The organism is Mesorhizobium sp. M1334 (assembly GCF_040317995.1).
Lineage (GTDB): Bacteria > Pseudomonadota > Alphaproteobacteria > Rhizobiales > Rhizobiaceae > Mesorhizobium.
This window is the reverse complement of the sequence record NZ_JAMYLM010000006.1, coordinates 1-54,956: the sequence shown is the minus strand read 5'-3', so window position 1 is coordinate 54,956 and position 54,956 is coordinate 1. Positions and strand designations below refer to the sequence as shown.

58 protein-coding genes, 1 tRNA gene and 2 pseudogenes (1 of these 61 running past the window's edge) are annotated in these 54,956 nt (G+C 62.4%); 39 read left to right on the top strand and 22 right to left on the bottom strand.

The genetic code is table 11. The features are described from left to right. From NKH17_RS13680 to NKH17_RS13660, 5 genes are all read left to right on the top strand, one after another. Nucleotides 1-758, top strand: the 3' portion of a protein-coding gene (locus NKH17_RS13680) for a hypothetical protein (protein ID WP_352509802.1). The gene continues 388 nt to the left of window position 1, outside the view; the window shows 758 of its 1,146 coding nt (coding positions 389-1,146); the start codon falls outside the window, past its left edge; it ends in the stop codon at nt 756-758. 24 nt (nt 759-782) lie between these two features. Further along, nucleotides 783-2,693, top strand: coding sequence for an AAA family ATPase (locus tag NKH17_RS13675; protein WP_352896080.1), 1,911 nt, complete (start codon nt 783-785; stop codon nt 2,691-2,693). Nucleotides 2,694-2,912: 219 nt separating this feature from the next. Beyond that, nucleotides 2,913-4,217 (top strand): DUF6638 family protein, encoded by a 1,305-nt coding sequence (locus NKH17_RS13670; protein ID WP_352896078.1) that lies wholly within the window; start codon nt 2,913-2,915, stop codon nt 4,215-4,217. A 15-nt stretch (nt 4,218-4,232) separates the two neighbouring features. Beyond that, complete coding sequence (locus NKH17_RS13665; protein WP_023679513.1) at nt 4,233-5,357, top strand: DUF2333 family protein; 1,125 nt, start codon at nt 4,233-4,235, stop codon at nt 5,355-5,357. Nucleotides 5,358-5,664: 307 nt separating this feature from the next. Further along, nucleotides 5,665-7,344, top strand: coding sequence for a formate--tetrahydrofolate ligase (locus tag NKH17_RS13660; RefSeq protein WP_352702951.1), 1,680 nt, complete (start codon nt 5,665-5,667; stop codon nt 7,342-7,344). 72 nt (nt 7,345-7,416) lie between these two features. Here the strand turns inward: NKH17_RS13660 and NKH17_RS13655 are convergent, their stop codons facing one another. Further along, nucleotides 7,417-8,064 carry a cysteine hydrolase family protein gene (locus NKH17_RS13655; protein WP_352805847.1) on the bottom strand — a complete coding sequence of 216 codons (648 nt, stop codon included), beginning with the start codon at nt 8,062-8,064 and terminating at the stop codon, nt 7,417-7,419. Nucleotides 8,065-8,188: 124 nt separating this feature from the next. Here NKH17_RS13655 and NKH17_RS13650 point away from each other — a divergent pair, with 124 nt between their 5' ends. The 3 genes from NKH17_RS13650 to NKH17_RS13640 all read left to right on the top strand — a co-directional run bounded on the left by NKH17_RS13650 (nt 8,189) and on the right by NKH17_RS13640 (nt 10,350). Further along, nucleotides 8,189-9,178: a helix-turn-helix domain-containing protein gene (locus tag NKH17_RS13650; RefSeq protein ID WP_352896073.1), complete on the top strand. Its 990-nt coding sequence runs from the start codon at nt 8,189-8,191 to the stop codon at nt 9,176-9,178. Nucleotides 9,179-9,364: 186 nt separating this feature from the next. Continuing rightward, nucleotides 9,365-9,844 (top strand): type II RES/Xre toxin-antitoxin system antitoxin, encoded by a 480-nt coding sequence (gene parS, locus NKH17_RS13645; protein WP_302896769.1) that lies wholly within the window; start codon nt 9,365-9,367, stop codon nt 9,842-9,844. Then, nucleotides 9,841-10,350 carry an RES family NAD+ phosphorylase gene (locus NKH17_RS13640; RefSeq protein WP_352737713.1) on the top strand — a complete coding sequence of 170 codons (510 nt, stop codon included), beginning with the start codon at nt 9,841-9,843 and terminating at the stop codon, nt 10,348-10,350. The genes parS and NKH17_RS13640 overlap by 4 nt, the downstream gene beginning before the upstream one ends. A 59-nt stretch (nt 10,351-10,409) precedes the next feature. Here the strand turns inward: NKH17_RS13640 and NKH17_RS13635 are convergent, their stop codons facing one another. Beyond that, nucleotides 10,410-10,967, bottom strand: a complete 558-nt coding sequence (locus tag NKH17_RS13635) for a sugar O-acetyltransferase (RefSeq protein ID WP_352805855.1) — start codon at nt 10,965-10,967, stop codon at nt 10,410-10,412. Nucleotides 10,968-11,115: 148 nt separating this feature from the next. On the opposite strand from NKH17_RS13635, the gene NKH17_RS13630 reads away from it, so the two are divergent. From NKH17_RS13630 to NKH17_RS13610, 5 genes are all read left to right on the top strand, one after another. After that, the gene (locus NKH17_RS13630) at nt 11,116-11,577 is read left to right on the top strand and encodes a DUF4126 domain-containing protein (protein ID WP_352805857.1); all 462 of its coding nucleotides are present in this window, start codon (nt 11,116-11,118) and stop codon (nt 11,575-11,577) included. Further along, nucleotides 11,574-12,950 (top strand): FAD-containing oxidoreductase, encoded by a 1,377-nt coding sequence (locus NKH17_RS13625; RefSeq protein ID WP_352896068.1) that lies wholly within the window; start codon nt 11,574-11,576, stop codon nt 12,948-12,950. The genes NKH17_RS13630 and NKH17_RS13625 overlap by 4 nt, the downstream gene beginning before the upstream one ends. Nucleotides 12,951-13,081: 131 nt before the next feature. Then, a complete protein-coding gene (locus tag NKH17_RS13620; RefSeq protein WP_352896065.1) occupies nt 13,082-14,149 on the top strand; it encodes a M14 family metallopeptidase in 1,068 nt (355 codons plus the stop codon). Between the two features lie 225 nt (nt 14,150-14,374). Continuing rightward, nucleotides 14,375-16,564: an anthranilate synthase gene (locus tag NKH17_RS13615; RefSeq protein WP_352896062.1), complete on the top strand. Its 2,190-nt coding sequence runs from the start codon at nt 14,375-14,377 to the stop codon at nt 16,562-16,564. A gap of 33 nt (nt 16,565-16,597) precedes the next feature. Beyond that, nucleotides 16,598-17,527 carry a cation diffusion facilitator family transporter gene (locus tag NKH17_RS13610; RefSeq protein ID WP_502910596.1) on the top strand — a complete coding sequence of 310 codons (930 nt, stop codon included), beginning with the start codon at nt 16,598-16,600 and terminating at the stop codon, nt 17,525-17,527. 224 nt (nt 17,528-17,751) lie between these two features. On the opposite strand, the gene NKH17_RS13605 is transcribed toward NKH17_RS13610, so the two are convergent. After that, nucleotides 17,752-18,852 carry a hypothetical protein gene (locus NKH17_RS13605; protein ID WP_352902369.1) on the bottom strand — a complete coding sequence of 367 codons (1,101 nt, stop codon included), beginning with the start codon at nt 18,850-18,852 and terminating at the stop codon, nt 17,752-17,754. A gap of 102 nt (nt 18,853-18,954) precedes the next feature. Here NKH17_RS13605 and NKH17_RS13600 point away from each other — a divergent pair, with 102 nt between their 5' ends. The 4 genes from NKH17_RS13600 (at nt 18,955) to NKH17_RS13585 (ending at nt 22,098) form a co-directional block, all read left to right on the top strand. Further along, entirely contained in the window at nt 18,955-19,407 is a 453-nt protein-coding gene (locus NKH17_RS13600) for a DsrE family protein (RefSeq protein WP_352800139.1), read from the top strand. A gap of 172 nt (nt 19,408-19,579) precedes the next feature. Continuing rightward, nucleotides 19,580-20,377, top strand: coding sequence for an SDR family NAD(P)-dependent oxidoreductase (locus NKH17_RS13595; RefSeq protein WP_352902372.1), 798 nt, complete (start codon nt 19,580-19,582; stop codon nt 20,375-20,377). A gap of 49 nt (nt 20,378-20,426) precedes the next feature. After that, complete coding sequence (locus NKH17_RS13590; RefSeq protein ID WP_352478046.1) at nt 20,427-20,732, top strand: putative quinol monooxygenase; 306 nt, start codon at nt 20,427-20,429, stop codon at nt 20,730-20,732. Between the two features lie 277 nt (nt 20,733-21,009). Continuing rightward, nucleotides 21,010-22,098 carry an AbrB family transcriptional regulator gene (locus NKH17_RS13585; RefSeq protein WP_352753419.1) on the top strand — a complete coding sequence of 363 codons (1,089 nt, stop codon included), beginning with the start codon at nt 21,010-21,012 and terminating at the stop codon, nt 22,096-22,098. A gap of 25 nt (nt 22,099-22,123) precedes the next feature. On the opposite strand, the gene NKH17_RS13580 is transcribed toward NKH17_RS13585, so the two are convergent. Next, on the bottom strand, nt 22,124-22,429 hold the full coding sequence (locus tag NKH17_RS13580; RefSeq protein WP_352902377.1) for a nuclear transport factor 2 family protein: 306 nt from the start codon (nt 22,427-22,429) through the stop codon (nt 22,124-22,126). A 615-nt stretch (nt 22,430-23,044) separates the two neighbouring features. Between NKH17_RS13580 and leuA the strand changes: the two genes are divergently transcribed. The 4 genes from leuA to NKH17_RS13560 all read left to right on the top strand — a co-directional run bounded on the left by leuA (nt 23,045) and on the right by NKH17_RS13560 (nt 28,478). Further along, nucleotides 23,045-24,781: a 2-isopropylmalate synthase gene (leuA, locus tag NKH17_RS13575; RefSeq protein ID WP_352902380.1), complete on the top strand. Its 1,737-nt coding sequence runs from the start codon at nt 23,045-23,047 to the stop codon at nt 24,779-24,781. A 143-nt stretch (nt 24,782-24,924) separates the two neighbouring features. Further along, nucleotides 24,925-26,712 carry a tetratricopeptide repeat protein gene (locus tag NKH17_RS13570; protein WP_352902383.1) on the top strand — a complete coding sequence of 596 codons (1,788 nt, stop codon included), beginning with the start codon at nt 24,925-24,927 and terminating at the stop codon, nt 26,710-26,712. 211 nt (nt 26,713-26,923) lie between these two features. Next, entirely contained in the window at nt 26,924-27,727 is an 804-nt protein-coding gene (locus tag NKH17_RS13565; RefSeq protein WP_352902386.1) for an alpha/beta fold hydrolase, read from the top strand. A gap of 133 nt (nt 27,728-27,860) precedes the next feature. Further along, a complete protein-coding gene (locus NKH17_RS13560) occupies nt 27,861-28,478 on the top strand; it encodes a hypothetical protein (protein WP_352902389.1) in 618 nt (205 codons plus the stop codon). A gap of 72 nt (nt 28,479-28,550) precedes the next feature. Here NKH17_RS13560 and NKH17_RS13555 read toward each other — a convergent pair whose 3' ends face one another. Then, nucleotides 28,551-29,495: a metallophosphoesterase family protein gene (locus tag NKH17_RS13555; protein ID WP_352902410.1), complete on the bottom strand. Its 945-nt coding sequence runs from the start codon at nt 29,493-29,495 to the stop codon at nt 28,551-28,553. Nucleotides 29,496-29,548: 53 nt separating this feature from the next. Here NKH17_RS13555 and NKH17_RS13550 point away from each other — a divergent pair, with 53 nt between their 5' ends. Both NKH17_RS13550 and NKH17_RS13545 read left to right on the top strand, forming a co-directional pair. After that, on the top strand, nt 29,549-30,049 hold the full coding sequence (locus tag NKH17_RS13550; protein ID WP_352651074.1) for an NUDIX domain-containing protein: 501 nt from the start codon (nt 29,549-29,551) through the stop codon (nt 30,047-30,049). 70 nt (nt 30,050-30,119) lie between these two features. After that, on the top strand, nt 30,120-30,602 hold the full coding sequence (locus NKH17_RS13545) for an ABZJ_00895 family protein (RefSeq protein ID WP_352902392.1): 483 nt from the start codon (nt 30,120-30,122) through the stop codon (nt 30,600-30,602). 20 nt (nt 30,603-30,622) lie between these two features. Here the strand turns inward: NKH17_RS13545 and NKH17_RS13540 are convergent, their stop codons facing one another. Then, nucleotides 30,623-31,612: a glutathione S-transferase family protein gene (locus NKH17_RS13540; protein WP_352902393.1), complete on the bottom strand. Its 990-nt coding sequence runs from the start codon at nt 31,610-31,612 to the stop codon at nt 30,623-30,625. Nucleotides 31,613-31,890: 278 nt separating this feature from the next. On the opposite strand from NKH17_RS13540, the gene NKH17_RS13535 reads away from it, so the two are divergent. The 4 genes and pseudogenes from NKH17_RS13535 to NKH17_RS13520 all read left to right on the top strand — a co-directional run bounded on the left by NKH17_RS13535 (nt 31,891) and on the right by NKH17_RS13520 (nt 34,545). After that, nucleotides 31,891-32,427, top strand: coding sequence for a GNAT family N-acetyltransferase (locus tag NKH17_RS13535; RefSeq protein WP_352478064.1), 537 nt, complete (start codon nt 31,891-31,893; stop codon nt 32,425-32,427). Nucleotides 32,428-32,492: 65 nt separating this feature from the next. Next, nucleotides 32,493-33,255, top strand: a pseudogene (locus NKH17_RS13530) (3-hydroxyacyl-CoA dehydrogenase). Further along, nucleotides 33,227-34,033, top strand: a complete 807-nt coding sequence (locus NKH17_RS13525) for a HugZ family pyridoxamine 5'-phosphate oxidase (RefSeq protein WP_352902412.1) — start codon at nt 33,227-33,229, stop codon at nt 34,031-34,033. Before NKH17_RS13530 ends, NKH17_RS13525 begins: the two are co-directional and overlap by 29 nt. 173 nt (nt 34,034-34,206) lie before the next feature. Next, nucleotides 34,207-34,545, top strand: coding sequence for an ArsR/SmtB family transcription factor (locus NKH17_RS13520; RefSeq protein WP_254819124.1), 339 nt, complete (start codon nt 34,207-34,209; stop codon nt 34,543-34,545). Nucleotides 34,546-34,634: 89 nt separating this feature from the next. Here NKH17_RS13520 and NKH17_RS13515 read toward each other — a convergent pair whose 3' ends face one another. Continuing rightward, entirely contained in the window at nt 34,635-35,639 is a 1,005-nt protein-coding gene (locus NKH17_RS13515) for a L,D-transpeptidase (RefSeq protein ID WP_352902396.1), read from the bottom strand. A 310-nt stretch (nt 35,640-35,949) separates the two neighbouring features. Here NKH17_RS13515 and NKH17_RS13510 point away from each other — a divergent pair, with 310 nt between their 5' ends. Beyond that, entirely contained in the window at nt 35,950-36,747 is a 798-nt protein-coding gene (locus tag NKH17_RS13510; RefSeq protein WP_352902398.1) for a TrmH family RNA methyltransferase, read from the top strand. Nucleotides 36,748-36,876: 129 nt separating this feature from the next. On the opposite strand, the gene NKH17_RS13505 is transcribed toward NKH17_RS13510, so the two are convergent. Together NKH17_RS13505 and NKH17_RS13500 are read right to left on the bottom strand one after the other, a co-directional pair. Further along, complete coding sequence (locus tag NKH17_RS13505) at nt 36,877-38,040, bottom strand: coiled-coil domain-containing protein (RefSeq protein WP_352902400.1); 1,164 nt, start codon at nt 38,038-38,040, stop codon at nt 36,877-36,879. Nucleotides 38,041-38,187: 147 nt separating this feature from the next. Continuing rightward, complete coding sequence (locus NKH17_RS13500; protein ID WP_023679557.1) at nt 38,188-38,769, bottom strand: DUF1134 domain-containing protein; 582 nt, start codon at nt 38,767-38,769, stop codon at nt 38,188-38,190. A gap of 339 nt (nt 38,770-39,108) precedes the next feature. Between NKH17_RS13500 and chpT the strand changes: the two genes are divergently transcribed. Together chpT and NKH17_RS13490 are read left to right on the top strand one after the other, a co-directional pair. After that, nucleotides 39,109-39,738: a histidine phosphotransferase ChpT gene (chpT, locus tag NKH17_RS13495; protein WP_254819119.1), complete on the top strand. Its 630-nt coding sequence runs from the start codon at nt 39,109-39,111 to the stop codon at nt 39,736-39,738. Between the two features lie 238 nt (nt 39,739-39,976). Beyond that, complete coding sequence (locus NKH17_RS13490) at nt 39,977-40,345, top strand: response regulator (RefSeq protein ID WP_254819118.1); 369 nt, start codon at nt 39,977-39,979, stop codon at nt 40,343-40,345. A gap of 106 nt (nt 40,346-40,451) precedes the next feature. On the opposite strand, the gene ctrA is transcribed toward NKH17_RS13490, so the two are convergent. Further along, nucleotides 40,452-41,147: a response regulator transcription factor CtrA gene (ctrA, locus tag NKH17_RS13485; protein ID WP_006203583.1), complete on the bottom strand. Its 696-nt coding sequence runs from the start codon at nt 41,145-41,147 to the stop codon at nt 40,452-40,454. A gap of 451 nt (nt 41,148-41,598) precedes the next feature. Here ctrA and NKH17_RS13480 point away from each other — a divergent pair, with 451 nt between their 5' ends. After that, nucleotides 41,599-41,976, top strand: a complete 378-nt coding sequence (locus NKH17_RS13480; RefSeq protein WP_254819117.1) for a flagellar export protein FliJ — start codon at nt 41,599-41,601, stop codon at nt 41,974-41,976. Between the two features lie 62 nt (nt 41,977-42,038). Here the strand turns inward: NKH17_RS13480 and NKH17_RS13475 are convergent, their stop codons facing one another. Further along, the gene (locus tag NKH17_RS13475; RefSeq protein ID WP_254819116.1) at nt 42,039-42,434 is read right to left on the bottom strand and encodes a winged helix-turn-helix transcriptional regulator; all 396 of its coding nucleotides are present in this window, start codon (nt 42,432-42,434) and stop codon (nt 42,039-42,041) included. A 93-nt stretch (nt 42,435-42,527) separates the two neighbouring features. Between NKH17_RS13475 and NKH17_RS13470 the strand changes: the two genes are divergently transcribed. Then, nucleotides 42,528-43,454, top strand: a complete 927-nt coding sequence (locus NKH17_RS13470) for an NADP-dependent oxidoreductase (protein WP_352651087.1) — start codon at nt 42,528-42,530, stop codon at nt 43,452-43,454. 57 nt (nt 43,455-43,511) lie between these two features. On the opposite strand, the gene sciP is transcribed toward NKH17_RS13470, so the two are convergent. After that, on the bottom strand, nt 43,512-43,787 hold the full coding sequence (sciP, locus tag NKH17_RS13465) for a CtrA inhibitor SciP (RefSeq protein WP_023679563.1): 276 nt from the start codon (nt 43,785-43,787) through the stop codon (nt 43,512-43,514). A 261-nt stretch (nt 43,788-44,048) separates the two neighbouring features. Between sciP and mnmA the strand changes: the two genes are divergently transcribed. Next, nucleotides 44,049-45,239, top strand: coding sequence for a tRNA 2-thiouridine(34) synthase MnmA (mnmA, locus tag NKH17_RS13460; protein WP_352902405.1), 1,191 nt, complete (start codon nt 44,049-44,051; stop codon nt 45,237-45,239). Between the two features lie 14 nt (nt 45,240-45,253). Here the strand turns inward: mnmA and NKH17_RS13455 are convergent, their stop codons facing one another. Beyond that, nucleotides 45,254-46,213: a Gfo/Idh/MocA family protein gene (locus NKH17_RS13455; protein ID WP_254819113.1), complete on the bottom strand. Its 960-nt coding sequence runs from the start codon at nt 46,211-46,213 to the stop codon at nt 45,254-45,256. A gap of 236 nt (nt 46,214-46,449) precedes the next feature. On the opposite strand from NKH17_RS13455, the gene NKH17_RS13450 reads away from it, so the two are divergent. From NKH17_RS13450 to NKH17_RS13440, 3 genes and pseudogenes are all read left to right on the top strand, one after another. Next, nucleotides 46,450-46,526, top strand: a tRNA-Met gene (locus NKH17_RS13450). Nucleotides 46,527-46,615: 89 nt separating this feature from the next. Next, nucleotides 46,616-46,864: pseudogene (locus tag NKH17_RS13445) on the top strand (alpha/beta fold hydrolase); the annotation flags it as partial. Further along, nucleotides 46,806-47,231, top strand: coding sequence for an alpha/beta fold hydrolase (locus NKH17_RS13440; protein ID WP_352478078.1), 426 nt, complete (start codon nt 46,806-46,808; stop codon nt 47,229-47,231). The pseudogene NKH17_RS13445 and the gene NKH17_RS13440, both read left to right, overlap by 59 nt. A gap of 679 nt (nt 47,232-47,910) precedes the next feature. Here the strand turns inward: NKH17_RS13440 and NKH17_RS13435 are convergent. Further along, complete coding sequence (locus tag NKH17_RS13435) at nt 47,911-48,627, bottom strand: pentapeptide repeat-containing protein (RefSeq protein WP_352971126.1); 717 nt, start codon at nt 48,625-48,627, stop codon at nt 47,911-47,913. A 2,201-nt stretch (nt 48,628-50,828) separates the two neighbouring features. Then, on the bottom strand, nt 50,829-50,990 hold the full coding sequence (locus tag NKH17_RS13430; RefSeq protein ID WP_167522729.1) for a hypothetical protein: 162 nt from the start codon (nt 50,988-50,990) through the stop codon (nt 50,829-50,831). Nucleotides 50,991-51,214: 224 nt separating this feature from the next. Here NKH17_RS13430 and NKH17_RS13425 point away from each other — a divergent pair, with 224 nt between their 5' ends. Beyond that, the gene (locus NKH17_RS13425; RefSeq protein WP_352478425.1) at nt 51,215-51,886 is read left to right on the top strand and encodes a Crp/Fnr family transcriptional regulator; all 672 of its coding nucleotides are present in this window, start codon (nt 51,215-51,217) and stop codon (nt 51,884-51,886) included. 36 nt (nt 51,887-51,922) lie between these two features. Here the strand turns inward: NKH17_RS13425 and NKH17_RS13420 are convergent, their stop codons facing one another. After that, on the bottom strand, nt 51,923-52,150 hold the full coding sequence (locus tag NKH17_RS13420; RefSeq protein ID WP_352506240.1) for a hypothetical protein: 228 nt from the start codon (nt 52,148-52,150) through the stop codon (nt 51,923-51,925). A gap of 81 nt (nt 52,151-52,231) precedes the next feature. Between NKH17_RS13420 and NKH17_RS13415 the strand changes: the two genes are divergently transcribed. After that, the gene (locus NKH17_RS13415) at nt 52,232-52,504 is read left to right on the top strand and encodes a hypothetical protein (RefSeq protein WP_352478423.1); all 273 of its coding nucleotides are present in this window, start codon (nt 52,232-52,234) and stop codon (nt 52,502-52,504) included. Nucleotide 52,505: 1 nt separating this feature from the next. Here NKH17_RS13415 and NKH17_RS13410 read toward each other — a convergent pair whose 3' ends face one another. From NKH17_RS13410 to NKH17_RS13395, 4 genes are all read right to left on the bottom strand, one after another. Beyond that, a complete protein-coding gene (locus NKH17_RS13410) occupies nt 52,506-52,775 on the bottom strand; it encodes a hypothetical protein (RefSeq protein ID WP_352903155.1) in 270 nt (89 codons plus the stop codon). 246 nt (nt 52,776-53,021) lie between these two features. Continuing rightward, nucleotides 53,022-53,201, bottom strand: a complete 180-nt coding sequence (locus NKH17_RS13405) for a YodC family protein (protein WP_352478420.1) — start codon at nt 53,199-53,201, stop codon at nt 53,022-53,024. A gap of 80 nt (nt 53,202-53,281) precedes the next feature. After that, nucleotides 53,282-53,518, bottom strand: coding sequence for a DUF982 domain-containing protein (locus NKH17_RS13400; RefSeq protein ID WP_352478418.1), 237 nt, complete (start codon nt 53,516-53,518; stop codon nt 53,282-53,284). 98 nt (nt 53,519-53,616) lie between these two features. Next, a complete protein-coding gene (locus NKH17_RS13395; RefSeq protein WP_352478416.1) occupies nt 53,617-53,877 on the bottom strand; it encodes a hypothetical protein in 261 nt (86 codons plus the stop codon). 50 nt (nt 53,878-53,927) lie between these two features. Here NKH17_RS13395 and NKH17_RS13390 point away from each other — a divergent pair, with 50 nt between their 5' ends. Continuing rightward, complete coding sequence (locus NKH17_RS13390; RefSeq protein ID WP_352478415.1) at nt 53,928-54,311, top strand: DUF6894 family protein; 384 nt, start codon at nt 53,928-53,930, stop codon at nt 54,309-54,311. 211 nt (nt 54,312-54,522) lie between these two features. On the opposite strand, the gene NKH17_RS13385 is transcribed toward NKH17_RS13390, so the two are convergent. Both NKH17_RS13385 and NKH17_RS13380 read right to left on the bottom strand, forming a co-directional pair. Beyond that, nucleotides 54,523-54,768 carry a DUF982 domain-containing protein gene (locus NKH17_RS13385; protein ID WP_352478413.1) on the bottom strand — a complete coding sequence of 82 codons (246 nt, stop codon included), beginning with the start codon at nt 54,766-54,768 and terminating at the stop codon, nt 54,523-54,525. 89 nt (nt 54,769-54,857) lie between these two features. After that, nucleotides 54,858-54,950: a hypothetical protein gene (locus tag NKH17_RS13380; protein WP_352971272.1), complete on the bottom strand. Its 93-nt coding sequence runs from the start codon at nt 54,948-54,950 to the stop codon at nt 54,858-54,860. Nucleotides 54,951-54,956 lie beyond the last annotated feature (6 nt).

Sequence of the window (54,956 nt, the reverse complement as noted above, 5' to 3'; positions counted from 1 at the left end):
GGCTTTACCTCGAAGACGTCAAGAGCGGGACCACCTTCGGCCCGTTCACGCTCGCCCAGACGGCCAAGGTTTCGGTCAACCCGAAGACGCTGCGGCCCTATTATCTGGTCCACTGGGCCTGCTTCGACGGCAGCGCCAACCTGCCGCTGGTCTACATGGCGACGGTCGAGGATTCCTCCGACGACATGATCCGGCAGCTGGTCGATAGCAGCGGCAAGCTTAATGAGAGGGTCGACATTCCGCTGCCGGTCGACGGCTTGCTCAATCCCGAACTCGCCCACCGTTTCGACGATTTCACCGAGAAGAATTCCGCCTACACGCTGTCGCCGGCGACGATCGCGGTCAACCTCGACAAGGATTTCGAGACGCTGCATCCCAAGCAGCTGCGCCGCGTCGTGCTCGGCCCGTTCTATTCTGCCGGCATTACCGACAACAATTCGACGGTGAACGAAGTGCTGGCCAAAGTGCGCAAGCCGGAAAACGCCTGGCTGCTGACCTGGACTATCCAGGAGGTCTTTTCCAAGGCCGAGAAGCCCGGCCGCAAGGGGCTGTTTTCGAGCGAGAAGACGACGCAGGAATTCTTCATCAACACCGACGATCTCGAGGCCGCACGCCAGGGCGTGTCGAGCTACGAGAACCACGCGCTGATTCCGCATGAGGCCTATCAGTCGCTTTACGCCGCCGGCGAGGCGCAGAAGATCTTTTCGGGCTACAAGGTCCATATCCTGTCCAAAGGGCAGGTCATCAGCGACGTCTGACCATCAAATCGCGGAGTATCCTCCATGGACACCGGTCTGACCACCATCCCGGAAGCGGCAATCGAAAAGCACCGCGCCACTGCGCAAAGTTTCATCACCCGCATCGTCGTGCTGGAGGACCCATCGCGCGAATCCGGTACCGCGCTTGCCGGCACCAACCGCCGCTTCGTCTCGACCGTTTCGGTGGGCTCGGTTCGCCGCACGCGCGAGGTCGAGCTCGCCAAAACCGTCGCTGCCGTCCATCCCGACGACCAGCTGCTGACCATCCCGCAGCACACGCTGCTGTTTCGCGCCCGGCGTGGGCTGGCCATTGCGTTGGCAATATCCGATGTCTTCGCCGAAGGCTCTGACCTCGAAAGCCTGCAGGCGAAAAACGCCCGCGCGCCGCTCGAAGGCGACGAGGCCGCCACATTCAAAAAGCTGCTGTCGGCTTCGGCCTATATTTCCGCCTTCAGCTTCGCCTCCTATCTGTTCCAGCTGATCGATAGCGACGGCGAGGCGCCGAACGACACGCCCGAGCCGGACTTTCTGTTCGACACGCCCCAGGATGCGGTGAAATCGATCGTGGCCGGCCTCGACAGGGCGATATCAGGCGCGAAGGACGACGCCGACCTGATGACCCGGGCGCGCGCCTTTGCCCGTATTGCCATCGATGGGCTTTTGGCGCGAAAAGGCCGCTTCGACGGCATCGGCCCGTTCGAGAACGCGCATATCCGCATCGACGTCGACGATTTCACGCTCGATGGTTTCGACGTCGCGCCGGGCAAGCGGGCAAAACCGTTGGTCATGACCTTCAAGAAGCCGGAAGAGGTCGTCGGCAACCACATCGCCAAGTACCAGTCGGTCAAGCTCGCCAAGATGCTGATGGCCTACGACTTCGAGCGCGAGCTGAACCCATTCGTCGAACTCGGCGGCTTCCTGTTCACCTTCATCGGTGACGGCGCGCCCGGCACCGGCAAGACGACGCTGATCCAGATGATCGCCGGCCTTCTCAACGGCTACTGCCAGGTCGCCGGCTATCCCTTCGCCTACGAGAATTTCGGCGTCGACCAGATCTCCTCCTACCAGGGCAAGTCCGGCCAGAACTGCCGTCAGTTCATCAACAATGTGCTGAACCCGCGCGTCATCGGCTTCGGCACTATCGACGATATCGACCAGGTCGCCGCACGCCGCTCCGACGATCGCGCCTCGGCCGGCCAGCAGGAAATCACCGGCGTCCTGATGGACGCGTTCGGGGGTGCCGGCACCGTGGTGCGCGGCAACTGCTCGTTCGGCATGTTTTCCAACTATCCCGAGAACGTCGACGACGCATTGCGCCAGCGCGCCGGCGCGCGCTGGCTGGTCGATGGCCCGCAGAGCCGCGACGACTACATCGACATCTTCGTTCTGCTCGCCGGCAAGAACCACAAGATCCCGCTCGGCGATCACAAGCTCTACGCTGCCCAGGAAATCCAGCGCGCGGTGATGGAGGCCTATGAGGAACATGAAAAGCCGCAGGAAGACGGGCTGATGAAGGTCTACGAGCGCTATATGAAGGAGAACGGCGCACCGAAGACGATGGCCGACATCGGCACTTATCTGCACATGATCAAGGATGCCGAGCCGCGCTTTACCGGCCGCGCCATCAAGAACGTCACCGACGCGATCAAGATGCGTGCCATGGACATCGAATTGCCCGACGAGTGGTTCGAAAAGCCGGAAGCCTTCATGCACAAGGGTTACGACGACAAGAAAGCCATGATCGAGGAACTGCGCGGGCCATTCTCGATGGACATGGTCATGCAGGAGATCAATCGCTATGCGGATTCCGAATTCCGCTATTCCGACAAGTCCGACGACGCCGCGGTGAGCAAGATGATCCGCGATACTCGGCTGCGGGAGCGTGCCGTCCGCGAGATTGAGGAGATGAAGAAGAAGGGGCTGTGGAATGCGTGAGATGCGCCGACGCCCCCTTCTCCCCTTGTGGGAGAAGGTGTCGCCGAAGGCGACCGATGAGGGGTGCTCCAGCTTGGCGCCGATGGCGCTCCGTCCAGCACCCCTCAACCGTCTTGGCGCTGCGCGCCAATCCACCTTCTCCCACAAGGGGAGAAGGGGCGCTCGCACCCCTCATCCGCCCTTCGGGCACCTTTTCCCCGCGAACGGGAAGAAGAAAGCATGAGCCCCGCCAAGAAGCCCGATCTGCTGCGCGACAACGAGCTGATCTACGGCCGGCTGCTGACGATCGACGAGCCGCATCTCATCCAGCGCTACAACAAGGCGATGGTCGCCTTCGGGCTGAAGCCGACCAAGCTGAAAAGCTTCGAGATCGACCGCACCGGCTTTTCACCGCAGGTCGCCGAGGAATGCGGCGACTACAACTACCTCGATCCGAACGAGGTCAACCGCCGCTTCATCATCCTGACGCCCTCGCAGATCGACCTGCCGGTGGTGCACACGGCATTCTCCAACACCTCGCTGCTGATGTACGAATTCATGTCGAAGAACCAGCGCGCCATCGATGCGCTGACGATCAAGGACGTCATCTACGGCGAGATCGAGGACTCGGTCCCCAAGGTCGACGACATCGAGGACCTGCTGTCGATCAACCAGGTGGAATTCAAGGTGCTGTCGGCCGAGGATGTGCTCGGCAAGGCCGCCGAACTCGGCAAGCTGGTCGACCGGCTGAAGCAGGAGCCGGATGCCTGGCGCGACAACGCCATGCTGGCCCACATGGTCGAGCTGGCGAAGATCTGCGGCGACATCCGCGAGAATGCGCTGGTGCCGGACCAGGTGATCTTCCGTCACAATGCCTATTGGACCAGCCATTTCGGCGGGCTCTATGTGTTCGTCGATCCCGACGTGACGACGGTGATCAGCGACCCGGCAGCGCCCGGTTTCCGCCGCTCGCGGCCGTGGCAGGTGAGTTACCTTTCGATCCACGATGCCGACAAGGTGTTCAAGTTCCTCGCCTCGACCGGCCGCATCGAGCTGCCGCGCGCCTCATGGATCGAAACCTCCGGCTATCTCGAGCATCGCGCCGAAATGGTGGTGCGCGCACTGATCCGCGACGCCGAGCCCGACCGCAATCTGACCGATGTCGACAAGGTCTGGCTGCAGACCTGGATCCACGGCCATGCCGATCTGATCACCAGGGACGGCAATTTTCCCTTCCTCAACGCGGCCAAGCGCGAGATCGCCCAGCTCGGCCATCTCAAGATCGAGGATGTGTTCCCGCAGCAGCGCTTCCTGGTCATCCGCGCCAAGCCGGACCATCCCGACGCCTGGCTGACCAACCAGCTGATCTCGGACTTCGTGCCGCAGGACTTCGTCTCGCGTTACGTCTTCAACAAGCCGGGCTTCTACAGGGATTATGACGGCTTCAGCGACGCCTGGCGATCGCATGTTGTGGACGTTCTGAAAACCACATATTTGAAGGACAAGGTGGCGTTTCGCACACGCCTCTACGGCTTGACTGACTGAGGGGGTGACATCGCCATGCTTGATCCGATCGTGAATTTCTTCACCCGGATTTTCCAGTGGATTGGCCGCGGCATCGGCCTGCTCATCGGCGCGATTCTGTGGCCGTTCCTGTGGGCGGGGCGCTGGTACACGCAACGCGGCTGGATCCTGAAGGCGGTGCTCGGCCTGGCTGTGCTCGTGCTGATCGGCCTCTATGTCAATTTCTTCTATGCCACGCAGTGGTGGAACAATTTCGACCCGAATTACGTCGACAAATACACTTTCGAAAAACGCAACAGCTCCGCCGGTGAACAGGTTTCCGCCGGCGCCGGCACCGACACGGCCAAGACCTGCGGAAATTCAGCCATTGCCCAGGTTGCTGCCGACCTGACCGACTTCAACGTCAACCAGAATGCCTGGGTGTCGTCGATGATCCTCTACAAGCTCGGCCTGTTCGGCATCGACTGGGACCACACGCCGTTCATGGACAACAAGGCTTCGTTCCAGCGCGGCATCAACCAGGCGGTGCGGCGTACGGCGACCGAGCTTGCCGATAATCTCGGCCGCGTCCGCACCACCTCGCAGATCGACGCCGACCTGCAGGACGCCCGCGGCAATCTGCAGTTCGACGAGGAAACCTGGTATTTCGGCCTGAACCCGTTCGGCCCCAAGACGCCAACGCCGAGCTACTATCGCGACGCGGTGCGCAAGCTGCGCTCCTTCAACGCCCGCCTCGCAGCCTGCCAGGCGACGTTCGATGCCCGCGCCGACAATCTCAAGCAGTATATCGACCGCATCTCGTCCGATATCGGTTCGACCTCGGCGATCCTCAAGGAGCGTGCCGAAAACCACAATAATGGCTGGTTCGACACGCGCGCCGACGATCGCTTCTGGTTCGCCTATGGCCAGCTCTATGCCTATTACGGGCTGATGAAGGGCGCACAGGCCGACTTCGAGGACGTCATCAAGGAAAAGCACCTGCAGAACCTGTGGGATACGATGGACGCGCAATTCGTCTCGGCGCTGCGCATCCAGCCCTTCATCATCGCCAATGGCCGCGAGGACGGCTGGCTGTTGCCGACACATCTGACGACGATGGGCTTTTACATACTCAGGGTGCGCTCGAACATGGTCGAGATCAGCAACGTGCTGACGCAGTAGCGGATCGTTCCGCACAGCCGGCGCTGGTGAATTTGCGCCGTTGCTTCTGTCGCTTTTCGCGTATTAGGCGGCTGTTTTGAGACGGCGGAACCGCCCCTGCTCTGGCTTCTATACGGCGCTGCAACCGGCGCAAAAAAGAACCTGTAGCAGAGCGGCCGGCGGCAGAGGTATTTTCTTCGCAGGAAACATAGTTGCATGAAAGTTGACGCCGCGGCAGCGACAGGGGTAGAACATGCTCGCGCCTGCAATGCCGGGCTGTTCTTGCGACCACACTAGTCAAATCCGTCCAATCCAGAGGGAAGCCGTCATGGCCGAAGTGAAGTCCGACATCGAGATCGCGCGCGGCGCCAGGAAGAAGCAGATCCAGGAGATCGGCCAGAAGATCGGCATTCCGAGCGAGCATCTTCTGCCCTACGGCCACGACAAGGCGAAGATCTCGGCCGAGTTCATCAAATCGGTGAAGGGCAACAAGGACGGCAAGCTGATCCTCGTCACCGCCATCAACCCGACACCGGCCGGCGAAGGCAAGACGACGACGACGGTGGGCTTGGGTGATGGCCTCAACCGCCTCGGCAAGAAGGCCATCGTCTGCATCCGCGAGGCTTCGCTCGGACCGAATTTCGGCGTCAAGGGCGGTGCCGCCGGCGGCGGCTACGCGCAGGTCGTGCCGATGGAGGACATGAACCTCCACTTCACCGGCGATTTCCATGCCATCACCACTGCCCATAACTTGCTGTCGGCGCTGATCGACAACCACATCTATTGGGGCAACGAGCTCGGCATCGACACCCGCCGTGTCGTCTGGCGCCGCGTCATGGACATGAACGACCGGTCGCTGCGCGAGATCATCTGTTCACTCGGCGGCGTCGCCAACGGTTTCCCGCGCGAGGCCGGTTTCGACATCACAGTCGCCTCGGAAGTTATGGCCATCCTGTGCCTGTCGACCGACCTGAAGGACCTGGAAAAGCGCCTCGGCGACATCATCGTCGCCTATCGTCGCGACAAGTCGGCCGTCTATGCCCGCGACCTCAAGGCCGACGGTGCAATGGCCGTACTCCTGAAGGACGCCATGCAGCCCAATCTCGTGCAGACGCTGGAGAACAACCCGGCTTTCGTCCATGGCGGCCCCTTCGCCAACATCGCGCATGGCTGCAACTCCGTCGTTGCCACCACGACGGCGCTGAAGCTAGCCGATTACGTCGTCACCGAAGCCGGTTTTGGCGCCGATCTCGGTGCCGAAAAGTTCTTCGACATCAAATGCCGCAAGGCCGGCCTGAGGCCGGCAGCGGCGGTCATCGTCGCCACGGTTCGCGCCATGAAGATGAATGGCGGCGTCAAGAAGGAGGACCTCGGCAAGGAGAACGTCGAGGCGGTCAGGAAGGGATGTGCGAATCTCGGCCGCCACATCGAGAACATCCGCCAGTTCGGTGTGCCGGCTGTGGTCGCCATCAACCATTTCTACTCCGACACCGAGGCCGAGATCCAGGCGATGAAGGACTACGTCGCCTCGATGGGCGAAGAGGCGATCCTGTGCAAGCACTGGGCCCAGGGATCGGCCGGCATCGAGGAACTGGCCAAAAGGGTCGTGGCATTGGCCGAATCCGGCGCGTCGCAATTTGCCCCGCTCTATCCCGACGCCATGCCGCTGTTCGAGAAGATCAACACCATCGTCCAGCGCATCTATCGCGGTTCCGAAGCGATCGCCGACAAGTCGGTGCGCGATCAGCTCCACGCCTGGGAGCACGCCGGCTACGGCCACCTGCCGGTCTGCATGGCCAAGACGCAATATTCCTTCTCGACCGATCCGAATCTGCGCGGCGCGCCGACCGGCCACACCGTACCGGTGCGCGAGGTCAGGCTGTCTGCCGGCGCCGGCTTCGTCGTCATCATCTGCGGCGAGGTCATGACCATGCCCGGTCTGCCCAAAGCGCCATCCTCGGAAAAGATCTTCCTGAACGAAATCGGCCAGATCGAAGGCCTGTTTTAGGGATAATCAGTGCTCGTACGGCAAAGGGCGCCGCAACGCTGCGGCGCCCTTCTGCCTGTCCGCAATGGTCTCCTACGCTGCGCTCCGCGCCAGCGCGCGCTGGTTGGAGGCATAGGGTGTGTCGTGCTGGGGTACCGCGCCGGTCTTCAGGCACTCGATCCATTCGGCGGTTTTGAGAACGGCCGCGAAGCGCGATTGCAGGACGATCGTCATGACGCGATGGATTTCCTCCCCCGACGCGTAGCCGGCGCTGTTGGCGTAGGGCAATGACCCCGTTGCGTCCGATAGGAACTCCACCTCGAAGCCCATATGCACGGCGTGGATGACCGTCGAGAGGTCGCAATTATGTGTCATGTAGCCGATGACAGTGATCGTATCGATAGAGTTGGCGCGCAGCCACTCCTCGAGGTCGGTCCCGGTGAAGGCGCTTGGCAGGTGTTTTTCGACATAGTGGTCGCGGTTTCGCCTGGCGATTTCCGGGTGCAACTCGGCGCCGTGGCTGCCCTTGGCGAAAACCGGTGAGGTTTCCGGTGCCAACTGCTTGATGACCACCACCTTGACGCCTGCCTCGGTGGCCGCATCCATCGCTCGCGCCACATTGACGACGCTGTCGCGGAAGGGCGGATGCTGGATGGCGAGGTTGCCGCCGTCATAGTCGTTCTGAACATCTATGACGATGAGGGCGCGGCGTGGAGCTTTACCTGTGGCTGGTTGCGACATGGGGTTTTCCTTTCCCGTTGGACAGTGATGGATGGACGATAAGCTCGCCACGGGAACGCAAAAAGTGTCCCAATTGACATTCGAAAGAATTGGGACAATCGCCTCACCCGTTGCTGGAGCTCCCATGACCGATCCTGCCGTTGCCGCCATCGCCTTCGATGGCATCAGCCCGTTTCATCTCTCCGTGCCGTGTCTCGTGTTCGGCGCGGATCGCACGGAACTCGGACTGCCGCGCTTCGACTTCCGGGTCTGCGCGATTGAGGACGGGCCGATCCGTACCGATGCTGGGCTGACCATCAGCGTCCCGCACGGGCTTTCCGCGCTCGATGACGCCGACATCGTCATCGTGCCAAGCTGGAAGGATCTCAGGAGCTCGCCTCCAGCCGCATTGATCGACGCGTTGCTTGGCGCGCACGAGCGCGGCGCGCTGATCGTCGGACTGTGCTTGGGAACGTTCGCTGTTGCGGCGACCGGACTGCTTTCGGGGCGGCGAGCGGCGACGCACTGGGCCTACGCGGATCAGCTGCAGGAACTCTATCCCGACATTCTCGTCGAACCGGAAGTGCTCTACATCGACAATGGCGATGTCGTGACATCCGCCGGCGTCGCCGCCGGGCTCGACTGCTGCCTGCACGTCGTGCGGGCTCGTTACGGCGCGGAGGCGGCACTTCGCCTGGCCCGGCAGATCGTGCTTTCTCCGCATAGGCAGGGCGGGCAGGCTCAATTCATCGAACGTCCCATCGCCAGGACCGGCATTGCGGACCGCTTCACCCAGGCTCTCGAAGCGGTGCGCAAAACCCTGGGTGAGCCGCACAGTCTGGACAGCGTTGCCGGTCACGCCGGCCTCACCCGCCGGACGTTCACGCGCCGTTTCCAGAAAACGATCGGCACCAGTTTTGGTGACTGGCTGACCGACCAGCGCGTCCAGCTGGCGCAGCGGCTGCTGGAGGCAACGGAGAAATCGATGGACACGGTTGCCTTCGAGGCCGGTTTCGGCAGCGCCACCTCGCTGCGCCAGCATTTCGCGGCGCGGCTCAGAACCTCGCCGGCGCAGTACCGGCGCGAATTCTCGAAGAGTGCTCAGGAGGAGCGCGTGGCGCACATGCCGAGGTGAAATTCGGCTCGCGCTCGATTCCAGGGCAATCGCTTCAGTGCCGACGTTGGACTGCCATCCGGCCCGAGCAGGCTATCTTTTTCTCGGAGCATTTGCCCTGCTCTCGATCCTGTCGTACTTGAAAGGCTCTGCGTCATCTGTCATATATTAAAGCGACAGATGACGCGAAGAGGGCTCGCCGTGGCGATGGCATTGGAAAAGGCTGCGCCAGCAGCAAAAAACAATGAACTTCAGAAGGTGGCGAAATTGCTAGGCGGCAGCCGCATTCTGGCAAGGCGCCTCAGCAGCGCTTTGGATGCCCACGAGTTGCTTCTGCACGGCCTGCCGGCTTCAGCGCTGGACCATCTTATCGGGCAACTCGTCTTCATCCAGAAGACTGATTCGCTGGAGAAGGCCGTCGGCATGAGCCTACGCACCTACCAGCGCCGCAAGGATGCTCCTTCCAAGCCTCTCAGTCAGGACCAGAGCGGACGAACCTGGAAGTTCGCGGAGATCCTGTCGAAAGCGACCGACGTGTTCGGTTCGCAGGTGGAGGCAGAGCAATGGCTGGAGCGCCCGGCGATTGGGCTCGACCAGCGTCGTCCAATCGACCTTCTGGCGACACCGGCGGGGATCGAGCTTGTAGAAGACTATCTGGAACGGCTTGAATATGGCGTTTATGCATGACGCCGCTGCCGGCGGCGCTTGGTGGCTCCGACCTCATCGGATGGCGCCTCGATCAAGCCGCGTTTGCGCCTGCATGGGATAGTGGCGAGGGCGCATACAGGGTGGGCGGACGCTGGAACAGCAAGGGCGTGCGCGCCGTCTACTGCTCGATCGATCCGTCGACTGCGATCCTCGAAGTTGCGGTCCATAAGGGCTTCAGGGCGCTCGACACGATAGCGCATGTCATGACGGCAGCGATCGTCAGCGATGTCGCGGATGTGCATATCGTCGACCCTGCGGCCGTGCCCAACCCCAACTGGTTGCGCCCGGGCATTCCGAGCTCCGGACAACAGGCGTTTGGCGACGATCTTCTGCAACGGCACCGCTTCGTTGTGATTCCGAGCGCCGTATCGCAGCATAGCTGGAACCTGATCTTCGACGCGAGCCTCGCCAGAGGGGCATACGCCATGAAGACCCAGGAGGCGTTTGCGCTCGACACACGGTTGCATCCACCTCCGGCCAAGTGACACAGCCGCCCCCATGTCCACCAGAACGACGACATGACCGGCGACGGAAGCACAGGTGCTCAGCCGTTCCTGATTATCCGTGCCGGATTACCAACCACCGTGGTGTTCGCCGCGACGTCGCGCGTCACCACGGCACCGGCGCCGACGATGGCGCCGTCGCCTATCCTGACCCCGCCGAGGATGATGGCACTGCCGCCGATCCAGGCATTGTCGCCGATCTCGACGGGCCTGGCGATTTCCAGCCCTGCCTGCCGCCCAGCAGTCTCCCCGTGGTGCTCGGCGCAATAGATCTGCACATTGGGGCCGAGCAGTGTTCCCTTGCCAATGCGGACTGGCGCCGTATCGAGAATGATGCAGCCGGCATTGAGGAAGCCGCGGTCGCCGAGAAAGATGTTGAAGCCATAGGCACAGTGGAACTGCGCTTCGATCCGGGCGCCCTCGCCCGCAGCGCCGAGCAGCGTCCGCAATCCAGGCCCGATATCGCCACGCTGCCGCGGTGGCAGGCTGTTGTGCTCGAACACCGCGTCGCGCGACGTAATGCGCAGCGCCTCCAGTTCCGGATCGAGGCAGCAATACCACTCGCCCGCCGCCATTTTCGTGCGTTCGCTCGCCGTCATGGCCGCAACTCCAGTTTCAATCTCTGCCAAAGCACAAGTGTTGCAAATACGGGAAGCGCCGGCGGCGACACCACCTCTGGTCAAATACCGGACCTATGGTAGCCTGCCCTCTCGGATATGTCCCAAGCCGGCCATCGAGGGATCAATCATGCTGTACATTCTTGCACTCCTGATTGGCATCGTTGCCGGGCTTCGCGCCATGACCGCGCCCGCCGCGGTCGCCTGGGGCGCCTGGCTTGGCTGGTTGCCGGTTGCCGGCACCTGGGCGAGCTTCATGGGCCACTGGATCGCTGTCGGCGTCTTCACCATCCTGGCCATCGCCGAGCTGGTCACCGACCAGCTGCCATCGACGCCGAGCCGCAAGGTGCCGCAGCAATTCGGCACGCGCATCGTCCTGGGCGCTTTCACCGGCGCGGTGATCGGCGCCACGGACGGCGCCACCATAGGCGGCCTGATCGCCGGCGCCGTTGGTGCGGTGATCGGCACGCTGGGCGGCGCCGAGGCGCGCAAACGCCTGGCCACCGCCTTCGGTAAGGACCCGCCCGCCGCCTTCATCGAGGACGCGGTGGCGATCGTCGGCGGGCTTCTGATCGTGGCGGCGGTGGCATGATGGCAAAGGCATTCGACGCCATCATCATCGGTGCCGGGCAGGCCGGCCCACCGCTCGCCGGCCGGCTGAATGCGGCCGGCATGAGCGTGGCGCTGATCGAGCGAAAGCTGGTCGGCGGCACTTGCGTCAACACCGGCTGCACGCCGACCAAAACGATGGTGGCAAGCGCCTATGCCGCGCATCTCGCCCGCTCCGCCGCGGATTACGGGGTGACGCTATCCGGTCCCGTCGGCGTAAACTACAAGGCGATCAAGGCGCGCAAGGACAAGGTCTCCAACGACGCCCGCGGCAATCTCGAAGACTGGATTGCCGGCATGGACAAATGCACGCTCTATCGCGGCCATGCGCGCTTCGTAAGCGCCAACACGGTGCGCGTCGGCGACGATCTGCTGAGCGCCGAAAAGATATTCCTCAACACCGGCGGGCGCGCCTCGGTGCCCGACCTGCCCGGCGTCCACGATATTTCGTATTTGACCAACTCGTCGATGATGGATCTCGACGAGCTGCCGCGCCATCTCATCGTCGTCGGCGGCAGCTATGTCTCGCTCGAATTCGCGCAGATGTTCCGCCGCTTCGGTTCCGAAGTCACGGTCATCGAAAAAAGCCCGCGTCTGATCGGCCGCGAGGACGAGGACGTCTCGGACGCCATTTTGTCGATCCTCGAAAACGAAGCCATTGCCGTCCATCTCGGCGCCGACGACATCCGCTTCGCCAGGCGAGGCAACGAAATCGCCGTGACCTTCGCGCCAGGCAAGGCGGCTGCGGTCGGCTCGCATGTGCTGCTGGCGCTCGGCCGCACGCCAAACACCGACGATCTCGGCCTCGACAAAGCCGGCGTCGAGGTCGACAAACGCGGCTTCATCGTCGTCGACGACCAGTTGCGCACCAGCGTGCCCGGCATCTGGGCGATGGGCGACTGCAACGGCAAGGGCGCCTTCACCCACACCTCGTACAACGATTACGAGATCGTCGCCGCCAACCTGCTCGACAACGATCCGCGCAAGGTCAGCGACCGCATCGAGGCCTATGCGCTCTACATCGACCCACCACTCGGCCGCTGCGGCATGACCGAGACAGCGGTAAGGAAATCCGGCCGCCGCGCCTTGGTCGGCCAGCGGCCAATGACCCGCGTCAGCCGTGCAGTCGAAAAAGGTGAGACGCAAGGCTTCATGAAGATCCTGGTCGATGCCGACACCATGGAGATCCTCGGCTGTTCGATGCTCGGCCCGGGCGGCGACGAGGCGGTGCACTGCGTGCTCGACCTGATGTATGCCAAGGCGCCGGTCAGCACGCTGGCGCGCGCCGTGCACATCCACCCGAACGTCTCGGAGCTTCTGCCGACCATCGCCCAGGAACTCAAGCCGCTGGTGTGAACCGGGCGTATCGCGCGAACCCTCGCGCATCCCGCCGAGTAGGCTCATTGCGCCCATAGCGCCGCTGGCTGGACCAATCGACAAGCGCGCCGGCGACGGGCATGTCTTCCGAACTCTTGACGGAGGACAGCATGCAGAGGTCCATCGAACGCATCGCCGGCGACAGCGAAGGCGTTTCCTACGAATTCCCCGTCTTCCGCTTCGCCGGGTCGGACAAGACGGCGCCTTCCGCCTATCTGCAGGCGGCGCTTCATGCAGGCGAATTGCCGGGCGTCGTCGCCATCGACACGCTGATGCCGATGCTCAGCAAGGCGGAAGCCGAAGGCCGCATCACCGGCAATATGACCATCGTGCCCTGGGCCAATCCGATCGGCCGCGCGCAATATCTTTACGGCGACCATCAGGGCCGCTTCCATCTGGGCACGCGCACCAATTTCAATCGCGGCTTTCCGCGGCTCGCCGCGCCCGACGTCGCCCTGCTGCCGATGCACGGCACGGTCGACCAGCGGCTGAAAACGCGGCTGCTGCAGCTCTCCATCGGCCACGACATTGTGCTCGACCTGCATTGCGACGATGAGGGCCTCGCCTATCTTTACGTCCACACCAGCCTGTGGCCGGCCATGGCGGATTGTGCAGCGGCCATGGGCGTCGATGCGGTGATGCTGTGGCACGAAGATCCCGACGGCACCTTCGAAGGCGCCTCGATCATGCCGTATCAGAACGTTCCAGCCGACGTGGCGCGCCTGGACCGGCGTGTCGCCACCACGGTTGAATATCGCGGCATACTCGATGTCGACGGCGCCCTGGCCGGCGCCGATGCCGAAGGGCTCTACCGGCTGCTGGTGGCGCGCGGCGTCATCCAGGATCAGGCGCTGCCCGCGCCTGGCAGCTTCGTTGGGCCCAGTTTTTTTACCGGTATTGTCGCGCCGCTCGAAAACATCGAGATGATGCCGGCGCCCCGCTCGGGCGCGATCCTCTACGACGTGAAGCCGGGCGACCGCGTCACCAAGGGTGTGCGCCTTGCCACCATCGTCCACGCGCCCGGCGAGCCCGACGGCCGCACGGAAGTGTTGGCGCCGCAGGCGGGCCTCATCCTCACGCGGCGCTCCCGCCGCATCATCCGCGCCGGAGAAGACCTCCTGAAGCTGGTCGGCGACGAGACGAGCGCCGATGCAAGGTCGGGAACGCTGGAGGACTGAGGCCCGCATTTGAATCCAGTTGCGCGGCCGTCCAATCGCCGCTATGGGAATCGCCATGAATATGCGTTCGATCAAGACCGTGTGGTGGTGGGCTCGCTGACAGCGGCCTGTTCGAACGCGTTCGCGTGACAATAGAGGGTGGCCGCAGCGGAATGTCCGGGCGGCCATTTGTTTTTTCAAGCCATTCCCGGGTCCGTTGCCCCAAAGACGCTGATGGAGACGGCAATGACGACGAAAATACTGGAGAATGGAGCCGAGCGCTTCGTCACCGCGGGCGGCGTGGCGATTACCCGCCAGCGCCATGACCGGCCGTATGAGGGAGCGATCGATGGCTATGTCGACGGGCTGAATTCGCGCCGCGGCGCCGTGTTTTCCTCGAATTACGAATATCCCGGCCGCTATACGCGCTGGGACACCGCCATCATCGATCCGCCGGTGGTGATCTCGGCACGCGGCCGCGCTATGCGCATCGAGGCGCTGAACCGCCGCGGCGAGGTGCTTTTGCCGGTGATCGGCACGGTGCTTGCCGGCCTTGACGATGTCACGATCGCCGAGACGTCGAACAAACTCGTCCGCCTCGAAGTTGCCAAGCCCGGCCGTGTCTTCACCGAGGAGGAACGCAGCCGCGTTCCCTCCGTCTTCACCGTGCTGCGCGCCATCACCGCCTTGTTCAAGACCGAGGAAGATGCCAATCTCGGCCTCTATGGCGCCTTCGGCTACGACCTCGCCTTCCAGTTCGATCCGGTCGACTACAAGCTCGAGCGCAAGCCAAGCCAGCGCGATCTCGTGCTGTTCCTGCCCGACGAGATCCTCGTCGTCGACCACTATTCGACCAAGGCCTGGACCGACCGCTACGACTATTCCGGCGATGGCTTCTCGACCGAAGGCCTGCCGCGCGACGAAATCGTCGAGCCGTTCAGGACCGCCGACCGCATCCCGCCGCGCGGCGACCACGAGCCCGGCGAATATGCCAAGCTGGTGCGCAAGGCGATGAAGAGCTTTGAGCGTGGCGACCTGTTCGAAGTGGTGCCGGGGCAGATGTTCTACGAACGCTGCGAAACTCAGCCCTCCGAGATTTCCCGCAAGCTGAAGAGCATCAACCCTTCGCCCTACTCCTTCTTCATTAATCTCGGCGAGGGCGAATATCTGATCGGCGCCTCGCCGGAAATGTTCGTGCGCGTCAACGGCCGCCGGGTCGAGACCTGCCCGATCTCCGGTACCATCAAGCGCGGCGACGACGCCATCTCCGACAGCGAGCAGATCCTGAAGCTGCTCAATTCGAAGAAGGACGAATCCGAACTCACCATGTGCTCGGACGTCGACCGCAACGACAAGTCGAGGGTCTGCGAGCCGGGCTCGGTGCGCGTCATCGGCCGCCGCCAGATCGAAATGTATTCGCGCCTGATCCACACCGTCGACCACATCGAGGGGCGGCTGCGCGAAGGCATGGACGCCTTCGACGCCTTTCTGTCGCATGCCTGGGCCGTCACCGTTACCGGCGCGCCGAAATTATGGGCCATGCGCTTCATCGAGCAGAACGAGAAGAGCTCGCGCGCCTGGTATGGCGGAGCGATCGGCATGGTCAATTTCAACGGCGACATGAACACCGGCCTGACGCTTCGCACCATCCGCATCAAGGATGGCATCGCCGAAGTGCGCGCCGGCGCCACGCTGCTCTTCGACAGCATTCCCGAGGAAGAAGAAGCCGAAACCGAACTGAAGGCATCCGCCATGCTCTCCGCCATCCGCGACGCCAAATCAGGCAACGCCGCCAGCACCGAACGCAGCACCGCGCGTGTCGGCGATGGCGTCAATATCCTGCTGGTCGACCACGAGGACAGTTTCGTCCATACGCTGGCCAACTATTTCCGCCAGACCGGCGCCAACGTCTCGACGGTGCGCACGCCGGTGCCGGACGAGATCTTCGACCGGCTGAAGCCAAACCTGGTCGTGCTGTCGCCCGGTCCCGGCACACCGAAGGACTTCGACTGCGCCGCCACCATCAATCGGGCCCGTGCACGCGACCTGCCGATCTTCGGCGTCTGCCTCGGGCTGCAGGCGCTGGCCGAGGCCTACGGCGGCGAGCTGCGCCAATTGCACATCCCGATGCACGGCAAGCCGTCGCGCATCCGCGTGTCGAAGCCGGGCATCATCTTCTCCGGCCTGCCCAAGGAGGTGACCGTCGGCCGCTACCATTCGATCTTCGCCGATCCGGTGCGGCTGCCCGATGGTTTTGTCGTCACCGCCGAGACCGAAGACGGCATCATCATGGCCTTCGAGCACCGCAAGGAGCCTATCGCCGCGGTGCAGTTCCATCCGGAATCGATCATGACGCTCGGCCACAATGCCGGCATGCGCATCATCGAGAACATTGTCGCGCACCTGCCGCGCAAGGCCAAGGAAAAGGCCGCTTAATTTTGAGGGCTCAGTGTTGGGATTTCTTCCCCAGTGACCGCGGTGGATAACAAAGCCGCCGCCAGGCAGAAGGTCGCCAGCCTCGCCTTCTGGTCGATCATCGTCGCCTTCGTCGTGCTCGGCCTGAAGCTGGTGGCCTGGTACGTCACCGGTTCGGTTGCGCTTTATTCGGACGCGCTGGAATCGATCGTCAACGTCATTGCCTCGGCGGCCGCCTATTGGGCGATCCAGGTCAGCTACAAGCCGGCCGACCAGGACCATCCGTTCGGCCATCACAAGGCCGAGTATCTCTCGGCCGTCCTGGAAGGCGTGCTGATCGTGCTTGCCGCGCTGCTCATCCTCAACGAGGTCTGGTGGTCCTGGCAGCATCCCGCCCCGCTCGAACAGCCGTGGACCGGCCTTGCCATTAACGGCGTCGCAACGGTCATCAACGCCGTCTGGGCCTTGACACTGATCCGCACCGGCCGAAGCGAAAAATCACCGGCGCTGGTTGCCGACGGCAGGCATATCATGACCGACGTGGCGACCTCGGTCGGTGTGTTCATCGGCCTGGTCGGCGCCGTGCTGACCGGCTGGCAGGTTCTCGATCCGGCTCTTGCCGTGATCGTCGCGCTCAACATCCTGTGGCAGGGCTGGCACGTCATCGGCTCGTCGATGAACGGGCTGATGGACCGCGCCGTCGATACCCAGGAACATATCCGTATCCGCGACATCATCTCGGCCAATTGCAAGGGCGCGCTCGAGGTCCACGACCTGAAGACGCGCATCGCCGGCCGCGCCACCTTCATCGAGTTCCACTTGGTCGTCGACGCCGACATGTCGGTCGGCGCCAGCCACGTCATTTGCGACCGCATCGAAGACGCGCTGAAGGCCGAAATCCCTTCCGTGCGCGTCATCATCCATGTCGAACCCGACGACGAAGCGAAACTGCCCAAGGGCACGACGGCCGTGCCGTTCGCGTGAGGTGGCGTCGCGGAGAAAACATCGCTCAGTCGTGATCCTTCGCGCCCCCCTCTGTCCTGCCGGACATCTCCCCCTCTAGTGGGGAGATTGGATGTCGCTTCGGGCTTCGCCAATCTCCAACGACAAGCGCTGTCGGCGAAGCTGCCGATCTCCCCCCTTGAGGAGGAGATGTCCGGCAGGACAGAGGGGGGCGCTGTCCCGCCGGCGTCGCGGTTCTCAACTGCTCAAAGCCCGCAGGCAGCCTGCGGCATCGGCTGCAGCCGGTAGACCTTGTCGTCGGACATTGTGTCGCCTGCCGCCGCCTTCGAGCACAGGTCGACGATCGGCAGGCCGCTGTTCGGGTTGGCCAGCATCATCGTGCCGTTGGCGCCGCGGCGAAGGAAGACCTCCTTTTGCGCGATATCGCAGGAGGCAGCACCCGTCTTCGCGCTCGCCGCGCAGCGCCATTGGTCGCCCTCGCCCTGGCAGTTGTAGGCCTGCGTGACCTTGGCCGATTTCTGCCGCGTGGTAACCGAAACGGCGATGTCGGCGCCGCTTGGCCAATTGGCCGGATCGCCCTCCTTGGCGAAAGACGCCAGCTCGACCGGTCCGCGGAAAACCCTGATCGACTGGGTCAGCTGATCGGGATGCGAGCCGAGATGCGCGGCGTCGTAGTCGCGTCCGTAGCAGAAGGCCTGGTCCGGCTTCAGTCGCTCGCGCAATGGCGGGCCAAGGGCCGGATCGATCGGGTCGATGCGCGCGAACTCCGCCTTGCAGGTCGCGGCCGGCATCGGGTCGAGCCTGAAGCCGTTATCGTCCTTGCCCAGCGCCTGCCTTTCGTACTCCGCCTTGCCGAGCTCGTCTTCCGAGCCGGCGTCGAGATAGAGGTCGGGCTGCACGTCCGAGACAATCAGCCGGCCTTTGTCGTCGACCTTCAGCGAAGCCATGGTGCGGTCGCAGTCCATGCCGCAGCGGATCGGGCCGGTCTTGCCATCCTCCGACTCATGACTGCACCAGCCACCGAGCCATTCCGGCGCCTCGGCGCCGCGCACCGTCGTCGCCATGAAGCCATTGTAGGAGGAGTCGATGCCGGCGCTTGGCTCCTCGTTTGGCCGGCTGACCGGATCGCGGCCGTAATAGAAGAAGATGCGCGCCACCTTCTGGTGCGGATGCGACTTGAGATGCGCGGCGTCGTAGACGCGGCCGAAACAGGCGTCCTTGCCGTCCGGGCTGAGCTCGGTGAGTTTGAGCATGTCATCGGCGAAAGCAGCGCCGGCGACGGCGGCAAGCAAGGCAACCCCAACTCCGGCGCCCACAATGGTCCCCATTATGGTCCTCGACGTCATGCTACCCCTCCATTGCCCCGACAAGACGTGGCGTCAATTTATGCTAGGATCGCGGCCGAGGCCACGCAATTTGCGCCGGCCGGCCAAATGGGAGATGAAGCCATGCGACGCCGCGATATTTTCCGCGTCGGTCTTGCCGGAGTTGCCGGGCTTTTCGGGCTGCGCCCGACCAAGGCGGCAGCCATTGAAGTCAAGGCCGTCGAAGAGGAAAGGCAAAAGGTCGCCTATCACCTCAGCGACCTCGACAAGGTCAATTTCGTGCTCGGCAACATCAAGAACCACTTCGAAGGCACCGACGGCAATGTCGACATCGCGCTTGTCGTGCACGGCCCGGCACTTGCCGCCTTCAAGTCGAAGGGCATATCGGCCGCCATTTCCGGGCGATTCGCCGGCCTTGTCCAGGACGGGCTCAGCCCGCACGCTTGCGCCAACACCATGCACGGCATGGATATCGGCCTGGCCGACCTGCTCGACGGCTTCCATGCAGCCGACAGGGGCGGCGTCGTCAAGCTCGCCGAATTGCAACGCCAGGGCTACGCCTATCTCAGGCCATAGGGCAATTCCAGGAAAAGTGTGAAACGGTTTTCCGTCCGGAATTGCGTCAAGACAAAGAAGGAGCGGTTCGCCGTTTCCGTGAAACAGTGAACCACTCTAAACTTTTACGGACTTGAATGCGAGGACTGCGAGGGCCTACGAAGAGCAGGCAGAGTCCCCCGGAGGAATAGACGTGCCAGCCACCACCACCCTTGTCAGCCCCTCTCTGGTCATCCCCGACCTTGCCGGAAAGGCGGTGCTGGTCACCGGCGCCTCGACCGGCATCGGCGCGGCGCTTGCACTTGCCTACGCCGCGCAGAAATGCCGCGTCGCGCTGCACTACAATTCCAGCCGTACGGCTGCCGAAAACCTGGCCGCGACCATTCGCAACGGCGGCGGCGACGTGTTCCTCGCCCAGGGCGATTTCTCGATCCCCGCCGATGTCGAGCGCGTTGTCGAGGACAGTGCGCAACATTTCGGCCGGCTCGACGGCCTCGTCAACAATGCCGGCGGCATGCTCGGCCGCGTGCCCTATGCCGAGCAGACCGAAGCGCATTACGACGCGGTGATGGATCTCAACGCGCGTTCCGTGCTGACAGCTTCGCGCAAGGCGATCCCATGGCTGAAGCGGCAGGGCGGCTTCATCGTCAACACCTCCTCGATCGCCGCGCGCAACGGCGCCGGTGGCGGCGCCGGCCTTTACGGCTCGGCCAAAGCCTTCGTCTCCAACGTCACGCGCGGCATGGCCAAGGAGCTGATCGGCTTCAACATCCGCGTCAACGCGGTGGCGCCCGGCACCATCGCCACCCCTTTCCACGAGCGCTACTCGACCGACGACCAGATGAAAGGCATGATCGCCACCATCCCGCAGGGCCGCGCCGGCACGGCCGAGGACTGCGTCGGCGCCTATCTGTTCCTCTCCTCCGATCTGTTGAGCGGCTACATCATCGGCCAGGTGATCGAGGTCAATGGCGGGCAGTTGATGCCGTAGACGGCGAACTGCATACTCCTGGTTGCGTCATCTCAACGGAGCAAAGCGAATGTACGGACTGATCGGCAAGATGCGGGCGATGCGCGGCCAGCGTGACGCAATGATGGATATCCTGCTCGCCAGCACCGGCGCCATGCCCGGCTGCCTGAACTACATCATCGCCACCGATCCGGCCGATGCCGACGCGATCTGGGTGACCGAGGTGTGGACCGATGCCGAAAGCCACAAGGCTTCGCTGCAGCTGCCCGAAATCCAGGCGGCAATCGCCAAGGCACGGCCGATCATCGCCGGGTTCGAGTTCCAGGTGGAGACGCATCCTGTTGGCGGGTTCGGCTTGCCAGTGAAGGCGGAATAGAGGGAGAGGCCGGCGGGACAGCGCCCCCCTCTGGCCTGCCGGCCATCTCCCCCTCAAGTGGGGAGATTGTCCGTCATCTCGGCTTTCGCCAATCGCCAAACGCCACAGGAATGAGCGGGGCCCTGGAACAGCCGATCTCCCCCCTCGTGGGGGAGATGTCCGGCAGGACAGAGAGGGGCGCGAAGGATCGCCACAGAAGCCGTAGTGCAGTCGTCACCCAAGGCCAACCCCGCAAAAAGGGTTCGCATTTTTTCGCGGCCGGTCTAAGAGCCCATCTATGGATTCTTCCCCCAACCCGCCGGCCATCGAGCACCTGGCGCGGATCCACAAGGCCTGGCAGTGGCCCGTCCTGGTGGTGGTCTCGGTGCTGTTTGCCGGCGCGCTGGAACTCGCCGCCCTGCCGGCCGCGCTCTTGATCGGACCGATGCTGGCGGCCATCGTCGCCGGCACCAACGGCGCCACGGTGCGCGTGCCGCGGGTTCTGTTCGGCTCAGCCCAGGCGGTCGTCGGCTGCCTGGTCGCCAGTTCCATCTCGGCCGATATCTTTCCCGTCTTCTACAAGGAATGGCCGCTGTTCCTTGGGGTCGTGATGGCGACGGTCGCGGCATCCAGCCTGCTCGGCTGGCTGATCAGCCGCTGGCGCATCCTGCCCGGCACCACCGCGGTCTGGGGCTCGTCGCCGGGCGCCGCCACCGCCATGGTGCTGATGGCCGGTGCGTTCGGCGCCGACCAGCGCCTCGTCGCCTTCATGCTTTATCTGCGCGTCATCTGCGTCTCGATGACGGCAGCCCTGGTGGCCAAGCTCTGGGTCGACACCTCGGGCATCGAGGTGCCGGCCATCGTCTGGTTCCCACCGGTCGACCCGCAAGGCTTGGCCGCGACTTTCGGGGTGGCGCTGGTTGGCGGCCTCGCGGGAAAGCTTTTCCGGCTGCCGTCGCCGTTCTTCCTCGGCACCTTCATTTTCGGCACCGTGATCCATCTTGGGCTCGGCGTGACCATGCAGTTGCCGCCCTGGCTGCTTGCCTTGAGCTATACGATGATCGGCTGGAGCATCGGCCTGAATTTCACCAGGGCCATTTTGCGCCACGCGGCCCGCGCGCTGCCGCAGATCGTCGGCTCGATCATTGCCCTGATCGGCTTTTGCGGCGGCCTCGCCTTCCTGATCAGCCGCCTGCTCGGCATCGATCCGCTGACCGCCTATCTGGCAACCAGCCCGGGCGGCATGGACAGCGTCGCCATCATCGCCGCCGCCGCGCAGCATGTCGACATATCCTTCGTCATGGCGCTGCAATCGGCACGCTTCCTGATCGTGCTTCTGGTCGGCCCAAGCGTGGCGCGGCTGGTGGCGAGAAGCCTGCGGGAGTAAAGACCAGCTGGGCTGCGTCAGCTGATCACCAGGCTCGATATACGCTCGCCGTCCAGCGTGAAGACCATATCGCCCTCGCCGTTGAAACCGTTGCCTTCGACGGCGATGCGAACGGGCAGGTGCCGTCCGCTGCTGCGATGCCGAGGATGCTGAACCTGGACTGCACGCCGATATTGTCCGACTGGTTCCAGCGCGCAATCTGCTCGCGGCCCCGGAACGACCGGCCCCAATCGCTCAGAAAGGCATCCGGCGTGAAACTGTCCAGGAAGGCTTCGGTGTCGCCGGCATTGGTGGCTTCGACAAAGCGGCGGATGGGATCGGGCGTGTCCATGTCTTTCCTCCTGGACCGGATTCCGGTGCTCTGGAAGGAGCGGCCGGATGGGACGATAGGGTAGTCCTCGAAGCATGACGCCGAAAATAAAAACCCGCCTCGGGAGGCGGGTCGTTGGAGCCAATTAGCCCATACCCAGATTAGTAGCATAGCTGCCGGCACAAAGCAAGAACAAAATGTGGCTACCCCGGACAATCGCGACAGGTTTGCGCCGCCCCGAGTGAGGGCAGCGCCGGCTTCGGTCATCCGTTTGATTGATTTCTCTGGCATCGAGAAGCCCCAAGCCGACAGCGAGGCTCCCACTTGCCTCGCTTTGCCTGCTCCTGTATGAAAACCGCCATGAGCCCGCGCGCCACCTCTTTTGCGTCCCGTCCGACCGGCATTGCCGGCCAGACCGTTCGCGCGCTTGCCTCCACCCTGCTGCCTCTCGGCCTTATCGGCGATCGCCGGGTTCGCTGAAGGAGCGCCCGGCGGTCGAATTCGCCGCGCACGCGCACGCTCCTTGGCCAGTCTGCAAATTGGCACGTCACATCAAGCGAACGAAATTCTGGTAAAGGCGCCGCTCGCCACCAATCCGCCTGAAGCTGGATCCGTGAGCCGCCGGGAGAAAAGATGATGAACGCACGAGAAGATATCCGTCTGAATGTAGAGGAAACCACCAAGCCCGCGAGGGGCATGCCGGACGCTGCCCGCAAATACCAACCCTATCCGACCGTCGGCCTTGCCGACCGCACCTGGCCTTCGAAAGTGATCGACAAGGCGCCGATCTGGTGCTCGGTCGACCTGCGCGACGGCAACCAGGCGCTGATCGATCCGATGGGCCAGGAACGCAAGGCGCGCATGTTCGCCCTGCTGCTCGACATGGGCTTCAAGGAGATCGAGATCGGCTTCCCGTCGGCCTCGCAGACCGACTTCGATTTCGCCCGCTGGTGCATCGAACAAGGCAACGTGCCCGCCGACGTCTCGCTGCAGGTGCTGGTACAGTGCCGGCCGGAACTGATCACCCGCACTTTCGAGGCGCTGAAGGGCGCCACCACCCCGATCGTCCATTTCTATAACTCGACCAGCGAGCTGCAGCGCCGCGTCGTCTTCGAGAAGGACGTCGCCGGCATCAAGCGGATCGCCACCGATGCGGCCAAGATGATCACGGACATGGCGGCGAAGGCCGGCGGCGGCTACCGTTTCGAATACTCGCCGGAGAGCTTTACCGGCACCGAGCTCGAAGTGGCGCTGGAGATCTGCAACGCGGTCACCGAGATCGTCAGGCCGACGGCGGAAAACAAGCTGATCATCAACCTGCCCTCCACGGTCGAGATGTCGACGCCCAACATCTATGCCGACCGCATCGAATGGATGTGCCGCAATCTCGACAACCGCGAGAACCTGTTGATCTCGCTGCACCCGCACAATGACCGCGGCACCGGCATCGCCACCACCGAACTCGGCCTGATGGCGGGCGCCGACCGCGTCGAAGGCACGCTGTTCGGCAATGGCGAGCGCACCGGCAATGTCGACATCGTCACGCTGGCGCTCAACATGTACACGCAAGGCGTCGATCCCGAGCTCGACTGCTCCGACATCAACCGCATGAAGGACGTCTACGAATACTCCAACCAGCTGAAGATCCCCGAGCGCCATCCCTATGTCGGCGAGCTCGTCTACACCGCCTTTTCCGGCTCGCACCAGGACGCCATCAACAAGGGGATGAAGGCGCTGCGCAAGGCCAACACGCCGCACTGGGAGGTGCCCTACCTGCCGATCGACCCGGCCGATGTCGGCCGCAGCTATGAAGCCATCATCCGCATCAACTCGCAGTCCGGCAAGGGCGGCATCGCCTATGTGCTGCATGCGGATTACGGCCTCAACCTGCCGCGCAACCTGCAGATCGAGTTCAGCCAGGCCATCCAGGCGATCACCGACGCCGAAGGCAAGGAAGTGCCGGCCAGGCGCATTTACGAGCGCTTTCTCGATACCTATGTCGACCAGCCCGGCGCGCGGCTGAAGTTCCTCGACCACCACACCTACCCCGACACCGAGGTCAAGGGCCGGCGCGTGGTCGAAGCGGTGATCCTCGACAAAGGCAAGGAGGTGACCATATCAGGCACCGGCACCGGCCCGATCGACGGCTTCGTCGATGCGCTGTCGCGCCATGTCGGGGTGCCGATGTCGGTGCTGGATTATTCCGAGCATTCCATGCAGCGCGGCTCGAATGCCTCGGCCATTTCCTATGTCGAGATGGAATATCCGGACGGCAAGCTGTTCGGCGCCGGCATCAACACCAACATCGTCGCCGCCTCGCTCGAAGCCGTGGTTTCGGCCGCCAACCGCATCGTCGGCCGAAAGCTCGGCTAGCCGAGACTGCCAGACTCGCGCCATCGGCCCACCGGACTTTTATCCGGTGGGTACGCTATCGCACCATAAGCACACGCTTGTAAGGCGCCGCCAGCGCTATATGATTGTACCTCAACCTGTGCCGAATTCGAAGGGATCGACACTTGCAGCATACCACGCCTGCCGCCCCCGCAGTGCGCGAAACGCTGGAGCGATTGCTTGCCAGCGAAACGTTCGGACGATCCGAGCGCGCGCGCAAGCTGCTCCGCTATCTCGTCGAGCGCGAGCAGGCAGGCGAAGCCGACCGGCTCAAGGGCTTCTCCATAGCGATGGACGTCTTCGGCAAGGACGGCGATTTCGATCCGTCGACCGATGCGGTGGTGCGGGTGCAGGCCGGCAGGCTGCGCGAGCTTCTGCAGCAGTATTTCGCCAATGAGGGCGTTGCCGAACCGGTCCGCATCGCCATTCCACGCGGCGGCTATGTTCCATCCTACGAACTCAATGCCATTCGCTTGCCGGCGGAGGTGGAGGCAAAGAGCAAGCCGCAGCCGGCGACAGAGGAGGCGACAAACGCCCCGCCCGGATCGCCGGAAGATGCCCGCAACCGGGCACATCCGGCTGCATTGCTGAGCGTTCCAGCCGTCGCCCCTGCTGCACCTTCGCTGCAGCGGCATTTGCAGTTCTTCTGGCTGGCGATCGCACTGGTCATCCTCATGCTGGGTGTGCTGATCCTTCGCCAGGGCAGCGTGGTATTGCTGACCGGCGGCGACACGGCGGTCGAGACCGCGGTGGCGACCGCCAGCATTGCAGCGCCTCCGGTTGAAAACCTTCCCCAGGTCTACATCGCCATCAAGGCTGACAGCGACGTGGCTCGTCGTGTCGCCGCATCGCTGCGCGCCGGCCTTAGCGGCTTCGACACCATCAATTTCATCGGCCGTGATGCCGACAACCCGCCCGATCCAGTTACCGACGCCACCAGCTTCGTATTCGATGTCCTGCCCGGGCCGCGCAGCGGCGACATCATGCTCGAGCTGCAAAGCGTGGCGACCGGCCGCGTGCTGCTGTCACGCAACCTGACCGCCGGCGACAGCGCGAACACCGCCATCGAGGACCAGATCTCCGGCATTTTGAGCTCGGCTCTTCCCGCCTCGGGCACGATCTACAACTACATCGAGCAGAGCGGCATCCAGACCGGGCTGACGGCGTGTCTGGTGCTCAACGGCAAATATTATCTCGACCAGAACGCCCAGACGCACGAAGCCGCCTACCGCTGCCTCGAAGATCTTGCCAACGGGAAGGCGAAGTCGTCCCTCGTCTATTCGGAACTCGCGTCCTTGCATCTTGAAGCGGTCACCGACCACTATCCCTACCCAGCCGACGCGACGATCGACAAAGCGATGACGTTTGCCCATCGCGCCATCCAGATGGGCCCGACCAGCCCCTACGCGCACCGCGCCCTTGGTTATCTCAACTCGCGCATGGGCGATTCCGCGGAATCGATCCGCTGGATGCGCAAGGCCTATGAGCTCAATCCCTATGATCTCGCTATGGCCGCCGCCTATGGCTACGGGCTGGTTTTCGCCGGCAGGTACAGCGAGGGCACCCCGATCATCGCTCACGCCGTGGACATCGCCAGCGCCCATCCGACATGGTGGGATTACGGGCTGTTCGCCGGAGAGTTCATGATGGGCGACATGAACAAGGCGACGCTTGCCGGCGACGGCTTGCGAACGACGGAAATGAAATCGCATTATCTGGCCGCGCGGCTGATCGGTGCCAAGGCTGCCGGCCGCGAGAAACTGGCGAGCAGGCTGCTGCAGGAACTGACCACCAAATTCCCGAAATTCGCAGCCGATCCGCGCGCAACTTTCGTCGAACGAAGATATCCCGCCGATCTGACCAACCGGCTGGTGGAAGCCCTGCGCGCCGCCGGGCTTGGCGGCGCCAGCTGACGTCGCCCGGCGCGTGCACGACGTCAGGTGATCGCGAAGATTTTACTGGCCATCCGGACGGCCAAAGCGCAATTCAGACACAATTTGAACTGGCCAATCTGATCCCGCATAAGACTGATCTCCGCATAAGTCTGACCTCCCACAAAGACTGATCCGCTTAGGACCGCCCCCGGCATCCTGACTGATCCCGGCACCAAGCCATAAAGTTTGCATGACCCCATCCCTGTACGCCGCCGAACGGGGCACCGGCCCGACAACCATCGCCTTGCTGCATGGTTTCGGTGGCTGCCACGACGACTGGCGCGAGGTGGCCGCGTCCCTGGCACTCGGCGCGCGGACGTTGGCCTATGATCTGCCGGGGCATGGGCTGTCACTCGATTTTCCGGGCGGCGGTCCGGCCGGGATTGCAGCCAGTGCCGTCCTTACGGATTTTTCCGCTCGCGGGATTAAGCGGGCCCATCTCGTCGGCCATTCGATGGGCGGCGCCGTGGCCGCCCTGATGGCATTGAACGAGCCGGAAAAAATAGCCTCGCTGACGCTGCTGGCGCCGGGCGGTTTCGGTCCTGAGATCAATGGTCCGCTGCTGCGTCGTTACGCCGCCGCTGCCGGCACGGATGAAATCCGCGCCTGTCTTGCCGACATGTCGGGACCACAAAGCCGACCTTCGCAGCGTAGGGTCGATCTCGTCAACGAGATGCGGCAGCGTCCCGGCCAGCTACGGACACTTGTCGAGCTCGCGGCCGCCATGACCAGGGATGATCGGCAAGGCGTCATCCCAAGCGAGCGGCTTGAAACGCTGAATATGCCAATCATGGTGATTTGGGGAACCGACGACGCGATGCTGCCCGTCAGCCAGGCGGACGGCCTGCCGGAGCATTTTCATCTGCACCACGTGCTGGAAGCCGGCCATATGCTGGTCGAGGAAGCGCCCGGCCTGGTCGTCGAGGCTGTCCGTCGCAACATGCGGCGCCGCAGCAGGCGGCTTCGTCCAGAATTGGCTGCGGCGGCGAGCTGATCCGCCCTCGCGCGGGACGGCCGCGGCGCAGGTGCTCCTTCCACCGAACCCTTGCCGGCCCGTCGATCTGGCAAGTGCATTTTGCCGGCGGCTGTGTTAATTCGGTGTTAACCAAACCCGCGAGGCAACGCCGATGAAGGACGCAGGCGAGAACATCACCCAGATCGATCAGTCGCGAAAACTGTCCGATGCCATTCGCGACGTCAAGAACTCCTTCGCTGACCGCGACGACGTCGTCGTCGACATGCGCGAAGCGCATCGCATGCGGCTCGATCTGCTTGCCGCCGAACTCGCGCCGGTCTTCGGCGACGTGCCCACCGACATGGACAGTTTCGACTTCGCCGTCTCGTCCGGCCTGCAGCCACGGCTGTGGATCGACGCCGTCAGCCATGTCGCCATGGGACGCGACCGCCGCACCTACCGCTTTCTCAAGGACACGCGCATCGGCCGCGTCGTCCTTGCCGAATCGACCGACATGAAGGTCGTTGCCGACCAGGTGACGCGCTATGTCGCCGAGCGCGTTGTCGAACGCCAGAGAATGATGGAAGGCGGCATCGAGCAAGCCGTCGCCGGCCTCAAACGCGCCCTGGTGGCGGAGGCCGAGCCGCCGCTGCAGATCGCCGCGCGCAGCAACGGCTGGTCGGCGTTCTTTTCCGGCCTCGGCCTGATCGCCGCCGGCGCCCTGGTCGGCCTGGCGATTTCGCTCGTACTGTTCTGGGACCGCATCGTCGCGATGAAAATCAGCTTCTAAAGCGGTTCAGCGTTTCACCGAAATGCTGAACGGCTCTATCTCTTTGTTCTGACGCAATTCCGAAAAACCGCTTCACACTTTTCCTGGAATTGCTCTAGCCATCGACGCCTCGGCCTCGACGCCAAGCTCCAGCGTCTGCAGGTCGCTGGGCGGCAATGCCGGCCCGGTCAGGCCGCGGCGCGTCAGCCTGATCCGCCAATTGTCTTTTTCACCGTCGATGTCGAGCAGATTGTATTGCGCCGGCGCATGCGAACTGCCGGGGGCCTGCCCGGCAGCGGCGACGCCGACCACCGGGATTTTTGTCTTGCGGGCGCCGATGAAGAACAGCGACGGCACATGCGAATGGCCATGCAGCACAAGCTCGGCGCCGTGCCGGTGAAGCACCCTGTGGAAGCGCGAGATGCCGAACAGCCGCTTGTTCTGCGAAACGGCGCCGCGCATCGGCGGGTGGTGGATCATGATCACCCGGAACAGGCCGCGCTTGCCTGTGGCGTCGAGCATGCCGCGCAGCCGTTCCGCCTGGCCTTCCAGAAAGAAGCCGTTGGCCATGAACGGAGCCGTGGCTCGCGCCGTGGAGACGCCGATCAGCGCAACATCGCCGCGTACGCGCAGATACGGAAAGGTGTTGCGGTCGACCGGCGTATTGATGCCGTCGCCGGTCATCCACGCCGCCCACGACCGGCAGGTCTTGTCGAAGGCGCCCGGCACATAGGCGTCATGGTTTCCCGGCACGACCGACACGTCGTTGGGCGAGCCAAGCGTCTCCAGCCAGTGCTTGGCCATCTCGAGCTCACCATCGAGCGCCAGATTGACCAGGTCGCCGGTGATGGCGAGATGGTCCGGCCCGCTGGCCTTCATGTCGGCGACGATCGTGTCGATGACGGCGTCGTGCATGTGGCGGCGGCGGTTGCGCTGCCAATTGACGTAGCCGACCACGCGCTTGGAGGCGAGATCGCGATAGGTTACATCGGGGAGCGGCCCCAGATGGACATCGGAAATATGCGCGAGCCTGAACATCTTTTCTTCATAGGCGAGGCGCGCGCCGCTTTCCACTCACGGTTTCGCGGACGATGACGACGCCGGATCCGGAGCAAGCCCTGCGCCAGACCGGATGGCCGGGCCTCAGGGCAAGGCTGTTTCACCTGTACTTCGTACTGCGGCGGCCGATGACGCTCGGCGTGCGCGGCTTGATCCACGACCGAGCCTCCAATTCGGTCTTCCTCATCCGCCACACCTATGTTCCGGGCTGGCATCTTCCGGGCGGCGGCGTTGAGCCGGGCGAGACCATGATCGAGGCGCTGGCGCGCGAACTGTCCGAGGAAGGCAACATCGCGCTGACCGGACCGCCGGTGCTGAAATCGCTGCATTTCAACCGCCGCGCCAGCCGCCGCGATCATGTCGGCCTTTATCTGGTCGAGGAGTTCAACCAGAAAGCACCCAAACTGCCCGACCGCGAGATCGCTGAGGCCGGCTTCTTTTCGCTCGATCGTCTGCCGGAGGGCACGACACCGGCAACTTTGCGGCGCATCGCGGAGATTTTTGGAAACGCCGCGGCCTCGCCCCACTGGTGACTTCACAGCAGAGAATTTTCTTGCATTTGGAACTCAAGACTTTATTTTGCGTCGAATTCAGGGGAAACAAATGCCAGCTGACAAGATTGAAGCCGTAAATATTTGGCGTTATGTTGGAATTTATATTTCTGCAACAATAGTATTGTACGTTTCATGGGTATCCTTTGTGTACCTGCTTCCATCCGTGGAAAAGAGCACGGCAACGGCCGTGAATTTAGCTATAATATTCGCATCATCTTCTTTCTCCTACTCAGCATTCATAAAACGACATGGAAGACTATTTGAGCGAAGTGAGTATTGGAAAATAGTCATTCTTTCAACAGCTGCATCGTTGTTGTTTTCAATCGTTTGCCTACTGTTCTCGGTGCTGATCGGCGTCGCGCCGACGAGCTTGGAAGATATCCCCGCCGGAGCCTGGATACTAGTTCTGGCAATACTTGCGCTTTTTGGATTTTGCCTCAACGCGATCGGCTTCAACAAGCAACTCGGCAAAATCTTTCTGAAGGCCAGTCGCGCCAGACGGGCCCAACTCGATGCGGAGCCTTTCCAGTAACCAGCTCGCGGTCGGTGGTTTCAAGCCGCCTTCCTGAACCTGTCGCGGTCATGCGGCGCGCCATAGTCGAGCTCTGGCCCGACGGGCACGATCCGTGTCGGGTTGATGGTCTCGTGGCTGCGGTAATAATGCGCCTTGATGTGGTGCAAATTCACCGTGCCGGCGACGCCCGGCACCTGGTAGAGGTCGCGCAAATAATTCGACAGGTTCGGATAGTCGGCGATGCGGCGCAGATTGCACTTGAAATGGCCGACATAGACCGGGTCGAAGCGGACCAGTGTCGTGAACAGCCGCCAGTCCGCCTCTGTGATGCGGCCGCCAACGAGATAGCGCTGTTTTGACAGGCGGTCCTCCAGCGTGTCGAGCGCCGAGAACAATTCGCCGAACGCCTCCTCGTAGGCTGTCTGCGTGGTGGCGAAGCCGGCACGGTAGACGCCATTGTTGACCGCGGGATAGACCAGCGCATTGACCGCATCGATCTCGCCGCGCAACGGTTGCGGATAGAAATCGAGCTTGGCATCGCCCCATTCGTCGAACGCCGAATTGAGCATGCGGATAATCTCGGAAGATTCGTTCGAAACGATGGTCTGCTCGCGTTTGTCCCACAGCACGGGAACGGTGACCCGGCCCGAATAGCCGGGATCGGCCCTGGTGTAGATCTGGTACAGGAAATCGAGGCCGTAGAGCGTGTCGCCGGTGGCGCCGTCCTCGGCCAGGAACGTCCAGCCGTCGGCGCCCATGAAATGATGGACAACCGAGATGGAAATCACGTCCTCGAGTTTCTTGAGCACGCGAAAGATCAGCGTCCGATGCGCCCACGGGCAGGCGAGCGAGACATAGAGGTGATAGCGGCCGGGCTCGGCCTTGAAGCCGCGTTTTCGCCCTTCGGCCGGCGCGCCGTCGCGGGTCACCCAGTCGCGCCACTGTGACTGCGCGCGCACGAATTTCCCGCCGCTCTCCCCGGTATCGTACCAGCGGTCCTGCCATTGGCCTTCGACTAGCAATCCCATGAAATATCCTTTCGCGTTCCTACCCGATGTAGGGCAGCAAGCGGCCCCGCGGAAATCCCCGACGCTGAACAGATCGTCAACGGCTGCGTCGAGTGCATGTCGGCTGCGCCGGCCGATTGCGGCGGCTGAAAATTGGTGGTAGCGGACATCCGCATGTTTGACTTTGCCGTGATCCGGTTCGACCGACGACGAAAGAGCGCCCGCGCTTGATGAAGCGCTGACTGGCGAACGCTGCCGCTTGCAGCAAACCTTTCCTCGTATACCGGAACGCAAAGACCATGAGCCTTGCCGACGTGAAATACCTGCCGGAAACTCCGGCGCACGATCCTGAAATCGACGCCATCAACAACGAGGCTTTCGGGCCGGGCCGTTTCGTGCTTGCCGCCTACAAGATCCGCCAAGCTGGCTCGCACGAACGCGCTTTGTCATTCGTCGCCGTCGACGGCGCAATCGTCGTCGCCTCGGTACGGATGACGCGTATCGCCGCCGGTGCCGGCCGCGCGCTGATGCTCGGGCCGCTCGCCGTGCGGCCGGCCTTCAAAAATCTCGGCATTGGCCGCAAGCTGGTGGCAATCGCGCTGGAAGCCGCCGCCAAGGCCGGCGCGCCTGCCGTGATGCTGGTCGGCGACGAACCCTATTACGGCCCGCTCGGCTTCAAGAGGCTGCCGCGCGGGCAGATCTCGATGCCGCGTCCGGTCGATCCCGATCGGCTTTTGGCGCACGAGATCATGCCGGGCGCGGTGGCAAGGCTGGTGGGCGAGGTTTGCCACGCCGACCAGGCAAGGATTGCCGAGCACATCGCCGCGATGGCGTGACCGTTCCGGCGCTGTTGGCACGGTGGCTTCGCAGCATTAGTCTGGGCAGGGAGGCGAACGTCAAGATGAACCCGAACGGCCAGATTGCGATCGTCACCGGCGGCGGCTCTGGCCTTGGCGAGGCGACGGCGCGCGCTCTTGCCGTCCGTGGCGCCAGGGTTGCCGTCCTCGATCTCGGCATTGACCGGGCGGCCAAGGTGGCGGCCGACATCGGCGGCATCGCCGTCCAATGTGATGTGAGCGACGCGGAGAGCGGTGCCGCTGCTGTCGCGGGAGTGGGTGAGACGCTCGGCGAGCCGCGCATTCTGGTCAATTGCGCCGGCATCGCCATCGGCTTGAAGACGATCGGCAAGGATGGAGCGCACCCACTCGATCAATACCGCAAGGTGATCGAGGTCAATCTGATCGGCACCTTCAACATGATCCGCCTGGTCGCCGACCGGACCGCGAGGCTCGAACCGCTACAGGGCGGCGAGCGCGGCGTGATCGTCAACACCGCATCGGTCGCGGCCTATGACGGCCAGATCGGCCAGGCGGCCTATTCCGCGTCCAAAGCCGGCGTCGTCGGCATGACGCTGCCGGTGGCGCGCGATCTCGCCCGCTTTGGCATTCGCGTCTGCACCATCGCGCCTGGCATCTTCAGGGACGCCGATGATGGCCGGCATGCCGCAGGAGGTGCAGGATTCGCTCGGCGCCGCAGTACCCTTCCCTTCCCGTTTGGGCGAGCCTTCGGAATACGCGGCACTTGTCTTGCACATCGTCGAGAACCAGATGCTCAATGGCGAGACCATTCGCCTCGATGGCGCCATACGCATGGCGCCGAAATAAAAGCGACGGTGGTGCTTTGGACGAACCCAGGAAAGATGTGATCCGCGCAACCGACGCCGAGGCGATCAGGTTGGCAAAGACGCTGATCCGCAGCGCCCGTTTCGGCGCGATGGCGGTGCTCGAACCAGGGACCGGTTCGCCGCTGGCCAGCCGCGTCGGCGTCGCCACCGACATCGACGGCACGCCATTGATCCTGGTCTCGATGCTGTCCGCCCACACCGGCGCTATCCTTGCCGACCCGCGCTGCTCGTTGCTCGTCGGCGAACCCGGCAAGGGCGATCCGCTGGCGCATCCGCGACTGACGCTCGTCTGCCGCGCCGTGCGGCTCGAACGCGGATCGAACGAACACGCCCGCGCCGAGCGGCGCTACCTCAACCGCAACCCCAAGGCAAAACTCTATGCCGGGCTCGGCGACTTCTCGATCTTCCGGCTCGAACCGGAGCGCGCCAGCCTGAACGGAGGCTTCGGCAAGGCCTATCTGCTCGACCGCACCGATCTGGTCGCGACGGGAGCGATCGTCGAAGAGCTTGCCGCCGGCGAGCAATCGGCACTCGACCATATGAACGCCGACCATCTCGATGCGATTGCCCTCTACGCAAGTCATTTCGGCGGAGCCGGGGGCGACGGCTGGATCGTCACCGGGTTCGACGCGGACGGGATGGATCTCGTATCGGGCGACAATGTCTGTCGGGTTTTCTTCCCCGAGCCGCTGAGAGCGGCGCGCGACCTCAGGCTTGTCCTGGTCGACATGGCAAAGGCTGCCCGATCGGCAAATTAATCACAGCCGCACAGTTAATCGGCTTGCATGGAAAGCAAGCCTTGAGATTTGAGCGAAATGTTCTACCTTTGCGAGTGACGCTGAATCGCTGGCGTGCATCTATAGGGAAAGTCTATGGAATCCGACGCTATTGCCCCCATAGCGGCGGATGAGCAAGAAGGCATGGGGGATCTATGGTCTCGAACAAACTAGTCGCCAACGCCGGAACCGCGGCTGCGTTTCTGACGCTGATGGGCAACGAAAAGCGTTTGTTGATCATGAGCTATCTGGCCGAGGGCGAGATGTCGGTCGGCGCCATAGCCGAGAAGGTGTCGCTCAGCCAATCCGCCCTGTCACAGCATCTGGCCAAGCTCAGGGCTTCCGACCTTGTCGAGACCCGCCGCGATCGGCAAATGATCTATTATTCCTGCAAATCCGGGGCGGTGCGCGAATTGCTGCATATGCTGGACGGCATTTTTGGCGAAGGTGAACTGTCGCAGATGGCTCACCGGCTGCGTCGCGCCGGGACTTGAGCGGCCGAGGCGGAGAACACCCCGCCAAATCCGCTTTGCCGCCAAATCCGCCTTGCTGCCAAATCCGCCTTGCTGCCAAGTCGGCCTTGCTACTGAACACGCTCGTCGGCGGCCTGCGCCATCTCGTCCTTGAACTCGACCTTGGTGCCCGGCTGCACCATGGAGGCAAGGTCTTCGGCATCCCAATTGGTCAACCGGATGCAGCCATGCGAAAAGGTCGTGCCGATCTTGCCTGGTTCGGGCGTGCCGTGGATGCCGTAGCTTTCGATGGAAAGGTCGATCCAGACCGATCCCACGGGATTGTTCGGCCCGGCAGCGATGGTGAAGGGCCGCTTGGTCTTGACCCCCTTGAAAGCGAAGTCCGGATCGTAGTGATAGGTAGGGTTGTGCACCACGCGCCTGACCTCTGCCATGCCGCTTGGCGCCGGCTTCTCCTCGCTCCCAATCGAGGCGGGGTAGACCGCCAGCCATTTGCCGGCACGGTCGAGCACACGCACCAGGCGAGCGCCCTTGTCGACCTCGATGGTGGCGACGCCGGCGGGAGCGTCGCCTCGGTCGACGTCAGGCACCACCAAGGTCCTGCCGGGCTTCCTGAGGCTGGTGCCCGGATTGAGCATTCTCAGCAATTGTTCGCTGACATGGAAGCGCTCGGCCAATCTCTCCACCGCATTGCGGTAGCCGAGCCGCCGCAAGCGAGCCATCCCCTCCAAGCGGGCGGGAATACGCCGGGTGAACGGTCCACGCACATCCTTGCGCATCACCTCATAGCTCGCCAGCACCGGCTTGGCGGAGGTTGCGATGAGTTTGCTCCAGGTCTGTGGACTGAGCTTGCCATCGGGCGGAAGTCCGTTTGCCGCCTGAAACGCGGCGACGGCCTTGGCGAAGTTCTGGGAAAGGCGACCGTCGATCAGGCCCGGCGGGAAGCGGGCGCGATCCAGAAGGATCTGCGCCTTCAGCAGCATCGGATCGACACCCTTCGGTTCGCCGACAGTGAATTGGGCCTGATTGACGGTGGCCGGATCGAGCCTGGCCGCGCGGGCCACGCCGCATGCAAGGGCAAGCGTGGCGGCAAATACGAGGAGGAGCCTGATCATCGATGTCCTCCCAGGACCGCAGCAGGAGCCCGCTTCTATGACGCGGCATGGCCCTGTGCGGTTCCCTCGCCCCATCGAAATTCTGCATTGAAGCGGCTTTGCCGAAGAGCCGTGCCGCGGGAATCAATATTCCCCGTCGCCAAAGCCCGGGCAGATTCCATCCTGGCCCGGCGCTCAGTGACTGGATGACCGTTAGAACGGCGTGCATCCATTTGGACGCTGAGATACGGTCTGAGCTTCGGATCCGGCATCATGCCTTCCGAAGCCGAATCTCGATTCGTGGCCGACGCCATGGTCCGCCGAGGAAGCCATGAATCCGATCCGCATAGACGACCCGCACGATGCCCGCGTCGCAGCCTACCTCGACATCCGGGAGCGAGATCTTGCCGGCCGGCAAGGCCGTTTCGTCGCCGAAGGCAAGGTGGTGCTTGACACGCTGTTCGCCGCCCGGCGCTTCGAGGCAGAATCGGTGCTGGTACTCGAAAACCGGCTGGCCGGCCTCGATGACGTCTTGCGCAAGGCGCCTGCCGGGCTTCCGATCTATGTCGCATCCGGCGAAATCATCGACAGGATCGCCGGATTCCACATGCACCGCGGCATATTGGCGATCGGCCGCAAGGGTGCGGCCATCTCCGCCGAAGCCTTGCTTGGCGCGCTGCCCGCCCGCGCGCTGATCGCGGTGCTGGTCGGCATCGCCAATCATGACAATATGGGCTCGATCTTCCGCAATGCCGCGGCCTTTGGCGCGGATGCCGTGCTTCTCGACCCGACCTGCTGCGATCCGCTGTATCGCAAGGCAATCCGCGTCTCGGTGGGTGCGGCCTTGAAGGTCCCCTTCGCCTGCTTTGCCGATACCGCCGGCTGCACCGCAATGCTCGACCGGCAAGGCTTCAGCCAATTCGCCTTGTCGCCGCGCGGGCAGATCGACATTTGCGATGCCAAGAGAAACGAGCGGCTGGCGCTCTATCTCGGCACCGAGGGCGAAGGCCTGCCGGAAAGCCTGCTTGCCCGCCTGCAGACGCTGCGGATCGGTATGGCGCAAGGCTTCGACAGCCTGAACGTCGCCGCCGCGTCAGCCATCGCGCTGCATCATTTTTCCGGAGCCTGATGCATGTCGCGCAAAAGCGTGCAGCGGTTTCGCGATAACGACATGCATCAAACAAGAACTTAAGGCGCGTCCGATGAGGCGGTCGAACGCGACGCGCTTCAGAGCCGCCGCGCTTGCGCTTGCGGAATCTCAGTCGGTCGAAGCGGCCTTCTGCAGCGCTCGCACCCGATCGGCAAGGCTGCGTCCGCCGCTCCCCGGCCGCGTATCCTCAGCCGCTGCAAGCGCCCGGGCGATCGGCGAATCCGGCCCGTCGAGCCTTGCCGTCAAGGCCACGACTTGCGCCGCCAGATCGTTCATCTCTTCGCGCAATGCCGCGCTGGCGCTGCCGGCATCATCTCCGGCCCGTGATTTCGACGTTTCGACGGCAGCAAGATCTGTCTTCAGCCGCCTGTTCTCGCGTGCCAGCGATGTCAGCCTGGCCTCCAGCAGCTCGCGGTCGGCGTCGAGCTTGGCGGTTGTCTTTTCGATGTCGCCGTTGGCGGCCACATTGACCTGACTGCCTGGCACGCCGGCAAGACCCGCCGCAGGCGCCCTTTCAGCGCCTTTCGGCTTTTCGCGAAGGCGCACCAGTTCCTTCTCGCGGCGCTCCAGCCTGTCCTCGCGATCGGCCAGCGTGGCGACCAGGCGTTCGATTTTCTTTTCCAGGTCGCCGGTTCTTTTCTTCTCGGCCTTCAGCGCGTCCCGCAAAGCCTTGCGTTCGGCTGCCAATTCCTGGCTGCGCCTGTCCGCCTCCTTACGCTGGCCGCGCAGCAGCGAAATGTCGCTCGCCAGCTTCTGCAGCTCGGATTCGCGCGCCACCAGCTCGATCTGCCGGCTGCTGGATAAGAAACTGGCGTCGTCATACATGTGCTCCAGTTTCCGCAGTTCGAGCCCGCGCTTTTCGAGGGCGCGCTCGGTCTCTGCAAGCCGCTCCGACAGCTGCTGCAGCTGCTCATCGCGCTTGCGAAGCTCCTCGCCCCTGGTTGTAAGATCGGCGACGACCCGGTTCTTGTCCTGCCGCTCGGCCGCCAATTCCTTCAGGGCTTCGCGGTCGCGGCCGATCTCGACCAGCTGTTCGGCGGCCTTCTCGCGCAATGACTTGACGGTCATTTCAAGCCGGCGCACCGAAACCGCGAACTCGGCGCGAATGCGATCCTTGTCCGCCTGGATCTCGGCCAGCGTCAACGGCATTGAACTCTCGACGCGCTTGCGCGTCAGCGCCACCGCCCGCCGCCACACGGCCGGAGCAATCATCAGCGCCAGAAAGCCCGCGCAGAGAAAGCCGAGAACAAAGAACAGGATCGACTGGACCAAGATGACTATCCGTTGTGCATGGCAACCGCCAAAGGTCGACTTTGCCATCTTCGCATGACGGAAATCCGGCGCCACGGCAAGAGTATGCCGCGGCAAAGCTCGGGCCGCGGGATCACAGGCCCAATCGCCGTTGCTCCGTCATGCCGGTCAGAACGGATTCCAGGTCGCGCGCTGGGTGAGCTTGAGGTAGCCGAGATTGACGCCGAGACGGGCGCCGACGCCGGTACGGATCGGCACGAGCAGCACATTGTTGTTCTTCAGCACGTTGAAACCGACGCCGGCGACGACATAGGCAGAGCCGGCGACGCCGCCAAAACGGTTATAGAGGCTGCTCACATCGTCCAGATTGTAGACCAGCATCATGACGCGCGAGCCCTCGCCGCCGAAATCCCAGCCGAGCGACGGGCCTTGCCAGAACACTTTGTGATCGCCGGCATTCTTGGTGTAGAGCGTGCCTTCGCCATAGGTCAGGCCACCGATCAGCGCCCCGGACCCCTCCTCGCCGAGCAGATAGCCGTTCGGCAGGCCATAGGTGGCGAAAATCTTCTCGACGACGGTGGCGAGCCCGCCCGATGTCGCACCGAAGAATTTATGACCGGAATCGACGATCTCCTGGGCCGTGTATTCCTGCGCCCGCGCCGCCGATGCCGAAAAGGCGACAAGGCCGATGAGCGCGATCGTCATTGAGATGACACGGAAAAAAGTCCGGTCGTAGAATCGGGAAACCATGCTTCCAATCTCCGTCAGGGAGCACTTTCGCCGACGCCTCGCATCCGTACGGCTCTTTGGCGGCCGTTAAGGATGACTGTTAGGGGCAAACTATGCCGTAATCCTTTTTCAACCATTAAACTCTCACATGAAGATGGCGGTTCGAAGGCTGTTTTGCATCGACCGCGCAGCACCCTGCTGCGTGAACACACCATTTTCGACAATCAAAATTTTGGATTTGTTGCTGCACGCATAAGCGCTGTGTATTCAGAATGCTTGGGAGAGAGCGTGATTCGTGTTGACAGGCGTGATCATGACCGCCCGGTCATTGTGTTGTGAAATTTGCAGGGATTTTTGCCGATGGCCGAGCTTTTCACCCTTTCCGCACCCGACCTGGCGGCGCTTTTGTGCAGCCGGGTCTGCCACGACATCATTTCGCCGGTCGGCGCCATAAACAACGGGCTTGAGCTGCTCGACGAGGGCGGCGCCGACGAAGACGCCATGAAACTGATCCGCCAAAGCGCCAAAAACGCTTCCGCCCGCCTGCAATTCGCCCGCATCGCCTTCGGCGCCGCCGGTTCCGCCGGCATGCTGATCGACACCGGGGATGCCGAGGCCGTGGCCATCGCCTTCCTGAAGAACGAGAAACCGGAACTGGTCTGGAACGGGACCCGTGCGCTGTTGCCCAAGAACAAGGTCAAGCTGCTGCTCAATCTCATCCTCGTCGCCAACGCCGCCATTCCGCGCGGCGGCAGGCTGGCGGTCACGCTGGAGAACCTGGAGACCGAGCCGCGCTTTGCGCTCGCGGCGAGCGGCCCGATGCTGCGCGTGCCGCCCAAATTCCTGGAATTGCATTCCGGCAACAGGCCGGACGAGCCGATCGACGCGCATTCGGTGCAGCCCTATTACACGCTGCTCCTGGCCCGCGAAGCCAACATGACGATTTCGATCCACGCGACCGCCGACGAGATCGTCCTTTCCGCAGCCTGAAGTTCTCCGAAAGAGCGGGGAAAGTATTCTCTCCAAGTCCTATTTACGGCGTGGTCTTAACATCTGTGAGACGCGCTTGCAGATTGATTGCGTGAAGCATTGGGAAAGAAGATTTCACTAAAACACCTTCAGGAAAATTTTACCTAACGGCTTTTCGGCTTCTTTACCAGATCGGCCCTATGTTCCCAGGCAGATGCCACGACGCTGCCGGTTCGCCAAACGGCAAGAGGGTCCGGGAATGAAACGCTGCATGTTCGTCGATAATTCGAGCGTCATCAGGAAGGTCGCAAGGCGTATCCTGGGCGGTTCCGGCATGATGGTGATCGAGGCCGCCAGCGGCCACGAGGCGATCGAGATGTGCGCGGCCGACATGCCTGATATCATCGTCGTCGACGGCGCCTTACCGGACATGCAGGCGCAGGACCTCATCCGCCGCGTGCGCGCCATCGAAAGCCCGGTATTGCCGCAGGTTTTGATTTCGCTGGTCGAGGTCGATGTCGGGGCGATCATGCGGGCAAAACGGGCCGGCGCCCAGGGCTACCTGCTGAAGCCGTTCAACCGGCCGCAACTGCTCGAGTGCTTCCGCGCCTTGAAGGTTGCCGCCTGATCAGAGCTGTTCCATTCCGACCAAAATCGGATCGGCTCTCTCTTTGTTGTTTTGCCAGGTTCTTTTCCGAAAAACCCGGCGCCCACCTTGGGATCACGCCCCTGGTTCAGGCGCTGACGCGGATATCTTCGGGCTCACGCAGCACATAGCCGCGGCCCCAGACGGTCTCGATGTAATTCTGCCCGCCAGACGCGGCGTCAAGCTTCTTGCGCAGCTTGCAGATGAAGACGTCGATGATCTTCAGCTCCGGCTCATCCATGCCGCCATAGAGATGATTGAGGAACATTTCCTTGGTCAGCGTGGTGCCCTTGCGCAGCGAGAGCAGCTCCAGCATCTGATATTCCTTGCCGGTCAGATGCACGCGCTGGCCACCGACCTCAACGGTCTTGGCATCGAGATTGACCACCAGGTCGCCCGTCGTGATGACCGACTGGGCGTGGCCCTTGGAACGCCGCACGATGGCATGGATGCGGGCGACCAGTTCGTCCTTGTGGAAGGGCTTGGTCATGTAATCGTCGGCGCCGAAGCCGAGGCCGCGCACCTTGTCCTCGATGCCGGCCATGCCGGAGAGGATGAGGATCGGCGTCTTCACCTTGGAAAGGCGAAGCGTTCTCAAAACTTCATAGCCCGACATGTCGGGGAGATTGAGATCGAGGAGAATGATGTCGTAATCATAAAGCTTGCCTAGATCGACGCCCTCTTCGCCAAGGTCGGTCGTATAGACATTGAAACTTTCTGATTTCAGCATCAGCTCGATGCTTTGTGCGGTTGCACTGTCATCTTCTATCAGCAGAACGCGCATTTCATTCCCCTTTTCTGCTGCCGGACCATTTCACGACCCGTCCAGGACCGGAGCAGTGATTGCCCTGAGCAGAGGCTGCCATCGAATGGTTAATAAAACCTAATTCCCCGTCCGTGACGGTATCAGATTTTTTAACCCCTTTCTACACCTTGTTGAATCCAATAACGAATCACAGACCCAAACCGTTAATGCGGCACATTAATAAGCCAGACTAAGTGACTCTTCGGACTCGCTGGCCGGGTTTCGCGACGAGAAGCAGAATTTTTACCCGCCCTTAAGTCCTGAGCCGTATGATTAACAATGCCCGTAAACGAATGGTTACCGCCGGCAAAAAACTTTAGGAGTTTGTTTCCCATAGTTCCGGGAAAGCCGGTGGAAACGGGTCAGGCCTGGGCCGTGCCGGGTGAATTGGACGATATGTGCAGGTGTGCGTTTCCGGGAGTACCGAATCATGAAGTCACGTGAAAACCTCGTTCGGCTGAAGCAATTTCAGGTGAGCGAGAAGCGGCGGCAGCTGCTGCAGCTCGACATGATGATCGCCGAATTCGAGCGCATGGCCGTCGAGCTGGAACTTCAGATCGCTGCCGAAGAGAAGAAGGCCGGCATCACCGACATCAATCACTTTGCTTATCCAACCTTCGCCAAGGCGGCACGTCTACGCCGCGACAACCTTAGAAATTCGCAAAGCGACCTCGCCCAGCAGCGAAATGTCGCCGAATCATTGCTGGGCGAAGCCGAAGCGGAGCTTTCCAAGGCCGAGATGCTGGAATCGCGCGACACCAAGGCGCGCGACACGGAAGCCGGCGGCCGCAGCGCCATGATCGGCTGAAAACAAGACTTTAACGCGCGTCGCGCTTGCGCGCTATTGCTGCGCACCGAACTGTGCCCGCCTCAGGCACCCAGATCTTCTTGCTGTTCCGCCGCCCGTGCGCGCGCATTTTTGATGTCGGGCACATGCTGCTCCGACCAGGCTCTGATCTGATTGAGCAGTCCTGCCAGGTTCTCGCCAAGTTCGGTCAGCTCATATTCGACACGCGGCGGAACGACCGGGAAAACCTCACGCCGCACAAGCCCGTCGCGTTCCAGGATACGCAGCGTCTGCGTCAGCATTTTCGGCGTGATGCCTTCGAGCTTGCGCGCCAATTCGCCGTTGCGGAGCCGGCCCCGGCGCAGCGCACAAATCACCAGGTAGACCCATTTGCTGGCGAGCGTCTCGAGCACGGCGTGTGACGGGCACGACCGCCGAAAGGCGTCATAGCCGAAAGGGGAAACATCTTCACTATCCATGAGGTGCGTATATATCAAAAAGGTACATACTAGACAAGAGAATGTAACTATCCAAATGATAGTGGCACATCAAAACCAGCAGGAGAGCCTTCCATGCGTGCCATTATTCAGAATTCCTTCGGCGGACCCGACGTCCTCGTCATTGCGGATCGCCCCGCGCCATCACCCGAGGCCGGCGAAGTGCTCGTCCGCATCGAGGCGGCCGGCATCAATCCGGTCGATGGTGCGGTGCGCGGCGGCCACTATCCGCTGCTTGGCGAGCCGCCTTTTGTCCTTGGCTGGGACGTTTCGGGAGTTGTCGAGGCGCTGGGCTCCGGCGTCTCCGGCCTCAAGGTCGGCGATGCCGTGTTCGGCATGACGCGCTTTCCCAAACAGGCGGCAGCCTACGCCGAACTCGCCGCTGTCCCGGCTGATGAGCTTGCGCCGAAACCCGAAGGCATGGATCACGCGCAAGCCGCCGCACTGCCGCTGGCCGGCCTGACGGCCTGGCAAGGCCTTGTCCGCCATGGCCGGCTCGATTCCGGCAAGCGCGTGCTGATCCACGCCGGAGCCGGCGACGTCGGCCATCTGGCGGTGCAGATCGCCAAGGCGCGCGGCGCTTACGTCGTCGCGACCGCCAGCCCGGAAAAGCTCGATTTCGTCGGCTCGCTCGGGGCCGACGAGGTGATCGACTACACAAGGGATGATTTCACCGGGAAGGCCCGCGACATCGATCTGGTTCTGGACCCGTTCGGCGGCGTGCATGCGGAGCAATCGCTGAAAGTGCTCACCGCTGGCGGCGTTCTGGTGTCGCTGCTCGATGTCAGCGATGCCACCAAGGCAAAGGCCAGGACGCGAGGCATCCGCGTCGAGCGCATGTCCGTAGTGCCCGACCGTGCCGCCCTGGTGGAGCTCGGCAAATTGATCGACGCGAAAAAGCTGGCCGTCCACGTGGCAAAGGCGTTTCCGCTCGAACAGGCCGGTGCCGCCCATGCCCTTCTCGCCACCAGGCCGATCGGCAAGGTGGTGCTGACGGTCTGAAATTGCAGATCGTCGCCCCTCGCAAACGTAAGGGCGCTGGTCAGCGCCCTTATCGGCCTAATGCCGGTATTGCTGAATGCGCGTGGTGCGCAGGCCGGCAAGGCCGTATTCGTCGATCGACGCCTGCCAGGACAGGAATTCCTCGGTGGTGAGCTTGTAGCGCTGGCATGCCTCTTCGAGGCTCAAAAGCCCGCCACGCACCGCCGCCACCACTTCCGCCTTGCGCCGGATAACCCAGCGACGTGTGTTTGTCGGCGGCAGATCGGCAATGGTAAGTGGGCTGCCGTCTGGCCCGATAACATATTTGACTCGCGGTCTAATTAGATCGGTCATCGTACTCTCTACAAAAAACTCAAAGACCCAATCGCCACCACATTACCGCCACAGCTTTAAAATTTGCCTAAGCAGACCCTAATGGTTAGGTAAGGATCATGAACGCGGCGTTAGCCTTTTCATCGGCATTTGAAACATCTGCCGGCATGCGCGTTGAACCCGGCATGAAAAATGAGCCGGCCCGGCAAAGCTGGCGCAGCCGGGACGCTTGACCTATATTCCGGCCATTGGCATTGAAGCGCCGCGCAGAACGAAAGAACCATGAACAGCCTCGATCTTCCCGGACGCCCCGAAAACACCCGCGTCGTCGTCGCCATGTCGGGCGGTGTCGATTCGTCGGTCGTTGCCGGCCTCCTGAAGCGCGAGGGCTACGACGTCGTCGGCGTCACGCTGCAGCTTTATGACCACGGCGCGGCAACGCACCGGGCCGGCTCATGCTGCGCCGGCCAGGACATCGACGATGCCCGCCGCGTCTCCGAGACGCTCGCCATCCCGCATTACGTGCTCGATTACGAGGAGCGCTTCCGCAAGGCGGTGATCGATCCGTTCGCCGAAAGCTATGTCGCCGGCGAAACGCCGATCCCTTGCGTTTCCTGCAATCAGACGGTGAAATTCGCCGATCTTCTCGCGACCGCCAAGGAACTCGGCGCCGATGCGCTGGCCACCGGCCACTACATCCGCTCCGGCGCCAATGGCGCCCATCGCGCGCTTTACCGGCCGGTCGACGCCGACCGCGACCAGAGCTATTTCCTGTTCGCCACCACCCAGCCGCAGATCGACTATCTGCGTTTTCCGCTCGGCGGCCTGTCGAAGCCTGAGGTTCGCGCCATCGCCGAGGAGATGGGCCTGACGGTTGCGGCCAAGCAGGACAGCCAGGACATCTGCTTCGTGCCGCAGGGCAAGTATTCCGACATCATCGCCAAGCTGAAGCCGGCTGCCGCCAATCCGGGCGACATCGTCCATATAGACGGGCGCGTGCTTGGCCGTCACGAGGGCATTTTGCGCTACACCGTCGGTCAGCGCCGCGGCATCGGCATCGCCTCCGGCGAGCCGCTCTACGTCGTCCATCTCGACGCCGACCGGGCTCGTGTCGTCGTCGGCCCGCGCGAGGCGCTGGAAACCCACAAGATCTTCTTGCGCAACATGAACTGGCTCGGCGATGGCCCGCTGACCGATATCCCGGCGGCCGGGCTTGAGCTTTTCGCCAAGGTGCGCTCGACGCGGCCGCCGCGCCCGGCGGTGCTGCATCACCGCGCCGGCGTCGCTTCGGTGGAGCTGGTTGACGGCGAGTCGGGCATCGCCCCCGGTCAGGCCTGCGTGCTCTATTCCGACCACGGCAACGAGGCGCGCGTGTTCGGCGGCGGCTTCATCGAGCGCTCCGAGCGCGGCGCCGAAGCCGAAGCGATGCTGACGCGGCTTGCCGTCCAGCCGGCGCGGGTTCCCGCCGAATAGACGGCGTTTTCTCTTTAGGGTCTGGTGTGGGCAACGGTGCCGGCGGTCAGGATGCGCAGCACGCGGATGGCTTCCTCACCGCTGGTGCGCGGTTCGGCCCGCGTCTCGATGCAGTGGATGAAATGCTCCAGCTCGCGCGTCAGCGGCATGCCCTCGCCGACCGCCACATAGGACGGCTCGTTGGCGGTGAACGCCCATTGGCCGCTGTCCTGCCACACCGCATGGCGGTAGACGGCAAGCTTGCGCTCCCACGGCTCGACATCGTCGAACACCGCCATCGCCTTGGTGCCGACCACGGTCAGCCGCCGCTCGCGGTAAGGGTTGAGCCGCGAGGCGAACAGATGGCCGCGCAAGCCGCTGGGAAAGCGCATGTGCAGATGCGCAAAGTCGCTGAGATTGTCGAGAAGGGCAGCGCCTTCGCCGCGCACTTCGACCGGTTCGGTGCCGGTGATGGCCAGGATCATCGACAGATCGTGCGGCGCCAGATCCCACAACGCGTCGTTTTCGGTGTGGAACTTGCCGAGCCCGAGCCGATGCGAGTGGATGTAGCGGACTTCGCCGAGTTCGCCATTGTCGATCAGCGCCTTCAGCGTCTCGAAGGCGGGATGAAAGCGCAGCACGTGGCCGACCATGAAGACACGGCCATTATCGGCGGCCGCCTGCACCGAGCGCTCGGCATCGGCCACCGTCAGCGCGATCGGCTTCTCCACCAGCACGTCCTTGCCGCCGAGCACGGCGCGCACCGCCATGTCGGCATGGAACTGCGGCGGCAGCGCCATGACAATGGCGTCGACATCGTCGCGGGCAAACAGCGCCTCCGGCTCGATCGCCAGGCAATCCTGCTCGCTGGCAAAACCCTCCGCACGCGCGGGGTTGACGTCCGAAACCGCGTGCAGCGCGCCGAGCGCCTTTAGGGTGCGGATGTGGTTGCTGCCCCAGTATCCGCAACCGAGGACTGCAATGCGCGGTTTCATCAATTCATGACCATGGCTTTCGTGGCCGAGACATAGCGACGTGCCTCGCTGAACTCAACCCCGGCCTGTGCGCCCAAATGTCTGCCCGGCAAAGCTTTAGGCACCAGCAATATGCCGGCGCGGCAGCCACTTCGATGCTTGACAGGCTTGGCCTCGCAACCTTATATCCGCGCGACCTTGGCGAACGCGCCGATATGCCTGCCGATTTAAGCTGGATTTCGGGCCTTCGCCGCCCTGGCGGGGTAGCTCAGTTGGTTAGAGCACGGGAATCATAATCCTGGGGTCGGGGGTTCAAGTCCCTCTCCCGCTACCAAAAATCGAATAAGTTACTGAAATAACTAGTGAATCATGCATATGTGGTAGCGCCCCCAGACGGCTCCAGCTGGAGCAAGGTCATTTCCATTGCTGCAGAGCGCCGGACTTCGCGTCGTTGCCGTCCAGAACCCACTGACCTCGCTTGCAGACGACGTCGCTGCCACTGAACGGGCCATCGAGGCCGCGCCGGGAGATGTGATCCTCGTTGGCCACTCCTGGGGCGGAATGGTGATCACCGAGGGCGGAACGGCGGACAAGGTCAAAGCCTTGGTCTACGTTGCCGCCTTCGCCCTGCCGAAGGGCCAGTCAGTCACCAGCGCTACGGCGGGAAGTCCGCCGGCGCCTTGGACGTCGACCCCTGCAGAAGGACAGCGGCGACTTCCTGACCGTACCCCAGGAGGGGCTGGGCAAGTATTTCGCTCAGGACGCGACGCCCGAGGAGGTTGCGGTTCTCGCGGCGACGCAGCAGCCATCGGCGGCCCGTCTCTTCGACGAACGGCTGACCCGGGCGGCGTCCGAGACCAAGCCCAGTTGGTTCGTGGTTGCGAAGGCTGACGGTGCGATCCCGCCGGCGTTCGAAGAGTCGATGGCCAAGGCCATCAAAGCGCATATCACCGAGCTCGAGGGCAATCACTTGATCATGTTGACCAAACCTCGTTCGGTCGCAGACGTGATCATCGACGCTGCAAAATCGGTGCGGTAGCTGTGACGGCGATGCCTCGATAGCGGTGGCAGCGCGCCTAGTGTGCGCTGTCGCTTAGGAGTGTGCGAGTGGCGCCCTCTCGTGACCATCCAGCGACGCTTGCCGCGGGTCAAACTTAGCTATCCACATGCCATTGTGCGCCAAGGCCCGACACGGTGACTTACGGGCCCTTGCTTGCCCCTGCCGAGCACGAACGGCCTCACGTGCAGGTGATATTCCTCGATCAGGCCGGACTGGAGGGCATGGTATCGAAGCCTATCGGCAGCGCCTGGCTGAACTGGATACGGATGTCCAGCGGGATGACGGCCTCCGCTGCAACTGGTGTCGAGCACATTGATCGATGACGATACGGTTCATTTGATCTATGTGTGCCGCGAGACTGAACGATAAGGCGCTTCGGCGCCAACAGGCGAACCAACACGTACGTCCGCAATGGGCCTGATCCCGGACCTTCGCACCGAGGTCTCACATGTCCGCTCGCGTGCTGGGTACCCTAGCAGCGGACGGTCTGCTCGGCCCCATTTCTGCCGCCTCGGACCGCGTGGGTAGTGGAGAAATACGCCCGATTCCATTCATCCGCCCCCGGCTGTCGCAAAAGTTATATAGCGCAAACGATGACATAGGGGTTCTCAGTTTCATCCTGTCGGGCGCAGCATTGCCGCGGTTCGCTTGCCGACAACTATTCCTGCTGGAATTGACAGGGCCAATCTTCAGGCCTCGTCAGGCCAGAAGGCAACTCGGTCCGGGCGTCTCCGCAAGCCATGTTGAGCTGCCACTGGGACAGACCCACCGAATTGGAAAGGTCGACGCCCTCGATACGGGTCAGAAAGAAAAAGGCGCGGTCAAAGTCTATCGGCGCGGTGAACCTCGCTCCTCGGAAGTCCGCCCGTGCGAGATTGGCAAACGAGAAGCGGCTGCCGCTGATATCGGCGTCATGGAACTGCGCACGCCCCAGTTCTGCCTTTGTGAAATCAACATTGGTCAGATTGGCGTCCTGGAAATTCGAACGCTGCATTTCCGCGCTCGCAAACACAGCGCCCTGCGCGTCCATACGGCTGAAGTCGGTCCTGTAGCCCTCGATTCTGTCGAACCGGGCGCCTTTGGCGGTCGAGTCGGCCAAGGAAGCACGCACAAGAGTTGCCTTCTCAAGATTTGCCGCACGGAGATTGGTGTTCCTGAGGTCGGTCGAAGTGAAATCAACACCGAACAGGTTCGCCCCGCTCAGGTCCTGTCCATCGAGGATGAGAAGCTTCTTGTCACACTCTTGCCAATTGACGCCAGGCGTCGCGGCTGCGTCGCAATTTTGAGCGGCAGCGGCGTTCTGCCAAGCAAACACAGTGCAAACCGCTAGAACCAAGCCGGATGTGCCGTAAGCTCTGGTTCGCCTCAAAGTCATTGTTGCTGGACCTCTGCTACTCGCCGACACTCACCCTTACCACATCTGCTGACACTCGAGCCACGGTGACCACCGCCGTCACAGTTGGCGCATTTCTGATATTCAAGCTTTGATGTTAATCAACCGATCAACCCGCGCGTAGGGCGCGATTTGCGAGCGCCTCCCCATATCATCCGCGGTCCAGCAGAGATTCATTTGTCACCGGCCAGGCGCATCATTCCGCAGGTATGCTTGACTAAGCCGAGGAGAGCGGTCGTTCAGGATGGCGCAGTCGCGTGCCAAGATTGGCCTCCGCTCTGGACGTTTGTCTTGCTAATGAGGAGCCTGCTCGGGTGCTGATCGCCACCGCCGGCGTCCGCTGCCGACAAGCATGAATCCGCTTGGTTCCGCACCGATCGGTACTTGCCGACGGCGACGTTGACCCGGCACGGGGTGCTCGTCGCGTATCCTGATTCCGCTGTCGGATAAACCCCACGACTTCGCTTAGCGAGGCCGAAGTTGATCTCTGCCATCTACCAGGTCGAACCATCAACCCCGCATATTTGTGTCGTAAGCTGATGTGCCGCGAATAAGCCGTTTTCGGTGAGGGAGGATTCGAACTCCGCGCTTGGAAGAGCGTCCTTCTCGTCTTCACCGTGCATGCCGGTTACGTGGGCGGCCGAGTGCCTTCCGCGCTTCGCCAAACCTGCCGTGGAAAAGGCCTTGCCGTTTTTTTCCGGCGGGGCTTTGGTCAGATCGCGACTATTAGTGATTTATGCTGAAACTGGTTGCGGAGTCCGGAGTCGGACTTATTTGCGCTGATTAAGAGGCCCCGTCAGCAAACGAACTCGGTCACAGCACTGTATTGGCGGTATCCCTCTACCGACTCGAACCGCGACCGTTTCTTAGGTCGCGCCTACCGTTTTGCACGCCCTCCCCTGCCCGGCCGTGGCGGAAGGTTGAACCAGTTGGGCGACTGCTAGGTTCCAGACTGGAGGTAAGGTCGGCTCGCTGAAAGCACGGCAGGTGGCACGCGGCACATGCGCGACAACGGCGGTGGAGGGTTTGAGAGGGCCGGAGCCCCGACAGCTTTCGGGAGTTCGAACGATATAGTCGAACGGCCGAAATCGGGGCGCAAAGCTGCCATTCGGCACAAATATAACAAATAGCATCGGCGATCGGCTGAAGCCGCTCCTTCTCAGTCTGCTGGCGAACCGCGTGACCGGGGCAGATTTCCGGGCGAAGGGGTTTGCAGGCGAGCGCGTTCGTGATTCACCCTATGCGTGACGCTACCACCGACTGATTCGTTTGAAGGCTGTCGCTCGCGGAACTCCGCGGGTTGGTTACTGCGCTGATCGGCGAAGTGCGCGGTCCAAACATGGTTCGAAGTGGTCGATCGCAGGGCCGCGTCGCACGGTGCAGAAGGCCATGCATCGTTGATTATGCGCAAACTGCTATCGCGCGCCTAATCGGAACTCGCGCATCGAACAGTACATCACATCGTCCGTCCCCAGCGCACCGGCGGCCTCCCCGCTCGCAATCCAAATAGACGTCTTTCAGCTGTTTGATTGGCATGTCAGCGTGAGCGAACGCGAGGTCCTGAGCGTCAGAAGCCGACAATGAAGCCGGACTGATTGCGATCAGCACGGTGCCGAGCGTCACAGGCGCGAGGGACTTAACAACTGACATGATCATTTTGAGATCCTCCCCAGCTCCCGTCGGTCAACATCCAGTCCTTGGGGTCGCAGGTGTAGTGCCGTTCGAAGGTCCCGTCCGCGCGCCGCTGCTTGTCGAAGCCTCGATGTAAGGCTCGATCGCGCGCTCGTGGACCAGCCAAAGGGGATCTCGGCCGAGGCGTAGCCACTGCCGGCGGCCAACCGTTTCGGGATCGAGGCCGAAGCGATCCTGGTGCGCTCGATCGTCGTGCCGGCCGCGCCTGCCTCCGCATGACGGAGGGCGCGGCTTCGCAAATCGCACATGATTTCGTCACGTGAGATGCCGATGTCGCCAAGGACGTCATCGGGTAAACGGCTCAACTGGTCCGTTGCCGACAAGAGAGCTTTTCGCTCGGCGCGGAGGCGTAACCACCTGCGAAATGGACCAATGGCGGCAGCATGAATTATAACCATGATCAGATCCTCCCTTCATTGATCTGAATTGACCGGTACGGAACGGCGCGAACGGCACTCCGGGCGAGAGCGTCAGCCGTCCGCGAGGCAAAATTAGGCGTAGTGGTCGATGGATTGGTTTTGCCGCGGCGTGCCCATACGGCGGGCGGTGGCTGGCCCCGGGCCACGCATGTAATAAAGCTCCGGGCGGTAGCGCGGCGCGACGAATTTGCGAAACCCCGCAGCAAGTTTTGTGACGGGAGCCAAGAATTTCATGACTGTTCCCTTTCCCTTCGCCGGCTTGCACACGAGCCGGCGGGCCTGACGTTGCAACAAGGATATGACAGTCGAACCAGGCTCGGCTGTGGGAATTCCCACACCGGGGAAAACATTCGCGAAATCCGCTCCCAGTTTGCATCCCGGAATGCGGGGCCTGCGGCCATCAAATTTCCTTGGATAGGGAGTAAGGTGAAGTTCACTTGATTGAACAAGAGACCGTTGTGACAGGCTCTCTGGCCTTCATCTCAAGACTTTGCGACGCCGACCTCGCCGCGCTGACCAAACGGTGGCACGAGCGCAGCTATCGACACAACGAGCTAATCATTTCCCACGGCGACACTGGTCGCGATGTCTTCTTCCTGCTGGAAGGACGTGCTCGCGTGACACTGGTTTCAGCGGACGGCAGGGAGATAGCGTATCGCGATGTCGAACCGGGTGACATTTTCGGGGAGCTCGGAGGCATTGACGGGATTGCACGCTCTGCCAGCGTAGTCGCGCTGGAGGCAACCCGCGCTGCACGGCTGTCCGGCACAGCATTCCGGGATATCGTGATGACCCACCCGACTTTTGCCTGGGTGCTGCTTGAGCATCTGTCTGCTCAGCTCCGGCGCATGACCGAGCGGGTATTCGAATACAGCACTCTGGTCGTGCGAAAACGGCTGATCGTCGAGATCCTGCATCGGGCGGAGAAAGCCGCACTCGTGGACGGCGAGGTGTCCATAAGCCCGGCACCGACGCATTCCGAGCTGGCGGCAACGATGAGCACGCACAGGGAAGCGGTCTCGCGCGAAATGAGCGACCTCGCCAAGAGAGGCCTGATCGAAAAGCGCGGCAGCAGGTTATTGCTGCATGACGTCTCGGCACTACGGGCGCTGGTCGACAAGAAGGAATAGCGAAGGCTGTCGCTGCGGCGGGGGGCACCGCACGTTTCATACTCCTCGGCCGCAAGTGAAGCGTTCCCGCATCTCCCGGTTCAAGGTGATAAAGGCGCTCCCGACATAGCGTCCTGTGCCACGCTCGGCCATTAGGGCGAAAGCCGGCTCGGCGTAGATGATCGACTGGATGTAGAACGCTTCGTGAGGGGGATAAATCCCGCCATACTGAACTGCAGTCAGCGTCTCCCGCCGTTTCCGAGTGTCTTCGTCCAAACCTTCCACGGCAATGCTCCCGATCCCGTCTTCTGGCCCCACTTAGTCCTTCCCGAGGACAAGGCGCAATCGTCGGTCGAAGTAACGCTTGTGAAAGACCTCACGGCCGCTCCGGAGCTTATAGGTCGTCCAGAAGTAAATGGCGTTTCTGTTGCTGCCGGCGAGATCAATCCCGGCCATTGCCTCCATGTTCGGCCTCGAAGCGGTTCGGCGGCATTCCTCAAGAAGTGCCTCGAATGGCACCGTCAGAAACTGCTTCAGTTCCGCTTCCGCGAACAGGTCCTCCACGGGATCGAACTTGCCGATGCCGACCCGCTCGCATTCGCCCAGCGGCCTAGCTGGCTTAATGCTGCGAAACGCTAGTTCAAAACCCCTGATTTCCCCCCTCCACCGGTCGCCGGTCCATCACCTGGCATACCCGCGCGGCGTGTTCAGGTTTGACACGGGGACCCAGGCACACGCGACGAAGCGCATCGTCGAGAAAGTGCTTAGGCCCGGCTTGGCCAGTAACGAAGCGCCATTCCTTCTCGTGAGCCCATTCACCGCGCTTGCGCGTGATGCGAGCAATCACCGCCTCTTCGAGATGCTGCGCCCCAATGTCGGCGAGCGTGAGCGATGGCAGAGCGTTGCGCACGCATAGGTCACCGGGCGCAGTTTCTCTGCATGGAAGTCACTGATCATGAGGTCAGCAGTATCGAACTCTAGGCACATGCCCGCGAAATTGCTGCCGTGATAAGCCCACATCGGCAGATGGGTGGGCCGATCTTGCTCATGAGGTTCTGGGCTTTGGTAACGTTCTCCAAGATCAGCGCCATCAAGCAATGCTCCGTTCGTAACAATCAAAGGCAACGTGGGACCCCCTGTCAGGAAGGCGCGGCGACTACTTCGGCACGGCTTTGAGCATTTCACCTTTAATCCTGACGGTCTCAAGCTTGTACGCCCCGCCGTCGTTGTTGAACCATTGACACATAAACCCGCCGGCACTCTGCGCCTCGTTGATCGTCATGTTAGGACCGCCAGACTTTAGCTCCACCACATCGCCAACTTTGAAATCAGACATAAATTCTCTCCCAATGTTTGAGAACGACCAGTAATCAGACGTGGGACGCGGTGGAAAGCGGAATGGAGACCTAGCTAGATTTAGCGTAGCACCCCCTCCTCCTCGGCAGCTTCCTCGAAGGCTTTACGGACATCGTTGGGCGAGACCCGGCCCTCAAAGGCGTCGCTGCAGGCTTGCACCGCCAGATTCCACTTCGGTCCCCTCTCGGTCCACTTCATGAGTTCCTCGGCGGCACCCTCGACATTGTTGCAGCCGTAGGTGATCCCAGGTCGGTCGGTCTTGACGTACACCGGAGGGGAGAACCAATGGGTTGCCATGAGGGGGCCGCTCTGCGCTCATCATCGAAGGCCGTGGGCATACCGCTTCGCGAGCCAGAGGTCCGCTTTCGTTGCCAGACGGGCAGAGCGCCTAAACTTCAAATCGCACGGCCCAGAGCAGATGAAACTACAGCCGCATGTGTTGCCGGCAGTTCGAACAGCATGGGCAGGTGGCGACACTCGGCTTCGTCCACGATCAGCGCCTCAATAGTCGCAATGGAAAGATGGCTTCTGAGGCGCAGCCGGACAACCGCGGCGAGCTTGTGAACGGGCACCGGTACCGCCCCTGCGTACTGGTCTAGAAGATTGTTGATCTCGGCAACTACTTTTGGATCGACGGCGTGGGGCAATGGCAGCATGAGAGCGCTTCCTTTCGGAAGTAACTCTAAGCCGATCGGGGCGATGAGTCTTGGCGCGTACGTTTTTAACCAATGTCGCGGACATCATTGGACGTCAGGTCACGCTCGTTAGCGTTGCGCACATTAGAGCGGCAAGGGCCCGCTGCACAGCCAATCGCAACGCAAGCGTGAACCATTCTCGCGTTACTGTGTTTGTAGGGACGCCGCGCTATTTCTTCGACTTCACCGACACTGGCAAAGTCTTCCTTGACGTTGTGGGTACCGATCTCCCGGACCTCGAAGCTGCAAAGGCGGAGGCGGTAAAGGCCTTGGTCGAGATTACTAAGGATAAGCTGCCGGATGGCCCCTCTCGAGAATTTGTGATGACCGTTCGCGACGAGTCCAACGAAACGTTCTTAGAGGCTATGATCAAGTTTGAGATGCGGGCGCGCTAGTCTAGCTCTGCAAAGATGGTTTCCGATTGGTATCACTTAATAAACAGCTCTCGCTTACAAATAGACAGTTCTCGGTTGAATGAGCGTCGCGCGCGCGCAGACATCGATGACCTTCGGCTCTCCCTTGATGCAACCCGCCGCGTAATTGCGGCATCCCGTAAGCTGCTGGACCGGATGGCGAACCGGGTCGATGAACACGAGTGGAGGGTTCCTACTCTGGTGAGAGATACACCTTGGCTTCCTTGGCGGCAGCCTCAAAGGCCTTTCGTACCACCTGAGGGTCAATCGGATCGCCCTCTAGATCTGACAGGCAAAGGTTCACCGCCTTGTGCCAGCGGGGTCCACTGCGGGTCCACCTCTTGAGTTGCTCAAGGGCTGCCCTCGCATTGTTGCAGCCATGCCTGTCGCCGGTTTCAGTCTTCACGAACACCGAAGGAACGAACCAATGGGTTGCCATTGAGGGATAATTAGAGGGGGTGGGAATGTTTGGTAGAGATGTCTGGGCCGGTGATCGAATTTGGCTCGCGCGAAGAGCGACGCGGCCTGCTAATCAGGAAAAAGCCTACCCTCCTCCTTAGCGGCAGCCAGGAATGCCTTACGGGCCTCCTCAGCTTCCATCTCGTCGAATATCACGGCCATGCAAAC

Bases quoted from the DNA above. Each gene is read 5' to 3' on its own strand.
- NKH17_RS13430 (WP_167522729.1), bottom strand. From the start codon at position 50,990: ATGAAATTCTTGGCTCCCGTCACAAAACTTGCTGCGGGGTTTCGCAAA.
- NKH17_RS13510 (WP_352902398.1), top strand. From the start codon at position 35,950: ATGAATCCGATCCGCATAGACGACCCGCACGATGCCCGCGTCGCAGCC.
- NKH17_RS13455 (WP_254819113.1), bottom strand. From the start codon at position 46,213: ATGAAACCGCGCATTGCAGTCCTCGGTTGCGGATACTGGGGCAGCAAC.
- NKH17_RS13535 (WP_352478064.1), top strand. From the start codon at position 31,891: ATGAGCCTTGCCGACGTGAAATACCTGCCGGAAACTCCGGCGCACGAT.
- parS (WP_302896769.1), top strand. From the start codon at position 9,365: ATGGCATTGGAAAAGGCTGCGCCAGCAGCAAAAAACAATGAACTTCAG.
- NKH17_RS13605 (WP_352902369.1), bottom strand. From the start codon at position 18,852: ATGACGTCGAGGACCATAATGGGGACCATTGTGGGCGCCGGAGTTGGG.
- NKH17_RS13650 (WP_352896073.1), top strand. From the start codon at position 8,189: ATGACCGATCCTGCCGTTGCCGCCATCGCCTTCGATGGCATCAGCCCG.
- NKH17_RS13525 (WP_352902412.1), top strand. From the start codon at position 33,227: ATGGCGCCATACGCATGGCGCCGAAATAAAAGCGACGGTGGTGCTTTG.
- NKH17_RS13580 (WP_352902377.1), bottom strand. From the start codon at position 22,429: ATGGACACGCCCGATCCCATCCGCCGCTTTGTCGAAGCCACCAATGCC.
- chpT (WP_254819119.1), top strand. From the start codon at position 39,109: ATGGCCGAGCTTTTCACCCTTTCCGCACCCGACCTGGCGGCGCTTTTG.
- NKH17_RS13490 (WP_254819118.1), top strand. From the start codon at position 39,977: ATGAAACGCTGCATGTTCGTCGATAATTCGAGCGTCATCAGGAAGGTC.
- NKH17_RS13630 (WP_352805857.1), top strand. From the start codon at position 11,116: ATGCTGTACATTCTTGCACTCCTGATTGGCATCGTTGCCGGGCTTCGC.
- NKH17_RS13470 (WP_352651087.1), top strand. From the start codon at position 42,528: ATGCGTGCCATTATTCAGAATTCCTTCGGCGGACCCGACGTCCTCGTC.
- mnmA (WP_352902405.1), top strand. From the start codon at position 44,049: ATGAACAGCCTCGATCTTCCCGGACGCCCCGAAAACACCCGCGTCGTC.
- NKH17_RS13380 (WP_352971272.1), bottom strand. From the start codon at position 54,950: ATGGCCGTGATATTCGACGAGATGGAAGCTGAGGAGGCCCGTAAGGCA.
- ctrA (WP_006203583.1), bottom strand. From the start codon at position 41,147: ATGCGCGTTCTGCTGATAGAAGATGACAGTGCAACCGCACAAAGCATC.
- NKH17_RS13590 (WP_352478046.1), top strand. From the start codon at position 20,427: ATGTACGGACTGATCGGCAAGATGCGGGCGATGCGCGGCCAGCGTGAC.
- NKH17_RS13555 (WP_352902410.1), bottom strand. From the start codon at position 29,495: ATGTTCAGGCTCGCGCATATTTCCGATGTCCATCTGGGGCCGCTCCCC.
- leuA (WP_352902380.1), top strand. From the start codon at position 23,045: ATGAACGCACGAGAAGATATCCGTCTGAATGTAGAGGAAACCACCAAG.
- NKH17_RS13585 (WP_352753419.1), top strand. From the start codon at position 21,010: ATGGATTCTTCCCCCAACCCGCCGGCCATCGAGCACCTGGCGCGGATC.
- NKH17_RS13625 (WP_352896068.1), top strand. From the start codon at position 11,574: ATGATGGCAAAGGCATTCGACGCCATCATCATCGGTGCCGGGCAGGCC.
- NKH17_RS13665 (WP_023679513.1), top strand. From the start codon at position 4,233: ATGCTTGATCCGATCGTGAATTTCTTCACCCGGATTTTCCAGTGGATT.
- NKH17_RS13395 (WP_352478416.1), bottom strand. From the start codon at position 53,877: ATGCTGCCATTGCCCCACGCCGTCGATCCAAAAGTAGTTGCCGAGATC.
- NKH17_RS13600 (WP_352800139.1), top strand. From the start codon at position 18,955: ATGCGACGCCGCGATATTTTCCGCGTCGGTCTTGCCGGAGTTGCCGGG.
- NKH17_RS13565 (WP_352902386.1), top strand. From the start codon at position 26,924: ATGACCCCATCCCTGTACGCCGCCGAACGGGGCACCGGCCCGACAACC.
- NKH17_RS13620 (WP_352896065.1), top strand. From the start codon at position 13,082: ATGCAGAGGTCCATCGAACGCATCGCCGGCGACAGCGAAGGCGTTTCC.
- NKH17_RS13675 (WP_352896080.1), top strand. From the start codon at position 783: ATGGACACCGGTCTGACCACCATCCCGGAAGCGGCAATCGAAAAGCAC.
- NKH17_RS13615 (WP_352896062.1), top strand. From the start codon at position 14,375: ATGACGACGAAAATACTGGAGAATGGAGCCGAGCGCTTCGTCACCGCG.
- NKH17_RS13660 (WP_352702951.1), top strand. From the start codon at position 5,665: ATGGCCGAAGTGAAGTCCGACATCGAGATCGCGCGCGGCGCCAGGAAG.
- NKH17_RS13385 (WP_352478413.1), bottom strand. From the start codon at position 54,768: ATGGCAACCCATTGGTTCGTTCCTTCGGTGTTCGTGAAGACTGAAACC.
- NKH17_RS13540 (WP_352902393.1), bottom strand. From the start codon at position 31,612: ATGGGATTGCTAGTCGAAGGCCAATGGCAGGACCGCTGGTACGATACC.
- sciP (WP_023679563.1), bottom strand. From the start codon at position 43,787: ATGACCGATCTAATTAGACCGCGAGTCAAATATGTTATCGGGCCAGAC.
- NKH17_RS13655 (WP_352805847.1), bottom strand. From the start codon at position 8,064: ATGTCGCAACCAGCCACAGGTAAAGCTCCACGCCGCGCCCTCATCGTC.
- NKH17_RS13550 (WP_352651074.1), top strand. From the start codon at position 29,549: ATGACGACGCCGGATCCGGAGCAAGCCCTGCGCCAGACCGGATGGCCG.
- NKH17_RS13635 (WP_352805855.1), bottom strand. From the start codon at position 10,967: ATGACGGCGAGCGAACGCACGAAAATGGCGGCGGGCGAGTGGTATTGC.
- NKH17_RS13560 (WP_352902389.1), top strand. From the start codon at position 27,861: ATGAAGGACGCAGGCGAGAACATCACCCAGATCGATCAGTCGCGAAAA.
- NKH17_RS13520 (WP_254819124.1), top strand. From the start codon at position 34,207: ATGGTCTCGAACAAACTAGTCGCCAACGCCGGAACCGCGGCTGCGTTT.
- NKH17_RS13400 (WP_352478418.1), bottom strand. From the start codon at position 53,518: ATGGCAACCCATTGGTTCTCCCCTCCGGTGTACGTCAAGACCGACCGA.
- NKH17_RS13545 (WP_352902392.1), top strand. From the start codon at position 30,120: ATGCCAGCTGACAAGATTGAAGCCGTAAATATTTGGCGTTATGTTGGA.
- NKH17_RS13515 (WP_352902396.1), bottom strand. From the start codon at position 35,639: ATGATCAGGCTCCTCCTCGTATTTGCCGCCACGCTTGCCCTTGCATGC.
- NKH17_RS13640 (WP_352737713.1), top strand. From the start codon at position 9,841: ATGACGCCGCTGCCGGCGGCGCTTGGTGGCTCCGACCTCATCGGATGG.
- NKH17_RS13670 (WP_352896078.1), top strand. From the start codon at position 2,913: ATGAGCCCCGCCAAGAAGCCCGATCTGCTGCGCGACAACGAGCTGATC.
- NKH17_RS13480 (WP_254819117.1), top strand. From the start codon at position 41,599: ATGAAGTCACGTGAAAACCTCGTTCGGCTGAAGCAATTTCAGGTGAGC.
- NKH17_RS13435 (WP_352971126.1), bottom strand. From the start codon at position 48,627: ATGACTTTGAGGCGAACCAGAGCTTACGGCACATCCGGCTTGGTTCTA.
- NKH17_RS13405 (WP_352478420.1), bottom strand. From the start codon at position 53,201: ATGTCTGATTTCAAAGTTGGCGATGTGGTGGAGCTAAAGTCTGGCGGT.
- NKH17_RS13500 (WP_023679557.1), bottom strand. From the start codon at position 38,769: ATGGTTTCCCGATTCTACGACCGGACTTTTTTCCGTGTCATCTCAATG.
- NKH17_RS13475 (WP_254819116.1), bottom strand. From the start codon at position 42,434: ATGGATAGTGAAGATGTTTCCCCTTTCGGCTATGACGCCTTTCGGCGG.